The organism is Arthrobacter sp. TS-15 (assembly GCF_006964045.1).
Classification (GTDB): Bacteria; Actinomycetota; Actinomycetes; order Actinomycetales; family Micrococcaceae; genus Arthrobacter.
In genome coordinates this window covers 287698-345368 of record NZ_SDXQ01000029.1, presented here as the reverse complement: position 1 = coordinate 345368, position 57671 = coordinate 287698, and the positions used below count along the sequence as shown (strand labels likewise).

Annotated in this window: 47 protein-coding genes, 1 other RNA gene and 2 pseudogenes (2 of these 50 only partly in view); 19 read left to right on the top strand and 31 right to left on the bottom strand. The window is 60.0% G+C overall.

The genetic code is table 11. From position 1 onward, the window contains the following. The 3 genes from EU811_RS11820 to EU811_RS11810 all read left to right on the top strand — a co-directional run. Positions 1 to 787: the 3' portion of an aminotransferase class V-fold PLP-dependent enzyme gene (locus EU811_RS11820; protein WP_142938592.1), read on the top strand. The gene continues 623 nt to the left of window position 1, outside the view; 787 of the gene's 1410 nt are visible here — the last part of the coding sequence; the start codon falls outside the window, past its left edge; it ends in the stop codon at positions 785 to 787. Positions 788 to 923: 136 nt separating this feature from the next. Then, positions 924 to 1748, top strand: coding sequence for a class I SAM-dependent methyltransferase (locus EU811_RS11815; protein WP_238703395.1), 825 nt, complete (start codon positions 924 to 926; stop codon positions 1746 to 1748). 9 nt (positions 1749 to 1757) lie between these two features. Then, entirely contained in the window at positions 1758 to 2471 is a 714-nt protein-coding gene (locus EU811_RS11810) for a metal-dependent transcriptional regulator (RefSeq protein WP_142938590.1), read from the top strand. A gap of 50 nt (positions 2472 to 2521) precedes the next feature. On the opposite strand, the gene EU811_RS11805 is transcribed toward EU811_RS11810, so the two are convergent. Next, positions 2522 to 3976: an MFS transporter gene (locus EU811_RS11805; RefSeq protein WP_142938589.1), complete on the bottom strand. Its 1455-nt coding sequence runs from the start codon at positions 3974 to 3976 to the stop codon at positions 2522 to 2524. Positions 3977 to 4007: 31 nt separating this feature from the next. On the opposite strand from EU811_RS11805, the gene EU811_RS11800 reads away from it, so the two are divergent. Further along, positions 4008 to 4382: a hypothetical protein gene (locus tag EU811_RS11800; RefSeq protein WP_223940528.1), complete on the top strand. Its 375-nt coding sequence runs from the start codon at positions 4008 to 4010 to the stop codon at positions 4380 to 4382. Positions 4383 to 4405: 23 nt separating this feature from the next. Here EU811_RS11800 and EU811_RS11795 read toward each other — a convergent pair. The 14 genes and pseudogenes from EU811_RS11795 to EU811_RS11730 form a co-directional block, all read right to left on the bottom strand. After that, positions 4406 to 5050 (bottom strand): annotated as a pseudogene (locus EU811_RS11795) (S1C family serine protease); the annotation flags it as partial. A gap of 285 nt (positions 5051 to 5335) precedes the next feature. Then, positions 5336 to 5704, bottom strand: a transfer-messenger RNA (tmRNA) gene (gene ssrA, locus EU811_RS11790). Between the two features lie 98 nt (positions 5705 to 5802). After that, positions 5803 to 6273, bottom strand: coding sequence for an SsrA-binding protein SmpB (smpB, locus tag EU811_RS11785; protein ID WP_017198498.1), 471 nt, complete (start codon positions 6271 to 6273; stop codon positions 5803 to 5805). 76 nt (positions 6274 to 6349) lie between these two features. Beyond that, on the bottom strand, positions 6350 to 7765 hold the full coding sequence (locus tag EU811_RS11780; RefSeq protein ID WP_142938588.1) for a M23 family metallopeptidase: 1416 nt from the start codon (positions 7763 to 7765) through the stop codon (positions 6350 to 6352). Between the two features lie 55 nt (positions 7766 to 7820). After that, a complete protein-coding gene (gene ftsX, locus EU811_RS11775; RefSeq protein ID WP_142938587.1) occupies positions 7821 to 8735 on the bottom strand; it encodes a permease-like cell division protein FtsX in 915 nt (304 codons plus the stop codon). Next, the gene (ftsE, locus tag EU811_RS11770) at positions 8732 to 9496 is read right to left on the bottom strand and encodes a cell division ATP-binding protein FtsE (RefSeq protein WP_017198501.1); all 765 of its coding nucleotides are present in this window, start codon (positions 9494 to 9496) and stop codon (positions 8732 to 8734) included. The genes ftsX and ftsE overlap by 4 nt, the downstream gene beginning before the upstream one ends. Positions 9497 to 9693: 197 nt before the next feature. Continuing rightward, a complete protein-coding gene (gene prfB, locus EU811_RS11765; RefSeq protein WP_142938586.1) occupies positions 9694 to 10812 on the bottom strand; it encodes a peptide chain release factor 2 in 1119 nt (372 codons plus the stop codon). A 97-nt stretch (positions 10813 to 10909) separates the two neighbouring features. Beyond that, positions 10910 to 11365: a pilus assembly protein TadG-related protein gene (locus EU811_RS11760; protein ID WP_142938585.1), complete on the bottom strand. Its 456-nt coding sequence runs from the start codon at positions 11363 to 11365 to the stop codon at positions 10910 to 10912. Beyond that, the gene (locus EU811_RS11755) at positions 11362 to 11751 is read right to left on the bottom strand and encodes a hypothetical protein (RefSeq protein WP_308196338.1); all 390 of its coding nucleotides are present in this window, start codon (positions 11749 to 11751) and stop codon (positions 11362 to 11364) included. The genes EU811_RS11760 and EU811_RS11755 overlap by 4 nt, the downstream gene beginning before the upstream one ends. 157 nt (positions 11752 to 11908) lie before the next feature. Further along, complete coding sequence (locus tag EU811_RS11750; RefSeq protein WP_142938583.1) at positions 11909 to 12334, bottom strand: TadE family protein; 426 nt, start codon at positions 12332 to 12334, stop codon at positions 11909 to 11911. 8 nt (positions 12335 to 12342) lie between these two features. Continuing rightward, positions 12343 to 12582 carry a hypothetical protein gene (locus EU811_RS11745; RefSeq protein ID WP_142938582.1) on the bottom strand — a complete coding sequence of 80 codons (240 nt, stop codon included), beginning with the start codon at positions 12580 to 12582 and terminating at the stop codon, positions 12343 to 12345. Positions 12583 to 12676: 94 nt separating this feature from the next. Next, positions 12677 to 13618 carry a type II secretion system F family protein gene (locus EU811_RS11740; protein ID WP_142938581.1) on the bottom strand — a complete coding sequence of 314 codons (942 nt, stop codon included), beginning with the start codon at positions 13616 to 13618 and terminating at the stop codon, positions 12677 to 12679. Then, positions 13615 to 14469, bottom strand: coding sequence for a type II secretion system F family protein (locus EU811_RS11735; RefSeq protein WP_142938580.1), 855 nt, complete (start codon positions 14467 to 14469; stop codon positions 13615 to 13617). Before EU811_RS11735 ends, EU811_RS11740 begins: the two co-directional genes overlap by 4 nt. Continuing rightward, positions 14469 to 15692, bottom strand: a complete 1224-nt coding sequence (locus EU811_RS11730) for a CpaF family protein (protein WP_142938579.1) — start codon at positions 15690 to 15692, stop codon at positions 14469 to 14471. Before EU811_RS11730 ends, EU811_RS11735 begins: the two co-directional genes overlap by 1 nt. A 282-nt stretch (positions 15693 to 15974) precedes the next feature. Here EU811_RS11730 and EU811_RS11725 point away from each other — a divergent pair, with 282 nt between their 5' ends. The 8 genes from EU811_RS11725 to EU811_RS11690 all read left to right on the top strand — a co-directional run bounded on the left by EU811_RS11725 (position 15975) and on the right by EU811_RS11690 (position 29282). Further along, entirely contained in the window at positions 15975 to 18716 is a 2742-nt protein-coding gene (locus EU811_RS11725) for a GH25 family lysozyme (protein ID WP_238703389.1), read from the top strand. A 287-nt stretch (positions 18717 to 19003) separates the two neighbouring features. Then, on the top strand, positions 19004 to 20350 hold the full coding sequence (locus EU811_RS11720) for a hypothetical protein (protein ID WP_142938577.1): 1347 nt from the start codon (positions 19004 to 19006) through the stop codon (positions 20348 to 20350). A gap of 142 nt (positions 20351 to 20492) precedes the next feature. Next, positions 20493 to 21284, top strand: coding sequence for a hypothetical protein (locus EU811_RS11715; RefSeq protein ID WP_223940533.1), 792 nt, complete (start codon positions 20493 to 20495; stop codon positions 21282 to 21284). 84 nt (positions 21285 to 21368) lie between these two features. After that, the gene (locus tag EU811_RS11710; RefSeq protein WP_142938662.1) at positions 21369 to 21896 is read left to right on the top strand and encodes a hypothetical protein; all 528 of its coding nucleotides are present in this window, start codon (positions 21369 to 21371) and stop codon (positions 21894 to 21896) included. Beyond that, entirely contained in the window at positions 21896 to 24979 is a 3084-nt protein-coding gene (locus EU811_RS11705) for a chitobiase/beta-hexosaminidase C-terminal domain-containing protein (protein WP_142938661.1), read from the top strand. Before EU811_RS11710 ends, EU811_RS11705 begins: the two co-directional genes overlap by 1 nt. 213 nt (positions 24980 to 25192) lie before the next feature. Continuing rightward, the gene (locus EU811_RS11700; RefSeq protein WP_223940534.1) at positions 25193 to 25948 is read left to right on the top strand and encodes a glycosyltransferase; all 756 of its coding nucleotides are present in this window, start codon (positions 25193 to 25195) and stop codon (positions 25946 to 25948) included. Further along, a complete protein-coding gene (locus EU811_RS11695; protein ID WP_142938574.1) occupies positions 25945 to 26973 on the top strand; it encodes a lysylphosphatidylglycerol synthase domain-containing protein in 1029 nt (342 codons plus the stop codon). Before EU811_RS11700 ends, EU811_RS11695 begins: the two co-directional genes overlap by 4 nt. 65 nt (positions 26974 to 27038) lie before the next feature. Then, positions 27039 to 29282, top strand: a complete 2244-nt coding sequence (locus tag EU811_RS11690; RefSeq protein WP_142938573.1) for a hypothetical protein — start codon at positions 27039 to 27041, stop codon at positions 29280 to 29282. 237 nt (positions 29283 to 29519) lie between these two features. Here the strand turns inward: EU811_RS11690 and EU811_RS11685 are convergent, their stop codons facing one another. From EU811_RS11685 to EU811_RS11655, 7 genes are all read right to left on the bottom strand, one after another. After that, positions 29520 to 30251 (bottom strand): ABC transporter ATP-binding protein, encoded by a 732-nt coding sequence (locus EU811_RS11685; protein WP_142938572.1) that lies wholly within the window; start codon positions 30249 to 30251, stop codon positions 29520 to 29522. Beyond that, on the bottom strand, positions 30252 to 31109 hold the full coding sequence (locus tag EU811_RS11680) for an ABC transporter permease (RefSeq protein ID WP_165450180.1): 858 nt from the start codon (positions 31107 to 31109) through the stop codon (positions 30252 to 30254). 2 nt (positions 31110 to 31111) lie between these two features. Further along, positions 31112 to 33118, bottom strand: a complete 2007-nt coding sequence (locus EU811_RS11675) for a glycosyltransferase (RefSeq protein WP_142938570.1) — start codon at positions 33116 to 33118, stop codon at positions 31112 to 31114. After that, positions 33115 to 34299, bottom strand: coding sequence for a UDP-galactopyranose mutase (gene glf / locus EU811_RS11670; protein ID WP_142938569.1), 1185 nt, complete (start codon positions 34297 to 34299; stop codon positions 33115 to 33117). The genes EU811_RS11675 and glf overlap by 4 nt, the downstream gene beginning before the upstream one ends. A 185-nt stretch (positions 34300 to 34484) precedes the next feature. Then, a complete protein-coding gene (locus EU811_RS11665) occupies positions 34485 to 35471 on the bottom strand; it encodes a Gfo/Idh/MocA family protein (protein ID WP_142938568.1) in 987 nt (328 codons plus the stop codon). After that, a complete protein-coding gene (locus EU811_RS11660; protein ID WP_142938567.1) occupies positions 35471 to 36562 on the bottom strand; it encodes a DegT/DnrJ/EryC1/StrS family aminotransferase in 1092 nt (363 codons plus the stop codon). The genes EU811_RS11665 and EU811_RS11660 overlap by 1 nt, the downstream gene beginning before the upstream one ends. Continuing rightward, positions 36559 to 37176 carry an acyltransferase gene (locus tag EU811_RS11655; protein ID WP_014922230.1) on the bottom strand — a complete coding sequence of 206 codons (618 nt, stop codon included), beginning with the start codon at positions 37174 to 37176 and terminating at the stop codon, positions 36559 to 36561. Before EU811_RS11655 ends, EU811_RS11660 begins: the two co-directional genes overlap by 4 nt. A 182-nt stretch (positions 37177 to 37358) precedes the next feature. Between EU811_RS11655 and EU811_RS24655 the strand changes: the two are divergent. The 3 genes and pseudogenes from EU811_RS24655 to EU811_RS11650 form a co-directional block, all read left to right on the top strand. Further along, positions 37359 to 37880 (top strand): annotated as a pseudogene (locus EU811_RS24655) (FHA domain-containing protein); the annotation flags it as partial. 295 nt (positions 37881 to 38175) lie between these two features. Next, on the top strand, positions 38176 to 38385 hold the full coding sequence (locus tag EU811_RS24195; RefSeq protein ID WP_238703397.1) for a hypothetical protein: 210 nt from the start codon (positions 38176 to 38178) through the stop codon (positions 38383 to 38385). A 416-nt stretch (positions 38386 to 38801) separates the two neighbouring features. Next, positions 38802 to 41495 carry an FtsK/SpoIIIE domain-containing protein gene (locus tag EU811_RS11650; RefSeq protein WP_238703394.1) on the top strand — a complete coding sequence of 898 codons (2694 nt, stop codon included), beginning with the start codon at positions 38802 to 38804 and terminating at the stop codon, positions 41493 to 41495. A 38-nt stretch (positions 41496 to 41533) separates the two neighbouring features. Here EU811_RS11650 and EU811_RS11645 read toward each other — a convergent pair whose 3' ends face one another. Next, positions 41534 to 41920, bottom strand: a complete 387-nt coding sequence (locus EU811_RS11645) for a hypothetical protein (protein ID WP_208096048.1) — start codon at positions 41918 to 41920, stop codon at positions 41534 to 41536. 352 nt (positions 41921 to 42272) lie between these two features. Between EU811_RS11645 and EU811_RS11640 the strand changes: the two genes are divergently transcribed. Then, entirely contained in the window at positions 42273 to 42521 is a 249-nt protein-coding gene (locus EU811_RS11640; RefSeq protein WP_003804966.1) for a WhiB family transcriptional regulator, read from the top strand. A gap of 110 nt (positions 42522 to 42631) precedes the next feature. On the opposite strand, the gene EU811_RS11635 is transcribed toward EU811_RS11640, so the two are convergent. The 4 genes from EU811_RS11635 to EU811_RS11620 are packed head-to-tail and all read right to left on the bottom strand — an operon-like array spanning position 42632 to position 50998. Continuing rightward, entirely contained in the window at positions 42632 to 44101 is a 1470-nt protein-coding gene (locus EU811_RS11635; protein ID WP_142938564.1) for a sensor histidine kinase, read from the bottom strand. Between the two features lie 31 nt (positions 44102 to 44132). Next, entirely contained in the window at positions 44133 to 48989 is a 4857-nt protein-coding gene (locus EU811_RS11630) for an NAD-glutamate dehydrogenase (protein WP_142938563.1), read from the bottom strand. A 57-nt stretch (positions 48990 to 49046) separates the two neighbouring features. Further along, positions 49047 to 50360 (bottom strand): AAA family ATPase, encoded by a 1314-nt coding sequence (locus EU811_RS11625; RefSeq protein WP_142938562.1) that lies wholly within the window; start codon positions 50358 to 50360, stop codon positions 49047 to 49049. Next, entirely contained in the window at positions 50357 to 50998 is a 642-nt protein-coding gene (locus tag EU811_RS11620) for an SAF domain-containing protein (protein ID WP_142938561.1), read from the bottom strand. Before EU811_RS11620 ends, EU811_RS11625 begins: the two co-directional genes overlap by 4 nt. Before the next feature lie 155 nt (positions 50999 to 51153). Here EU811_RS11620 and EU811_RS11615 point away from each other — a divergent pair, with 155 nt between their 5' ends. Then, positions 51154 to 51375: a helix-turn-helix domain-containing protein gene (locus EU811_RS11615; RefSeq protein WP_142938660.1), complete on the top strand. Its 222-nt coding sequence runs from the start codon at positions 51154 to 51156 to the stop codon at positions 51373 to 51375. Here the strand turns inward: EU811_RS11615 and EU811_RS11610 are convergent. Further along, entirely contained in the window at positions 51372 to 51959 is a 588-nt protein-coding gene (locus EU811_RS11610; protein WP_142938560.1) for a hypothetical protein, read from the bottom strand. The two genes, EU811_RS11615 and EU811_RS11610, sit on opposite strands and share 4 nt — an antisense overlap. 149 nt (positions 51960 to 52108) lie before the next feature. On the opposite strand from EU811_RS11610, the gene EU811_RS11605 reads away from it, so the two are divergent. Continuing rightward, complete coding sequence (locus EU811_RS11605; RefSeq protein ID WP_142938559.1) at positions 52109 to 52882, top strand: LysM peptidoglycan-binding domain-containing protein; 774 nt, start codon at positions 52109 to 52111, stop codon at positions 52880 to 52882. 158 nt (positions 52883 to 53040) lie between these two features. Then, positions 53041 to 53463, top strand: a complete 423-nt coding sequence (locus EU811_RS11600) for an Rv3235 family protein (protein ID WP_223940541.1) — start codon at positions 53041 to 53043, stop codon at positions 53461 to 53463. Between the two features lie 96 nt (positions 53464 to 53559). Here EU811_RS11600 and secA read toward each other — a convergent pair whose 3' ends face one another. The 3 genes in view from secA to hpf are tightly spaced (at most 42 nt apart) and all read right to left on the bottom strand, a layout consistent with a single transcriptional unit that may run on beyond the window. After that, complete coding sequence (gene secA, locus EU811_RS11595; protein WP_142938557.1) at positions 53560 to 56301, bottom strand: preprotein translocase subunit SecA; 2742 nt, start codon at positions 56299 to 56301, stop codon at positions 53560 to 53562. 42 nt (positions 56302 to 56343) lie between these two features. Further along, on the bottom strand, positions 56344 to 57633 hold the full coding sequence (locus EU811_RS11590; protein WP_142938556.1) for a winged helix-turn-helix domain-containing protein: 1290 nt from the start codon (positions 57631 to 57633) through the stop codon (positions 56344 to 56346). Between the two features lie 29 nt (positions 57634 to 57662). After that, positions 57663 to 57671 carry the final stretch of a ribosome hibernation-promoting factor, HPF/YfiA family gene (hpf, locus tag EU811_RS11585; protein ID WP_142938555.1) on the bottom strand. It continues 720 nt past the right edge of the window, so the window shows 9 of its 729 coding nt (coding positions 721-729); the start codon falls outside the window, past its right edge — the gene reads right to left on this strand; the stop codon is at positions 57663 to 57665.

Sequence of the window (57671 nt, the reverse complement as noted above, 5' to 3'; positions counted from 1 at the left end):
GGCCCACCAGTACGGTGCACGGATTGTGGTGGATGCCGCCCAACTCGCACCGCACCGTCGGATCAACATCACCGAGGCAGACGTGGACTACGTGGTCTTCTCCGGACACAAGCTCTACGCCCCCTTCGGTGCCGGCGTTGTGGTGGGCCGTCCCGACTGGCTCGACGCCGGCACTCCGCACCTGGCCGGTGGCGGCGCAGTCCGTGAAGCCCGATTGGACTCCGTTAGCTGGGCAGCAGGCCCTGCGCGGCACGAGGGCGGCTCGCCCAATGTTCTGGGTGCCGCAACCCTCGCCCGTGCCACCCAGGTGCTGGCCGGGTTGGACCAGGACGAGTGGCACGCCCATGAAACCGCCATCCGCTCCTACTTGGTGGAAGGCCTGGAAGCCATCGACGGCGTGACCGTGCACAAGATCTTCACAGACTCCTTGGACACCATCGGTGTGGTCAATTTCTCCGTCGAAGGATTCGACGCCGGATTGGTGGCCGCCTACCTGGCAGCAGAGCACGGCGTGGGCCTGCGGGACGGCCGCTTCTGCGCCCACCCGCTCCTCAAGCGCCTGGGGCTCCCCTCAGGCTCTCTGCGTGCCAGCTTCGGCGTCGGCTCCCGGTTGGAGGACGCTTCCAGGCTGCTCGCAGGCATCCAAGGGCTCAAGCGCGACGGATTGGGTTGGGACTACGTGGTGGACGAGGGCCGATGGGTTCCCGCCAATGACCACCGCACCTACCCCGAATGGGCGCCCAACACTCCGGGCACTGCGGGAGCAGCTCCCTGCACAGTCGACTAGAAAACACACAGTCGACTGGAAACACTGTGGACCAGGCACACTGTGGACCAGGCACACTGTGGACCAGACGTAACGGCCGCTGCGGTAAATTCGTAGGGTACCTACTGGCCATCCTGTGAAGGAGTTCTGCGTGTCCCTGCGTTCCCCGGGCGCCGCAAACAGTGCGGCCGGCATTCCCGGACCCGCTGGACCGCGAGGTCCCAAGCTCCACGCTGCCCGTCGGCGCGAACTCGGCCAGAGCTTCCAGGACGGCGGAGAACACTATGACCGTGTGCGTCCTGGCTACCCACGGGACTCCCTGGATTGGCTCGTTCCTCCCGGGGCAAGGTCGGCGGCCGACCTCGGCGCAGGCACGGGAAAATTCACGGCACTCCTTATCCAGCGCGGACTGGCGGTCACCGCCGTCGATCCTTCCACGGACATGCTGGAGCAACTGCGAAAAAGCTACCCCCTCGTCAACGCGCTGGAGGGAACGGCAGAGGCAACTGGACTGACGGACTCAGCATTCGACGTCGTCAGCGTTGCCCAAGCCTGGCACTGGTGTGAGCCCATGGCAGCGAGCACCGAGATCTCCCGGATCCTGCGTCCCCACGGAGTCCTGGGGCTGATCTGGAATCAGTTGGACACGTCCATTCCTTGGGTACACCGCCTTTCCCGCATCATGCATGCAGGCGATGTCCACAAGCCTGGCTTCCGGCCAGTCATTGGCCCGGAGTTTGGTGGTTTGGAAAGCCACCTGACCCAGTGGGAGGATGCCCTGACTCCTGAGGACATCATGGAACTCACCAAATCCCGCAGCTACTATCTCCGAGCCAACGACGCCACCCGGGCTAAGGTCATGCACAACCTGGAGTGGTACCTCCATGACCATCTCGGTCATGCCCCAGGTGAAACCATCGGGTTGCCCTACATGACGCAAACCTGGCGGGCGTTCAAGATTCAGGGTCCGGCGCCACGGTAGGCTTGGGGTGTGAAGACCAGTACGCCCTCCTCCTCGATTGAGGACTACGTCAAGGTCATCTACTCCTACACGGAGTGGCAGGACAAGCCGATTACGTCGTCCCAGCTCGCCCTGCGCCTCGGGGTGGCAAATTCCTCAGTGTCGGAGATGGTGCGCAAACTCAAGGACCAGGGTTTGGTTGATCACCAGCCCTATAGCGCTATCAGGCTGACCCCTGAAGGCATGCGGCTCGCCCTCTCCATGGTGCGCCGGCACCGGCTCATTGAGACGTACCTTGTTGAGGAACTCGGATACAGCTGGGACGAAGTCCACGACGAAGCCGAGATGTTGGAACATGCGGTGTCCGATACCTTCATCGAACGCATGTCCGCCAAGCTTGGCCATCCTGTCCGGGACCCGCACGGGGACCCGATACCTTCGGCCGATGGATCGGTTGAGCTGCCGCACGCCTACCGAATGATCGAGTTGGATCAGGGCCACTCGGGTCGCATCACACGAATCAGCGACGAAAATCCGGACCTCCTGCGCTACCTTGCCTCGGAGGAGATCTCCCTGGACGCACCGGTGGAAGTGGTGGGGCGTAAACCCTTTGGCGGAGCTTTGGTAGTGCGCATCGGCAGCGGCTCCCGTGGCCGGGAATTCGATCTCGCGGATGAAATCACGTCAGCTCTGTGGGTCCAGAGCTCCGAGACGCACGAAGGCTGCGTTCTTCCCGCCCGCTGAGTCCGTTCGCGCCTGAGCCCGTTCGCGTCTGAGCCCGTGCGCGCCCGAGGTCAGTTGACCTGCCCGCCCGGCCCGCCGTCGTCGGACGCTGTACCAGGTTCGCTGACAGCGGCAGTTGCGGCGTCCTGGACAGGGTTCCGGATTCCGACGGCGGAAACCACCGCCCCGAACAGGAACAGGCCCGCCGTCACCAGCAAAGCGTTATACAGGCCTTCCCGGGTAAAGGCCGGCCCCACAATGACCCCGGCGAAAGCGATGGAGATCAGACCCGCAATACGCGCCACGGCGTTGTTCACCGCCGAACCAATCCCAGCCTCCTCAGACGGGACGGCGCCAAGGATTGCAGCCGTCAGCGGCGCCACCAAGGTAGCCAGCCCGAGGCCAAAGACCACCTGGCCCGGCAGCACCTGCGTCCAGTAGTTGAGGGGGTCCTGAATAGTCAACGACATCAGGAAACCCCCACCACACAGAATCGGTCCGATCGTCATGAACCATCGTGGGCCGTACTTACCGGCAAGCCCACCAAAGTAGGACGCACCCAGCATCAGGATGACCGTCCCTGGTAGCAGCGCCAAGCCCGCCACAGTGGCTCCCATCCCACCCACCTGCTGCAGGTAAATGCCCAGCACAAAGAAACCCAGGGAGATCGCGGCGTAAATGGCCAAGGTAGCGAGGTTACCCCAGGCAAAGTTGCCGATAGTGAAGAGCCTCAGAGGCAACATGGGCTGAGCAGTCCGGGCCTCGTGGAGGAGGAACAAAACCATTGCCGCAATGCCCACCATAAGCGGGATCCACACTTGCGGGCTCCCCCACCCCATCCTCCCCTGTTCGATGAACGCATACACCGGCCCACCCAAGCCGACCATGGCCAGGAATGCTCCCAAGTAGTCGATGCTCTTGCTCTTGTCCCTTGCGGCGTCGGATGCGCGCAAACCCGCAAGCAAAGGCCAGATGGCAACGGCCGGGATGACATTGATGAAGAAGATGACCCGCCAGGACAAAAGGTCCACGGCCATTCCGCCGATCAGCGGACCCACAATGGCCGCGGCACTGGTCCACCCGGACCACTGCCCAATGGCCTTCGACTGCGCCGGGCCGGAGAACGACGAGATGATCATGGCAAGCGAACTCGGAACCAGGAGTGCGCCGGCGATCCCCTGCAACGCACGGGACACCACCAGCACTTCACCGGTCCATGCCAGACCACACATCACAGAGGTGACCGCGAAACCAGCAAGGCCCCATTCGAGAATCCTTGCCCTGCCGAAATGGTCGGACAGTGAGCCGGCAACCAGGATCAACGCCCCTAGGGTGAGCAGGTATGCGTCCACCACCCATTGCTGGATGACCAGCCCACCACCGAGTTCACGCCCGATGGCCGGGAGTGCGAGATTCACCACAAATCCATCAAGGATGGCTATGAACGAAGCCACAATTGCCACAACAAGTACGCGCTTTTGGAGCGGAGTTCTCGGCAGGAGGGCCGCTGCGTCAGTCATGTGCACAGCCTACGCCGGGGAAGTCCCGTATCGTTGAATGGTGATTAGCAGACGTGATGCCGCCTTGGCCCTTGATATTTCGATGGAAATGGCCCAACGCCACGGTATTCCGTCCCGCCTCTCGGAGGCCGACCTCAGGGACATGCAGGACAACCCCCCAGCGTGGTTGGTACAGTCCCGAGCCAACCGAACCGGCAAGCGACCCGTGTGGGTCCATCTGACCTGCGCTGTGTGCGGCTACACCGAGGCCGTTCGCCCCAAGAAATGGTGGCCCGATTTCTCCTTCGTCTTCTGTGGCACCCACCGGAACAGCGAACTGCCCGAACTCTTCCTCGGTGACGTACGCAGCGAATATGAAGGCGTCGGAAGCCGATTCGTCGGTGTAGTGGACGTCCGCAAGGACCAAGGCTAAACAGGGAGCCTAGCCGGGAACTCCTACGCCGGCTGACTCATTTCGGATGGAACGGCAGTGAGCTGGAGGGCCTTGCCATCGCGGAGCACCGTCAACGGGAAAGTTTCGCCGATAGCCTCGGCAAACAGCACTTTCTGCAGGCTTTCAGCGCTGGAAACCGCTCGGTCCTGCGCGCGCAACACCACATCCCCTGCTTGGAGTCCGGACAACTCCGCGGGCGAGCCCGGAATGACCTCCACCACCCGCAGACCCTCCTTCTGGCCGGTCCTAACCACCGCACTCGCATCGAGGGGTATGGGCGTGCTGACCAGGCCCAGGTATGCGCGGCGAACGCGGCCGTCCCTCAGCAGCGACGCGATGATCCGTTGCGTCGTGGTGTTGATTGGTACTGCCAGCCCGAGCCCAAGGCCGGCAACGGCGGTGTTGATGCCCACGATTCGCCCCCTTGTGTCGGCCAGTGCACCTCCGGAGTTTCCCGGATTCAGGGCGGCGCCAGTTTGGATGACATCCTCGATCACACGCCTATGCTCGCCTGCCCTCACGGGAATGGACCGCCCCAAGCCGCTCACTACGCCAGCGGTCACCGAACCGGCCAGGCCCAGCGGATTGCCCACGGCAATCACCAATTGGCCTACCTGCAACGTGTCGGCATTGCCCAGCAATGCCGGCAACGTGGGGTGTCACAGATTCAGCAACGCTTATGACGATCCGGGAGTACGCGTCCAAGGCTTCATGGTCGTCCGCGGCTTGCTCTTCAAATGCTGGATTTGTGCTCATCACGTGCCTCCTGCCAACGCCCTGCCACGCTTAACCGCGATCCTTCGGCGAAGCGCCCAACCAGTACAACGGCCAAGCAGGTGCCGGTAGTCCTGAACGCGCTACGCCGTAGGTGAACGCACCCTGCAGACGGCAAAAAGAAAGCCCCCGGATCACGAGGATCCGAGGGCTTTCAGGGGTGGAGATGGGGGGAATTGAACCCCCGTCCGATGTCGTTTTGTCAGGGCTTCTCCGGGCGCAGTTCGCGTCGGATTTTCTCGGCCCCAGCCATCCTGCGAACAGGTGGCTGATCCGGGCCCAGTCATCTAAGAGTCCCGTTTACCTCAATGACGAAGGCAAACAGCAGTGGCTATCTAAATGACGCCAGGAACCGGGGCGATAGCAACCCCGGGCTGACGGACTGTCTTACTGCTTAGGCAGCGAGAGCGAAGTCAGTGCGCTTAGATTCGGCACTTATTGGTTTGCAGACAGCGTTTACGAGATAATTCTGCATCCTCGGCCCGCTTCACCTGTCGCGACTAACATCGTCGAAACCGATCATCCCCGTATTTTGTTACCAAACCCGCCAAGAGTCTTTGAACTCTCGTCGGACTACTTATCATAACGCATTCATGCAGTGGATCATTCCCCGGACACATGCCACTTAGCGGCGGTTGCGCTCGCGCAACTCACGCAGAGATTCTCGCTTGTCCTGCTGCTCGCGAAGGGTCTGACGCTTGTCATAGTCCTTCTTACCGCGGGCAATCGCGATCTCCACCTTGGCCCGGCCGTCCAGGAAGTAGAGCTGGAGAGGCACGACAGTGAATCCGGACTCACGAATCTTCTGCGAAATCTTGTCCAGTTCATCGCGGTGCAGCAAAAGCTTACGACGCCGGCGGGCGGCATGGTTGGTCCAGCTCCCCTGGTGATACTCCGGGATATGGATACCCTCCATCCACAATTCGTCATTGTAGAAGGTGCAAAAGCCATCAACCATGGAGGCATGGCCCTCACGGAGGGACTTCACCTCTGTTCCCATGAGGGCAATACCTGCCTCATAGGTATCCAGGACATGGTAGTTGTGCCGGGCCTTTCGATTGGTGGCCACTACCTTACGGCCACTTTCCTTGGGCACGGTAGAACTCCTTGTTAGATGCGGATTTCAACTAGTGTACGCCAGCGCGGCGGTGCCTCCGCGCGCCATGCGCACGTTAGAGAAGAGTCATGGGATCCACTGCGGCACCGTTGAGCCAGGTTTCGAAGTGCGCGTGGCAACCCGTCGAGTTACCCGTGCTGCCCGAATAGGCAACGAGTTGCCCCGCCGAAACCTGCTGACCATTCGCCACCACAATGCTGCTGTTGTGGTAGTAGATGGTGGTCAAAGAGTTGCCTTGCACCACACCATGGGAGATCTTCACGCGCCATCCGCCGCCATCGGCAGAGTTCCAACCAGAATTGAAGACCTCGCCCGCAGCGGCTGCGTAGACGGGCGTGCCGCATGCCGCTCCGAAGTCGATCCCTGTGTGCATGTAACCACCGGTGCCATAGAAATCAATGGTGCCCGGTGGTGTCGCCCGCCAGCCAAAACCAGAGGTAATGGGAACAGCGCTGGCGAACGGGTGCCGGAGACCAAACGCCGACGGCGACCCGGCAGGCGGAGGAGAATACGGCGGCTCAGGAGGTGCAGGCCGTCCTTGGGCTGCTGCCGCAGCAGCGGCGGCAGCAGCAGCTGCTTCCGCGATCCGCCGTTGTTCTGCTTCCCATGCTTCCCTCAGCTTCCGGTCGCGCTCCACGATTTCGGCGGCGATCGTATTCTGTTCTGCCTTTACCCGGGCCAGGTTGGCTTCAATGCCGGGTTTCGCGGCCTGAAGTTGCCCATTGAGGCGGGTGGTGTCCTCAATCAGCTTGTCGACTTCAGCTTTTTTGCTCGCAGCTTCATCCCTTGCCGACTTTTCGCGCTCCAGCGCGGCGTCCGCCTTGCTCTTCAGGTCTTGGATTTCTTCCTCAACAGCAACAAGTCTCGCCTGCGAGTTCACATTGGTGGCGTTCTGCTGGGTGAGTTTGGTCATCGCCGCGTTTTGGCTACGCATGGCCTGATCAGCCAAGTCCATGGACTCTGTCAGGCTGCCGGATTCACTGGATCCGAACAGCAGTGCAATATTGGTGGGGACACCACCGGATTTGTACGCCTGTGAGGCGATCTGACCGATCAGCTTCTTGGTGTCGGTGATTTTCTGCTTGTCACTCTCCAGCTGCTCAGTAATCTTGGCCTTGTTCTGCTGGGCAAGTTCAACCCTGGCGGCAAGAGCTTCGACTTCCTTGACCGCACTGGCCACCCTGCCCTGCGCCTCCAGCAGCGCCTGCTGCGCTCCGGGAAGGCGGCCCTGGTAGATCACCAGATCACCGGCAGCCTTTGCGATGTTCGCATCAACAAACTCCAATGACGCTTGAACCCGCGCGGATTCTGCTTCCAAGGCAGCTTGCTGGTCTTCCAGGCTGTCAGCTGTTGCGGTTGGCGCGCCCGATAGCAGACTGACTGCCAAGCCCACAGCGAGGACGGCCCCCAAAAACCGAGCATGGCCTGGCGCAAAGCGCCGGCGCAGGGGGTTCGGGTCCAACGTGGTCATCAGAAGTCCTTTTCGCTTGTCAGCATGGCAGTTATTTCATTCCGGGTATCCACGGTTACACCTTCAGGTAACGCCGAAGGGTCAACAGCGAAGATATACCCGCCAAACCGGCGCCAAGTGCAATCAGGACCGGTGCGATCACCAGGACCTGGGTGGAGGAGATGAACGGAGTATTCAGGAACTGACGCGACAAATCACCATTGAGCCAGAAATGTGCCATCAGCCAGAGAGTGACGGAGGCCAGCAGTGCCCCCACCACGGCCGCTATGACACCCTCAAGGATGAACGGCAATTGGATCACCATCTTTGATGCTCCCACGAGCCGCATGATTCCCGTCTCCCGCCGTCGGCTGAAGGCCGAGAGCCGGATGGTGGTGGTGATCAGCAGGACCGCACAGAAGATCATCACCGCCGCCACGCCGATGGCTGCAACTGATGCCCCGTTCATCCAGGAAAAGATGCGTTCCAGCACCTGCCGTTGGTCGCTGACCGTCTCAACACCGGGCTGCGAAGAAAACGTCTCGCTGATGATTTGGTACTTTTCAGGGTTCTTCATGTTGATGCGGAAGGAGGCCGGCAACTGGTCTTCAGAAACGGAGTCCACAATGGGCGAATTGGAGAACTGCTCCTTGAAATGCTTGTACGCCTCAGCTTGGGACTCAAACTGGAAGTCGTTGATATACGGCTTGATTGCCGGGGATTCAAGCATCGCCTGCAGGTTAGCCTGCTGCTCCTTGGTGGCCGAACCCGAAGCGCACCCGACCGCCGTCGAGCCATCGTTGCAGAGGAACACCGCAACCTGGACTTTGTCGTACCAAAAGCCCTTCATCTGGTTGATCTGCATCTGCAGCATTCCTGCCGCACCGACGAACGTCAGGGACACAAAAGTCACCAGGACCACGGAAATGACCATGGAGAGATTCCGGCGCAGGCCACTGCCGATTTCCCCCAGGATAAACAAAAGCCTCACAGCTGTGCCCCCTGCGCACGGTTAAGTTCCTCGCCGCTGGCATCCCTGAGCCGGCGCGACTCGCCAACCACCGGAATCATCGAGGTGTACAGTGCCTTCGCTTCGTCGCGAATAACCTTGCCGTTCTTAAGTTCCACTACGCGGCGGCGCATTTCATTGACGATGTCGTCGTCGTGGGTTGCCATGACCACCGTGGTCCCGTTCTGGTTGATTTTGTCCAGGACGCCCATGATTCCCATTGAGGTAATGGGGTCGAGGTTTCCGGTCGGTTCGTCGGCCAGCAAAATGCCGGGACGGTTGACGACGGCGCGAGCAATCGCCACGCGCTGCTGCTCGCCACCGGAGAGTTCATGGGGCATACGACGTTCCTTGCCCTCCAAGCCAACGGTCTTCAAGACCTCCGGCACTGTCTCCCGAATAATGGAGCGACTCTTACCTATCACCTGCATCGCAAAAGCTACATTCGCGAACACATTCTTCTGCGGGAGCAACCTGAAGTCCTGGAAGACAACACCGATTCCGCGCCGAAGCTTTGGAACACGCCAGCTCGAAATGTTGGCAACGTTCTGGCCCGCGACATACACCGAGCCGGACGAGGCTTTGTCCTCCTTCAGGATCAGCCGAAGGAAGGTGGACTTACCAGAGCCTGAAGCGCCCACCAGGAAGGTGAATTCGCCGCGGTTGATCTCAAGGCTCACAGAGTCGAGCGCCGGTCGGGCATTCTGCTCATAGACCTTGGTGACATTCTCAAATCTGATCATGGCCCTTTAGAACCCCGCCGGACATGACGTAGCCGCCCAGTCCAACAGCCGGAGCGCGGGCTTTCGATGGGGGAAGTGAGAGCACCGGCCACTCGACTATACGCACGGGGCAACTGTAATTCCGCAGCTTTCAAAGGCGTGTCGCGGAATCCGAAGACTCATGTGGTTCATGTGGCTCACATGAGGCAGCCCAACTCCTAGTTGGCTGCCGCGTTTCGGTTTCCGGTACGCCAGCGGATGCCGGCGTCGATGAAGTCATCAATGTCGCCGTCAAGTACGGCCGAGGTGTTGCCCACTTCGTGTTCCGTCCGCAGGTCCTTGACCATTTGGTAGGGATTCAGGACGTAGGAGCGCATTTGATCGCCCCAGGACGCCTTGACGTCTCCAGCCAGGGCTTTCTTTTCGGCGTCCTGTTGTTCCTTCTTAACCAGCAGCAATCGCGACTGGAGCACACGCATGGCGGCCGCACGGTTTTGAAGCTGCGATTTCTCATTCTGCATGGAGACCACAATGCCCGTAGGGATGTGTGTCAGCCGCACGGCGGAGTCAGTGGTGTTCACGGACTGCCCACCCGGACCCGACGAGCGGAAGACGTCAACACGGATCTCGTTATCCGGGATCTCGATCGAGTCCGTCTGCTCGATCAAGGGAATGACTTCTACCGCAGCGAAGGATGTCTGACGGCGTCCCTGATTATCAAAGGGACTGATGCGAACCAACCGGTGCGTACCGGCCTCGACGCTCAAGGTGCCGAAGGCGTAGGGGGCCTTCACTTCGAAGGTGGCGGATTTCAAGCCCGCTTCTTCAGCGTAGGACGTATCCATGACGGTGGTCGGATAGCCGTGGCGTTCAGCCCAACGCAGGTACATCCTCATCAACATCTCGGCGAAATCGGCTGCATCAACGCCACCGGCTCCGGCCCTGATGGTGACGACGGCTTCGCGTTCGTCATACTCTCCGGACAGCAGCGTAGTAATTTCAAGCTCAGCCAGCGCTTTGCGGATGGAGGAAAGTTCCTTGGCCGCTTCGGACATGGAGTCCTCGTCGCCCTCGTCCTGGCCGAGTTCCACAAGGACTTCGAGGTCGTCAATACGGGACGCAAGCTTGGACAGGCGCTCAACTTCAGACTGCCTGTGCGACAAACGCGAGGTGATGACCTGGGCGGAAGCAGGATCGTCCCAAAGGTCCGGAGCCCCTGCCTGCTCGCTCAGCTCAGCGATCTCAGCCTTGAGGGCATCGACATCGGTGACGTTTTCAATGGAGCTGTACGTTGCTCGAAGTGCGCGGATTTCCGCGGGAAAATCAATTTCAGCCATGATCATCCCAGCGTACGCTATCCATTGCACTCCCCGATGGCTCCCCTAACCCCGTGCCCGTGGGGCACTCCCCCATAGCTCCCCGCCCGGCGGATTATTACTGGGTCAGTCGGGATCGGGCCGTCGCTTTCGCCTCGATGAGAATCCCATCCGGTAGAAGAAAACTGACCACGGGAGGGCGCACGACGGCGGTGAGGACCACTACGGCAGTCCCGCCAGGCTCACTTCCGGTACCTTCCGCGACAGCCAGGTTTTCATGCCGGGATCCGGCATTACCAGCTCTCAGGTACGACTCCGTTGCGGCCAGCACTCTCGCTTCGACCAAGGAGGGGGAGGGGAAACTAGCTCCACCGACGTCTCCCGCCACGAAGGAATCCGCTGCCGTGAGCGCGGCACCGTCAGCCAGGGACAGCAGCTTCTTGTGTTCCAAATAGACCGTGGAAGCAGCCATCACCACCGAGGCGAGGAGAAGGGACAAGAGGACGAAGCCAACAATGAGAACCGTTATTTGGCCTTCTTCCGAGGCCCCGCTCCTCGACGAGACCACTCTCACCGGTAACGCCCCACAACCTGCGACGCTGATGCGCTGAGTCGGCTTGCCTTCAACTGCAGCGAGTCCCCGAACGGCATTAGAGGCAGCGAAACGTCCAGGCTTACCGTCACAGTCACCGTTGTACCCGCCGACGAACAAACCGCACGATCACACTCGATCGCCACGCTCGCTAGTTCGGGCGAATAACCGTAGTCCTTGAGGGCAAGGAGCACACTACGCTCCGCCGCAATCCTCGCCATGGCCGGGTCCGATTGAGTCACGAAGACTTTTGCTGCTTGATCCGCAGCACCCACCACCGCAAAGGATCCGCCTTGGACTTGACCTACGGTTACTACGAAATAGACCACAGGAACCATGAGCAACAACGCGAGGAACGTAAATTCCACGACGGCGCTTCCCCGTTGACGTTCAGGATTCTGAAGTCCAGGATTCTGAAGTTCAGGAGTCGCAGAGCCATCAGACGCGCCGCCAGGCGATCTGGCCGGCGAGCACAAGGCCTGGCGCACCCTTTGCCGGCAAGCGGCCAGCACAGCCTTTGGCGCGTCAACCCGGGAGATCCGCATGTCCCTTGACCTCCAACATCCCACCAGGACCGATCAGGCCAACAACAGGCAAGGGTGCCTTCACCGTAACTTCCAAGGTTCGTATCCCATCAATACTGACTTCAGTCGACGTGACGTCACGGGCAAAATCGTGGTTCAAGGCGCCACCGATCAACTCAGCGGTCCTGGCCCGGGCATCCATGAAAGTGCGGTCCGACAACGCCCCGTAACGCGCACCCGACGCCGCTGCATCAATGAGTGTGTTCCGCACATGCAGGACCAGCATGAGTTGAACAATCGACATAAAAAACATAGTCAGCAATGCACCAACCAACACGAAGTCAACCACCGCGGATCCGCGCTCCTTTGCGGCTCCGGCTGGCCCTACGGAAACACGGTCGTGGGTGATCCATGTAGCACGTTCCATCACGCGCGCTACTTGCCTACCTTGCTCATTGCCTGATTGAAGAGGTCGCTCAGCGCCGGCGTGGCGATGGCAAGAAGTCCTGCCACGAGGATCGCGGACATGAGGGTGATCATCACCCAGCCCGGTACGTCACCACGTTGGCGGTCATTCCGCAGCGGCAACGCTCTGCGTGTGATCAGCCCGAACAACCAAGAGGAGCCGAGCAGCAGGAGTGATAGTACGGACAGTTTGCGTGCACTTTGTTTCATGATTTTCCTTAAGGTTTCGAGAAGTGTTGACGTGTTGTGGCGTCTTAGTGCGTGGCGCGTTAAGCGACTACCTAGGTGGCTTGATGGCTGGACGTCAAAGGCTCATTTCCAATGCAGCGATAGCAGGGAAAGCGGCGAATACTACGGTCAGGGGCAGCACTCCGAAGACGAGCGGCACCATCATGGCAATTTCTTTTCGCCCCGCGGACTCCATGAGTTCCCGCTGTGCGGCATCGCGGACGTCCGCCGCCTGCGCCCGGAGAACGTCTGCCAAGGGCGTCCCGCGTTCCACAGCCACCACCAGTCCGTCGATGAACCTGACCAAAGGTGGCAGTTCCGCCCTTGACGAGAAAGCCTGGAGCGCCTCAGTCAGGGGCTTACCGGATCGTGTATCCGCCAGGATTGTGGCGAACTCCCCGGAGAGCTCACCGTTGGAGCTCCGACTTACCCTGTCCATCGCGCCCATTGCGCTCTCCCCCGCAGCGACGGCGAGCGCCATCAACTCCGCGAGGCTGGGAAACTCAGACAACATCCTTGATTCGCGTCGTTTGATCGTCTGCCCCAACAGATAGTCGCGCAACAGGTAACCGCCCAGTGCGCTTCCGATGACCGAGATGCAGGACACCACCGGGCTGAACCGGCCGGCACTGGCGCCGGCAACAACCACGATGACAGCAAGCACAAAAGCGACTCCGGCCCAAAGAAGCTGCTCGGCCCGGAAGTCCAGCGTTGATTTAGTTGAACCGGCACGGGCAAGGCGCTTTGCAAGGGCGGTGGAGCCTACGTTGAAGCGGGACATGGAGGAGACCGCATCGCGGATGATAGGCCGGAGTATTCGTTCCAGGGGTCCAAACGGCGTGAGATTGTGCGTGGGCCTGCGGAGAAGGCGTGATTCGAGATTCTGCGACTTCAACTGCGGTTCGATGCGCTCGGAGAATCTCGTTCCCCGCATGAACGGGAGCCTCGCCAGGATTAACCAGCATCCGGCACCCAGAAGCAGGCCGCACAGCAAGGCTAAAGCGGTTGACGTGTTCATCCGAAAACCCGCTCGTCCTCTGGCAAGGCGCCGACCCGAAGCATCACGGAGTAGCAGAAAGCAGAGACCACAAGGCCTCCAAGCAACACCATGGCGCCGATGCCGGAGTTGAACGCAAGCATGGCTTCAGGCCTGCTTGTCATGACCACCAAAACTATCCAGGGCGCGGCTACGGCGAGTCTGGCTGCATTGATGGTCCATGATTGACGGGCTTCAAGCTCGCTACGCGTCCGTGCGCTATCACGAAGGAAGCCCGACAAAGTCCCCAACATCCGCCCGAGGTCGGAGCCGCCCACTTCGCGGGTCATTCGCAAGGCCTCGATGATGCGATCGGCCACGGGATCAGCGAGGCGCTCTTTGAGTTTGTTCACCGCAGCCTCAAAATTGCCGGTGGCTCTGTAGTCGGACCCGAAATCCAGGAACAATTCCCGCAGTTCTTCGGGCCCGTTGTGTCCCAGCTGTATCAAAGCCTCCGGTAGTGCGAGACCGGCACGGATCGCTGAGCGCAAGTGGTCCACTACGTCCGGCCATAGCTGCCGCAGTGCGTTCCTGCGCTTCCCCGCCCGCCAACGCACAATGGCAAAAGGAACCCAGGAGCCGAAAATTGCGAAACACAGTGCAATTGGCGGGGATCCTGTCAGCACATAAAACGCAAGCAGTGCAAAGAGGCCAAATCCGGCGCAGGTTAGCAGGAGTCCGCCACCGGAAACTTTCTCGATTCCTGCTGACATCAGGAGAAGGTCCAGGCGTCGGGGTCTGTGTCGTTTGGGTTCAGAGGGTGGCTGGACCCACGTGGACCACCACACGAGAAAGACTCCCAAGCCGGCGATGATCCCCAGGAGAGGCGCCATCAGTTCGACTCCAGCAGGGCAGCCACGTCAAAGCCTGCACGCGCAAACTTTTCCGCTGCAGGCATGGAGTTGGCCCGGGGCTGCAGCCGCCCCGCAACCATCCCGAAAACTCCGGAGGACTCGATGATCCCGTTCTCCACCCTCCGTCCCAGGGACAGGATCTCTGTCACCTGCCTGCGCCCGGTTGAATGACGACCGCAGTGCACTACGAGGTCAATGCATGATGCGACAGTCGGCACCACGAAGGCGCTTGAAATATTAGCCCCGGCCAAGAGCGGGAGGGTGCAGATCTTGGTGACAGCGTCATGGGCGGAATTGGCGTGCACAGTACACATCCCGGGTAAGCCTGAGTTCAGTGCAATGAGCATGTCCAGGCTTTCCGCTTCGCGAACCTCTCCTACTATCAAGCGATCAGGACGCATTCGGAGCGCTTCCTTGACAAGCCGCCGCAGAGGAATTTCGCCCTCACCCTCAAGGTTGGGTTGGCGGCATTGCAAACCCACCACGTCGCGCAGAGGCAGCTGTAGCTCAAAGATTTCCTCAACAGTGATGACGCGTTCACGGGAACCGATGCTTGAAGCCAGGCAGTTCAACATGGTGGTCTTCCCCGCTTGGGTTGCCCCCGACACCAGAATGTTCAATCCGCTGGCTACCGACGCTCCCAGGAATCTGGCAGCCTGGGGTGTCAGGCTGCCGAGCTCAACCAGATGTTCGAGCCGGCTTGCCCTTGCGATGAACTTCCTGATGTTAACAGCCCAGTGCTTTCGGGTGATGTCCGGGATCGCTACATGCAATCTGGAACCGTCCGGAAGGGCCGCGTCCACAAAAGGGGACGAAAGATCCACACGGCGCCCGGAACTCTTGAGCATCCTTTCAACAAGATCGTGCACTTGCTGCTCACTAAGACTGATGGCCGTCAGCTCGGACTCCCCATTGCGGGCCACGTAGATTTCGTGCGGCGCGTTGATCCATACCTCTTCAATTCCGGGATCATCCAGAAGTGGCTGCAGGGGGCCAAATCCGGCCACCGCATCAAAGATTTGTTGTCGGGCGGCCTCGAGCTGTCCGAGCGAAGGCAGCGGGCCCAGTAATGCCCGTTCGTCGTAATCGTTGACTGCGGCGTCCACTAGGAGCCGCACGTCCTTGGCTTGTTCCAATGGATCCAAGCCGCGGCGTCGTATGAGCTCCCGGACTTCTCCTTCGACGATTTCTACAGCATCCACATCTTTCCCCGATGATCGCGAGCACGTAAACGAGAGGCGCATCTCGAGTTCTCACGCTAGGCGAGCGGATTCGGGGCCTCAAGTTGCCGTGAAGCGCATGTGGATAACTGTCACCAACTGTCACCTCAGCATCGTCAATCCCACTAGTCACTCCAGTTTCGGAATGTTAGGGTAAGCCCGTTAGGAGCTGGCCTTTGGTCTCATGCGCAAGCGCCCGCCCTGGAGCTTGTCCGCAAGCCACCCCATGCGCCGCTGAGCCGCGGTACAGGGCCGGATGTGAAAATGAACATTAAGTCGATGGACCCGGTCCGCCGCATCACGCTGGCACGTGCAGCCCTGGCGCTCACTCTCGCCTTGGTGGGGGGAAGTTGCCTTGGGGCGCCTGCAGGGGCCCAGACCCCCGGACCGCAACCGGCTCCGCAGTCGGAAGCCCAGGACACTTCGCCATCGCAGGGTCCCCGCCCGGCCGGAAACGGTTCCGGATCAGCGACCCCCGGCAGCGAGTTGCCGGGTAATACGTTGGTACCCAAGCAGCAAGAGCCGCTACCCGCCGTCGAACCTTCACCAGCTGTTGCACCGCCGCAAGCCTCGAAGGCCTTGGGGCAGGGTGAAGCCCAACGGCCGACGCCCCAGGCAACGCCTGGCACCGCACCCAATGCCGATGCCATGAAAGCGGCCATGCGGGCAGCAATTCCGGCCGGTGGCGCTGAAATGGGCCAGCGATCGCCAAGGGTGTTGTCGTCAAAGCAACAGAGCGCAAGTGCACCGCCTTCGGGAGCACGTTCAATAGGCGGAGCAGTGAATTCGGTGGTTCCCATGGCGGCCGACCCGGGTCACTGGCGCCCAACCATCGGCATCGCCGGGCAGGATGTCAGCGCCCACCAAGGCAACGTCAACTGGCAAAGCCAATGGAACCAAGGTTCCCGATGGGCCTACGTCAAGGCGTCCGAAGGCAACTACTACCTCAATGAAAACTACACACAGCAGTACAACGGCTCCCGTGACGTAGGCATGGTCAGGGGCGCCTACCACTTCGCTATCCCCAACTGGTCATCGGGCGCGGACCAGGCCAGGTACTTCGTGGCAAACGGTGGCGGTTGGACTGCCGACGGTTACACCCTCCCGCCCGTCCTGGACATCGAATACAACCCCTACGCCGGACGCACCATCAACGGCTTCTACTTCGGCAACACTTGCTACGACATGTCTAAAGCCCAGCTCGGACAATGGGCGGCTGATTTTGGTAACACCGTCAAGGCCCTCACCGGCCGCTTCCCTGTCATTTACAGCACCACCGATTGGTGGAACACCTGCGTAGGGAACCCGACCTTCGGAAACTATCCGCTGTGGCTCGCCTCCTATTGGAACAACCCCACCAACTCGCCCGGGAACATGCCCGTCAGTTGGGACAACTACACCATGTGGCAGTACAGCAGCACCGGTCCCTTCGAAGGTGATTCAAACATCTTCAATGGCACCTATGACCAGCTTCGAACCTTCGCGCGAGGCGCCTCCCGCCCTTCCAGCCCTTCGATCCGATCCGGGGCCGACCTACTCGCCGTCATGCCCTCCGGGCGCCTGGACAATTTCCCGGCGGACGGACAGGGCCGCATCACAGGGCCGGTAGCCATAGGGTCCGGTTGGGGAACCGCGCAATCCGTCCACGTCGTTGACTGGAACCAGGACGGCGTCCAGGACATCCTCGCTCAATGGTCGGATGGCTCGCTCCAAGTCTTCAGAGGAACGTCGGGCGGCGGTTTCCTCACTCCGATACTCGTGGGAACAGGGTGGCAGGAGATGTCGCTGACCGTGGGATGGTGGAACTCCAAGGACGCATATCCCGGTGTTATTGGGCAGGATGGCAAAGGAAACCTCTACCGCTATACGAATGCCGGCGCGGGCGCCCTCAGCGGCGGCGTGCTGATCGGGACCGGATTCGGTGGGCACCAGTTCAACCAATTGGACTTCGACGGTGACGGCAACCAGGACATCGTCTCCCGAACCAACGATGGCACTATGCGCCTCTACCGTTCAAACGGCGTAGGTTCGTTCTTTGCCGAACCGAGCCGGGTGATTGGAAACGGCTGGTCTGCCATGACATCGGTGAGCTCCGCAGCCGGTTTCAACGGCGCCGGTTCGCAGGGACTTCAAGCCCGAACCGCCAACGGCGACCTTTACTACTATCCTGCGGTCTCCGAGTCCTGGGGTAACCGCTTCCTCATCGGCGTGGGCTGGAATGACGCAAACGTCATCAGTGGAGCGCCTGTCAACGTCGAGGCAACTCTGGGAGTCGACACGCAAGACGTCGTCGCTGCCCGCCAGGACGGCAACCTGTACCGATACCCGGGATCAGGTTCCACTTCCTTACTGCCTGCCGAACTTATCGGCGTACAGTGGACCGGCCTAAAGGCAGGTTTCCTGACAGACTGGAACAAAGACGGCGCCTTGGACATCCTTGCGCAATGGAATGACGGGCGGCTCAGCGTCTACCCGGGGTTCAAGGGTCGTGGCTACGGGGCCCCGATCAGCCTCGGCACCGGCTGGAAGGACTGGACCCTCACAGTGGGTTCGTGGAAGAAGTCCGATGCCAGGCCCAGCATCGTAGGATACGACCCCTCAGGTCGTTTATTCCATATCAGCAACCCGTCCGGCGCAGGATTGGGAGCGCGCGTGCAGATTGGTACGGGTTGGTCCGGCTTGAGCATCATCCAGGTGGACTTCGACAAAGACTCGAATATGGATCTGCTGGCTAAGAATACTGCCGGCGAGTTGGTGCTCTACAGATCAAATGGCAGTGGATCATTCGTGCAGGAACCGGCCAACACCGTGGGGGTCGGCTGGAACGTGATCAACAGCTATGGAGCCATCCGTGGATTCGCCGGAGCCGGGTCCACCGGAATCCTGGCACGGACAACTGGCGGCGATCTGCGTTACTACCCTCTGGGACAGAAGGGAAGCTGGGGCACGCCCACCAGGGTGGGCACCGATTGGGGCGCTCTGAAAATTTTCACCCCCGCCGGTTAGGCCCCCGCCGGTTAAGCCCCCCCCGGATCGGCCCAGCTCAGCTGAGGTCCCGGAATTTGAGAAGGACCTGCACGCTCCATAATTGAGCGTGCAGGTCCTTTCGCATTTGGAAAAACTCTCTAAAGGAAACAAATAATGTTTCGGTCGAAGGACGGGGTCTAAATCACGGGGTTGCGTGATCTAATGAAGGTGGTCTCACGTATTGGCTGTTCAGCGCATTCGGGAAACGGGCTTTGTTTGGGGGCAAACGAAGGTCACCAATGCGCACAATCAAGGAGTGATCTTTCATGGCGTTTACCGTTTCAACGGCCAAGGTCAGCATTTCGCCGCCGCTTGACGTCAATCCCTACATGGCGGGGTACGGGACTCTCGACGGCGGCCGGGAGGCCACCAGCAGTGCACCCTACGAATCATTGTGGGTTCGTGCGATCGTACTGTGGGAAAACGGCTCCCCCAACCTGATCATGAGCGTGGACATTCTTGCCCTCCCCAGGTCTATCCACCAACGGGCCCGGCAACGGATCCTGGCGCTGGCGGGCTGGTCCAACGGCGACATCCTGATCCAGTCCACGCACACCCACAACGGACCGGCCGTGGTGGACACCCTGCATCCGTTCATGTGCTATGGGTTGTCGGATCTGTCCATGGTGGAGACGTACAGCCAGCATTTGGAGAACGATCTCGTACAGGCTGCCAGTGAAGCGCTGAACGCAGCCCAGACGCCGGTCACCTTGGACTACAAAGTCACCACTGCCAGCATCGCGTACAACAGGGTGGGATTGCCCTATCTTGAGAACACTGTTCCGGTCATCGTCGCGCGCAAGCCAAACGGCAACGCCGCTGCGGTTATTTTCAACTACGCTTGCCACCCTGTGGCCGCTGGTATGCGCACGCTTTTCGACGGCGATTATCCCGCCGGAGCATGCAACTACATCGAAAACACCAACCCCGAGTGCTTTGCCTTGTTCCTCCAGGGAGCGGCTGGAGACCAGAACCCCATGGGAGTGCCCAGCTGGGAGCTGAGGGATGAGTATGCCACCACCCTCGGCGCTGCTGTTGACCGGGCCATGCAAACACCGGGAAGGTCCATTGGCAGCCCCCTCCAGACCAGCTATCAGGAAGTGCAGATCCCGCTGGACATCACGCCCACGGCCGGGAACATGGCAGCGGTACGCGCCGCTTACGCTTCCCGTCTGCCCAATCTGGACGGAAACCCGGCGTGGTACGGCCGCCATGCCCAAGTCATGATCGGTCGAATCGATAGCGGCAGCTATGAGACGTCGGTTGTCTGCCCGTTCCAAGTGTGGAAGTTCGGGGGCAGCCCTCAGCTGAGGATCGGAATCGTCGGTGGAGAGCTGGTCAGCGGCTATGCCGCATACTTCCGTGGAAGATTCGGAGGCGCCAACGGAGTGATTGTTGGTGGTTACGGAAACGAGTCCTGCTACTACGTCCCCAGTGCGCAGTTCCTGCCACCCTATTCATCCGGGGGCAGCTACGAGGGCGGCTGGGATCCTGACCATCCGGGCATTGCGGGAGGCTCCATGACCGTTTACGGACACATCGGCCACTTCCGGGGTGGAACAACAGGCGTTGAAGCAACGGTCATCAACACCCTGAACTCGATGTTCGCCTGAAAACCATCACTGCGGAAGGCCCTGGTCCAAGGAGCAGGGCCTTCGACGGTTGCACCATTTTGTAGCGGTATCGATACCCGATTCCGGGGCAAATTCATTGACCGGCACTCGCGGTACGACAACCATGGAGGTGGAGGTCATCATGAGAACCTTGTACCCGGCCGCTGCGGCGCTGATACTGCTGATTGCCGGATGCTCCGGGCCAACAGCACCGCCCGCCCCTACCGCCCCTTCCTCCGCGTCGGCACCTCCGAGCTCAACTCCTTCATCGCCAGCGTCGGATCCCGAACCCACCACAGCAGCTAGTGGCAGCGGCCAGGGTGCCGGTGCCCCTGATGATTCGGGCCGGTTTCTCTATACGTGCTCGAACCTCAACGAGGCTGTTCCGGATGTTACGTACTCAAGCCTTGCCGAGGTGTGGGCTTCGACAGAATATGTGCGGCTGTCTTCATGCACCGCGAGCTTTGAAGGCCCCCTTCCCTTCGAACCCACTGAGGATGAAGCAAGGATCATCTCCCTGGCAAAGCCCGGCATTACTCCCTCAGAAGGTCTCGACACCTACCTGACGGCACTGGCACTATGCACGCGGGTCAGCGATGACGCTGCGTCAGAGCTTTTCGGACGAAGCAGCCGGCAGATGCTGCAGGCCGCCAGTGAGCTTTGCCCGAGGGCACCACAAGGAAGAATCATAGGGCTCTGGGCATCAGGCGAACGGGCTGCAGACGGCGAGTATGCAGTAGCCGACGGCGGCCTGGTTCCGGGGAAGTTCCAGCTCCGGAAGACCCCGCCCGAGGCCTGCACCTGGTCGGTCTCGGCCTCTGATGGCAGCAAAAAGGCCTCGGGCGGGGCAGCAGAAGGTCAATCCGGAATAATCCTTGAAGAAAAAGACGTCCTAACTAGTGACAAATGCGGAATTTGGGAGAAGATGGAGTAATGCAGCCGGTAACGGCTGGGGCGAAAATCCAACTGCATGCGGAGCTGGGGAGCATCCGAATGAAGTGGGGATCCCTCGGTGGACATGCCAAGACGCGTTGTCGTCCAGCTTGGCCTAGCCGGTCTCGTTCTTACAGGCTGCTCGGTCAAGGTCGTTGAAAATGTTGAGCCATTCAAACTGGGCGTGACGAATGCCGGCGATGCCGACAAACCACGCGTCGAAAGACCTGAACCAGTAAAGCGCTATCAATTCGAGTGTCGCGGACCCAACGGGAATCCGCTCATCATCTTGTCGAGCCTTCAAGAGGTTTGGGCAAACACCCAATACAAAAAATTCTCCGACGTCGTAGTGACTTATGTGGGCCCTCAGCCCCAAGTATTGGAAGCGGAAGAAAATGCCGCGGTTAATGTCGCTGTAGAAGCCGGAGCCACCGGCGCGCGCACTGACATTTGTCTTGCGATTATCAAAGCCTGCACCAGAAACAATCCGCCAACCATCAGTACCGCACTCTATGGGCTTGGTGGAGTTCCCATTGTTAAGGGAGCGCTCACGCTGGCCCCCATGGCACCTCAGGCCGCAGTCCTGACCAAGTGGCTGAAGGAAGTGGCGTGATGGAACAGCAAAAAAGGAACGACGCCGGTTGGCGGCTTCGGGGACACAAGATCATCACAGCATTGGCTGCGGTTCTTCTGACGGTGGCAGGTATGTCGGCGGTGGTCTCAAGCACCCCAGCCCATGCAGACCAACAGAAACAAATCATTGGGATCGGGCTTACCAAGCCGGCGGGGACGGTGCTGGACCCGATTGGGCGGATGTGGGTTTCAGACAGCGTGGCCGGTTTCTGCCGGATGTCCGAACCAGTGAACGGAAATGCAGGCACCATTGAACAGGACACGTGCCTGGGCGGAACCTCACCCGATGCCGGGCCAGGACCCAAGGTTCCAGGAGTCTCCATCGTCCTTGATCCGACGCCTGGATCCATAGGCAACGGTGATGAGACAGCATTCATCCCCGACTCCGCTGTGGGGAGTTCACATCTTGTCCGGGCAGTGTGGAATCCGCCGCTGGACCTCTTCGAATACAGCAGTACGCTGACGGTCCTCGATGGCGACGTTCGTCCCAATGCAGTTTCCGACGGCCCTGACGGCAACATTTACCTGTCTTTCGCAAATGCCCGCTCCATCATCAAGATCGTTGATCCGACCATCATGCATCCGAGCATCGAATCCATCGCATCGGTCACCACTCGGGCGCTGGGCCTTGTTGCAGCAGGCTGGGACAGCAATGGACACGTCAGTGTCTATGTACTCGAAACCAGTGGCCTCCGGGCATTCTCCGCTCCGGGCAACGGTGAAATGACAGATTACGTACCGTTGACCTCCTACAACGTAGGCGTCGCTTCAGCGATCTTCTACGACTACGACGCCCACGTTATCTACACAGGGACGAGCAGCGGCACCACGGCGGGCGCAGACAAGGTATCGCGGCTAAACCTCAGCACCGGCGCAGTCGACAACCAATGGGCCTTGGGATTCAGCAAAATCAGCGGCCTGGGCATGCGTGGGGGTCAACTTCTGGTCCTGGACGATCCGGGACAACTGGGCTCAACCCCGGGTACCGGCCGGGGCAGTATCAGCATCCTTGGCGGCGCGGTGGCCAAAATTACCTCAGGACCCACGCTGGCCAACGGTGCACTGGCCCCCAACCCCGAATTCACCAATGACACCACACCAACGTTCGTTGTGACCGCTGAACCGGCCGGCAGTGCCTTGGAATGTTCAATGGGCGGCACGTGGGTGAACTGCACAGGCGGAACGTATACGTCAGCTGCACTGCTCAACGGACCCCAGACCTTCTCCGTAAGGCCTGCCCCGGGTGGAGTCCCGGTGTCCAGGAGCTTCACTGTGGACACGGTCGCACCTGCTGCGCCTGTCTTCACCGCTCCAAACAGTGGACAGGTAGTCAACGGTAAACCTGTCCTGGGTGCCACGTTCGAGCCGGGAACAGCGCTCACCTGTTCAGTCGACTCGACGGCCGACGCCGCTTTCCAGGCTTGTGTACCCGGAGACACTTTCACGCTCACCACAGAAGGTGCGCACACTTTGAGGATCCGCAGTACAGACCGGGCCGGCAACGTCAGCCCCGTTGCTGCACAAACAGTGACAGCTGATCTGACCGCCCCCCAGGTGGCCATCACAGCTCCGGCCAGCGGAGCTACCGTAGGTGCTGGCTACCAGTTCCAATTTGGCTCCAGCTCCCCGGACGTGGCGGGATTCCGCTGTCGCTTGGGAACCGATGCCTTTACCGCATGCACCTCGCCGAAGGTCTACGCGGACATCGCGAACGGACCAAAGAGGTTCGAGGTAGAGGCCAGGGACGGGGCAGGCAACACCACTGTTGCGGGCGTCAACTTCACGGTCTTCGTAGCTGACACGACTCCACCGACGGTGACAGCCAGTCCCGTAGGCGGAACGTACGGACCTGCAACCAAGGTCACGCTGACCGCGAATGAGCCCGATGCCAAGATCTACTACACGGACAATGGCACCACTCCCACCGCTGCCAGCACGCTCTACACCGGTCCCATCACCATGGGAAACAAGACCATCCAGTACATTGCCGTGGACGCAGCCAACAATGCCTCCGCACCTCAATCCCAGGTGTACGTACTGGACAACGTCGCCCCAACGGTGACTGCAAGCCCCTTGGGCGGAAAGCTCACCCTTGGTCAAAAGGTCACGTTGACTACGGAGTCCGGGGCGAAGATCTACTACACCACGGACAACTCCACTCCAACCGTTTCAAGCCCCTCCGGGACCACGACGGTGACAGTTACTCCGGCGTCCACTACCACGGTGAAGTACTTCGCGGTTGATGCTGCCGGGAACCAATCCGCGGTGGCCTCGCAGACGTACACACTTCCAGCGGCGCCGGCAAACACTTGGAAGGACTACAACTCCGACGCCAAGAATGACGTCCTCGCCAGGGACGCTGCTGGTACGTTGTGGCTCTATCCGGGCAATGGCACCGGCGGTTGGTTGGTAAAGGTCAACACCGGTACATCGTGGAACAACTACAACCTGATCATCCCCACGCGGGACTTCAGCGGCGATGGACGAAGCGATGTGCTGGCGAGGGATGCGTCGGGCCAGATCTGGCTCTTCAGGGGCAACGGCGCAGGTGGGTGGCAACCTGCGGAAGCTGTAGGTGCCGGCTGGAGCGGCTTCACGGCCGTGTTGGCACCGGGCGACTTCAGCGGAGACGGCAAATCCGATGTCCTGGCCAGGGATGCCTCCGGAGTGCTGTGGCTCTACAAGGGTGACGGACTAGGTAAGTTCAGCGCCGGCCGGACCCAGGTCGGAGCAGGGTGGAACGTCATGAATGCCATCTTCAGCACCGGCGACTTCAACGGTGATTCGAAGACCGATGTCATTGCCCGGGATACGGGCGGCGGCTTGTGGCTCTACCCAGGCAACGGCAGCAGCGGCTGGGGAACGCGCACGCAGATCGGCAGCGGATGGAGTGGCATGACGGCGCTGCTCGGACCTGGCGATTTCAACGGCAACGGCAAAGCTGATGTCCTCGCCCGGGATGCCAACGGCAATCTGTGGCTCTATCCCGGCAACGGTTCCGGCGGCTGGCTGGCCTGGGGCCAGGTCGGCAACGGATGGCAAGGATTCACTTCGCTCCCCTGATAGGGGCCGGACGTAGCTTGCTGTTTCGAGGGGTGCATCGGAGAATATCCGGTGCACCCCTTTTGTCTGCCATGGGCGGCGAAGCTGCTGCCCTTCCACAGAAGGCATCCAACAATGAACTAGACTGAGGGTTTGCAAGGAACTCGTGACACCAGCGTTGCGGGCTGCGGCTGGCGTTCAAGAATTCGTCGGCACGAACTACCGAGGAGAGTCTTGACTTTCGACCAGGCAGGCCAACCGGATCTCTCCGTTGTGATCCCGGTCTATAACGGAGAACGGATTTTGGCGGCAACAATGGCCCGTCTTTCCGGCTACTTGACCAGTGGCACCTCCGAGATCATCATCGTGGAGAATGGTTCTTCCGACAAAACACTCGAGGTCGCCCACAAGCACGCGGTGGACACTCCCCACGTGACGTTCCAGGTTCTCCAGAGCCAAAAGGGCATGGGAAATGCCTACCGCAGGGGCATCGAAGCCAGCTCCGGCCGCCGGGTACTCCTTACGGCCGACGATCTCCCCTTCGGCACGGATGATCTGGACGAAGACAAGAAACTAGCCACCAAACCACACGTTGTCATCGGTTCGAAGGCCCACAAGGACTCGGTCACTGAGCGAAGTGCAATCCGTGGAATCACCACCTTCGGCTTTAAGACCCTGCGTCAGGTCATCCTTGGATCCAAGATCGGCGACTCCCAGGGAACCCTGATTGTTGACGGCGAGTGGCTTCGAAGCATGGTTGACCGCTTCGACGATCCCGGGTTCCTCTTCAGCACCCAAGTCGTCTATGCCGCTGAAAAGCAAGGCTTCCAGATCGTCGAAGTGCCCGTCACTCTGGCACCCGACGACGAACCGGGCGAAACAACCATCCGGACTGCCGACGTCGTGAAGATGTTCAAAGGACTGGTGGCCATGCGTCGCCGCCGGCGGGAGTTCGCCGCGGCTCCCAGCGCGGGAACGCACGCCTCATGACGGATTCAATCGCAGAGACTCCGTCAAACGACAACGATCTGAACCAGGAACAGCCGCCTGCAAAGACCACGAAAGCCAAGCTGGTTGACTTCGCACGGCGCGCGCTGGTGGTCATCGTTTTCGCCGCCGCAGTGTACTTCATTGCAGTCCAATGGCCGCAGGTGCAGGCCACAGTTTTCGCCCTGCAGTGGTGGCAGGTCCTGCTGTCCCTCTTGGCACTCATCCCTGGTGTTCTCCTCGGGATGTTTATGTGGCGCGTCGTCATGGCAAGCCTCCTACGGTCAGTAGACATCGAACCCCAGGGCTTGGTGCTCAACCAGATCTACCTCGTCGGCCAAATCGGCAAATACCTGCCCGGTTCCGTGTGGGCGTTCGTGCTGCAGATGGAGCTTGGACGTAAGAACGGCATCGCGCGTGCGCAGGTGTTCGTTGCATCCCTGGTGAGTACGGGGATCACCATCGGAGCGGCATTGGTAGTTGGAGCTTCGGCTCTTCCGATACTGGTCCAGCGTCAGCCAAATCTGCAGTGGCTGTACGTCATACTCCCTGTAGTGATCCTGGCGATGAACCCGAACGTTGTGACGTTCCTGGTCAATATCGTCCTGCGGGTCTTCCGCCGTCCGCCGCTTCCCGAGCGTATTCAGGCCAACACCATGGTGAAGGCCTTCATCCTTGGCGTTCTGATGTACCTGTGCTTTGGCCTGCACTTGTGGATCCTGGTCGGCCACGAGGCCACCCTGGACCTCGCGACGTTCCTGGTCCTGACCGGCGCTTTGGCGCTTGGCATGACCTTGGGTGTACTCGCATTCCTGCTTCCTGCCGGCGTTGGTGCCCGGGAAGCCATCCTCATCCTTGCCCTGGCCGGAATGATGAGCGCCGGCGCTGCAACAGCAATCGCAGCCCTGTCACGAATCATGTTCACCATTGCGGACCTGCTGTGCGTCGGTATCGCTTTTGTTCACTTCCGGTGGCGGCAGCAGTCCGTCTCCAAGACCCCCGCTGACTCCACCGCCGAGGCCAAGTAGCGGGTTCCGGATGCCCCGGGCCAATATTCAGACTTATGCCGCGCGCTAAGGAGCAAGCCAAGACCATGACAGCAGGAACATCCGGGGCTACTGCCCAGCGCCCGCCGGTTGCCCGGCGGCGCTACTTCTTGCAGCACGACTGGCATTGGGGCATACTCACTGCCGCCATAGCAGCCATCGCCTCCATCATCCCCCGACTCTTCAACCCCACGTTCTATTACTGGGATGACATGATGCAGTCTTTCCTCCCTCTGTGGCGGCACATGGGCGAGGAAATACGGTCCGGCCGATTCCCGCTCATGGAGCCAGGCGGCTGGGTAGGCGGGAACATTGTGGCCGAGGTGGGCTACGGTATCTTCAACCCGGTCAACATCGTCAACTCTGTTATTGTTTCGAACTTCGAGAACCTGTCTCTGGCGAGCTATTTCATCATCGTCCAGTTCATCGCGTTGCTCGCATTTGGTACGTTCATGCTGGCCCGCGATTACGGTTCCAACCGGCCGCTTGCCTTGGCCGCCGGCGTAGCCATCCCCTTCAGCGGCTTCACGCTCTTCTACGAAGCAGCCCGCTGGCCGGGAGGCCTCATGGCCTTCGCTTGGATTACCGTTTTCTGGTGGTCAGTCCGACGCTACGCACGTCGCAACACCTCCCCGTTCCTGCCGTTCCTGTTGGGCTTCCTCACCATGACGGCCGGAAATCCCTACGGAGCCATTGGCGTCATCCTGGTCCTGGCGGCAGTCGCCGTCGAGCTGATGCTGATGAGGCACTGGCGTCGGCTCATTCCAATCGTCATCGTCGGCGCCTTAGTGGGTCTGACCGCTGTCCTGGTCTATTTCCCCCTGCCCCTCAGCTCCGCTGTGACCGTTCGCCAGCAGAACGAAATCCTGAATGACCTCTTTCTCGCTCCGGACATGTCATCGCTGCTAACGATGAGTACATCCTCGATGATGCCTCGCATCAACAACTTCTGGGCCCCCATAGACAACGTTCCCTCAAGTTACTTGGCATGGTTCGTCCTGCCTTTGCTTCCGTGGCTGGATTTCCGCAGCTTCCGTAACCGCTCGCGCCAAATATTCAGCATCTACATCATCACTGGCATTTACTTCCTGCTGACCTTTGCCCCCTCCCAGGTGCTCGTCTTCCGCTGGCCCATCCGACTCATCGAATACGTCTACCTCGGCGTCATCGTCCTCGTCGCGGTGGTGGCCTCAGCCGGTTTGAAGACCTCATCCTGGAAGAAACGGTTGTTCATCACCGTCGCCATCCTCGGCTTTGGGACCTACCGGGCCTGGTCCATGGTGCCCGGCGGCGGCAAATGGCAGATTTTCACACTGTTCGTGACGCTTGTTCTGGTGGCGTTGGCTGTACTTGGATGGAAACGGTTCGGCTACCGGGGGCTGGCGGCAGTGATGGTGGTGGGAACGATCGCGACGCTGGGCATGCAATCCAGGCAGTTCATCCCTAACAACGCTGTTGCCGGCATCGGCTCCCCCGTGGATGCGGACACGCTCCGTGACGCCACCAGTAGCTACAAAGGCAACACAATCCAGATCTTCAACACTATGAAGATCACTGGCCAGGAATTCACTGAGGGCCGCCTCCTTTACGGCAATCAGATCCTCAATGCAGACGTCAACAACAGCATGGGCCGCTATAGCGGAATCAGCTTCACAACATACGTCAATGCCTTGTGCATGAACTACCGGGGCGAGACCTGTCCTCTGGCCTACACTGAGCTGTTCAAGCAGGCCTCCGGGGAAATCGACGTAACGTTGGCTGACGTTCTTCAGGTCGAGACGGTGTCCGTCCAAAAGACGCTGATCGCCCCTGACCAACTCACCGTTGCCCCGGGCTGGTCAATTGTGGCCTCGGATGAGACCAGGACCATCCTTCAGCGGGATAACCCGTTGCCCTATCCAGGCACCGTTTCCTGGGCTTCTGATGGCATCTCCGTCAAGGATTCCGTCAGGAACGGCAATGACGAACACATCACCTTGTCCGGAGACGGCACTGCGGGAAAGCTGACGCTTGCCCGTCTCGCATGGCCCGGCTACACCGTCACGGTTGATGGCGAACCGCAGAAGCTCACGCAGGGTCCCGCCGGAGTAATACTGGTGGATGTCCCGGCCGGCGCCACATCCGTGGACGTAACGTTCACGACGCCGGGCCTCACCATGGGTCTCGCCGCTCAGGGCGCTGCATGGTTCGGCATTCTGTTGTTCACGGTATTCCACTATGTTCGTCGGCATCGCCGCACGCGGTCAGAGGCAGACATTTTACCGGTTTCAGCTGAGAAGGTCGCTGTCTAAGCGGCTGAAAGGCAGTAGAGCCACCCATAAGTCAGAAGAGCGTCCGCCCCAAAGGGGGCGGACGCTCTTCTTTGTGGACCCCTGGCAGGTGCCTTCAGCAGCCATTAAGTAGTGCGGGCGGGGCCCCGGTCCCGCCTATTGCTACTCACATACGACAAAGGCCACCGCGCATCATACAGAGATGATGTGCGGTGGCCATATTACTGTCCACCGTAGGGTTCAAACAGCCAGTACCTGCTAGTTGCTATCGCGAAGCCATGCCACAGCCTGGTCAGCGGGGCCTTCAAACTGCACCGTGCCGGAGGCAAGCACAACTCCCCTGTCGCAGATGCGCGAGATCATGTCGAGGTCGTGGCTGACCACAACCAGCGTCCGTCCCTCATCCGAAAGCTGCTTGATTTTAGCCAGACACTTCTTCTGGAAGGGTTCGTCGCCCACCGCCAAAATCTCATCCACCAAGAAGATATCGGGCTGAGTGTGGACTGCTACTGCGAAAGCAAGCCTCAGGAACATACCGGAGGAATAGAACTTCACTTCGGTGTCGATGAACTGCTCTATCTCGGAGAACGCAACGATTTCGTCGAACTTCTCGTTGATTTCCTGCTCGGTCATTCCGAGGATAGCGGCATTGAGGAAGACATTCTCGCGACCGGACAAGTCCGGGTGAAAACCTGCGCCAACTTCGATCAACCCGGCAACGCGACCCTTCGTGCGGACTGTGCCTTTGTCCGGCAGGATAACGCCGGAGATGAGTTTCAACAGCGTGGATTTACCCGAGCCGTTGAAACCCAACAAAGCCACGGTCTCCCCTGGCTGAATCTCGAAGCTCACGTCATGGAGTGCATCGAACTTCTTGCTGAGGTCGCTTTTCCGGCCCTTCACCAGCCATACCAGGGTCTCCTTGAGGGAGTGCGAATGGCGGAGATTGAAGGTCTTCTTAAGGCCCTTGACGATTATTGCGGCGCTCATCTAGACCTCCTGCGCAAAGTGGCCCTCAAGTCGTCGGAAGACGAGTTGGCCGATGATAAGGAACAAGGCAGCCATGCCCAAACCGATCAATCCCGTCCACATCAGATGTGGAGGCAGTTCGACTGGACGGTCAACAGTGGGATACCAGAAGGCCCAGTGGAACAACTCGACAGCCACCGTGATCGGGTTGAGCTGGTAGATGAACAACACCCAAGGCGGTGCCAGCCGGCGGATCATGGTCCAGTCATAAAGCACGGGCGATGTCCACGTGACGATCATCATCAACATGTCGACGATGTTCTCAGCGTCGCGGAAGAAGACATTGACGGCTCCGGCCAAGAGGCCCAGGCCGGTCGCCGTTACTGCCACAATGACGAAGCCCAGAGCAGCTCCAATGAGCTGCATAATGTCCGGTTTCCACCCGCTGAGCAGCGCAGCTGCCAACAAGACCACCAGTTGGGGAAGGAAATGAACCGCTGCCACCCAGACAGAGGCTACCGGGAACAGCTCCCTTGGCAGATAGATCTTTTTGACCAGCGCGGCATTCGACACGATTGATCTCGTGGCATTCGAGAACGCTTCCGAGAAGAAATTGATGACGATGACGCCGGAGAACATGTACAGCGCGTAATTGGGAATCTGATCCCCTACGCGAAGCACAATCCCCAAAGCGAAGAACAGCACAACGTACTGAACCAGAGGTTTGACGTAGGACCAGGCAAGGCCCAGGACAGAACCCCGGTACCTCACACGGAGTTCCTTACGCACGATCAATTTGAGGAGATAGCGGCGCCGGTAAACATCCAGCAGCCCCGCTCCTACCCCGGGAACAGCATAGGTATCAGTGGAAGTCGTCATCGCTACTTGCTGGGCTCCGAGGCTTCGAAGGTTTTCCGCCACGATTCCATGGAAGTAATCTCAGGAAGCGCCTCCTGGTACTGGGCCCGAAGTGTCTCCCAGTTGGAGAAGAGCTGCGCATGGAGCCTGGCGGATTCCACCAGCAGCTGCCGGGCCATCTTGGGATCCCGCAAATGCCAGGAAGCCCCTGTGCCGTCCGCGTTCGACACAACGGCACTGTCCAAGTGCGCCAAGCTCCACCATTTGCCATCCTGATGAGCTACATGCGCTTCAGGGTTGGCCTTGGCGGTATCGCGGACAGGTGCAAGCGTCTGCTTGAGGACAGTCTTCACGGCCCAGGGAAGCAGGCCCAGCGCCCCGGGCTGCTTGTAGGATTGCGGCTTCTTCGGAGGACGCTTGCGGAAAACTTCCGGGAACGCAGCGGGGTCCGTCTTGACCTGGGAGTCCTGGAATTCCTCGCGCATGGCACGGAGCTGAGGCATGGTGGTGGGCAGTTGCTCGTGCAGATTGCCCGGTCCGGCAAGTACATCCCGGAGCGCCATCACGCGGGCCTGCTCGGGGTAATACTGCATTGACACCAGGTGCTTGACGTCCGTGTTCAGGCTCTCCCGCAAGATGCGTCCGCCCTTGGGGAACGGCGAATGCAAGAGGGTCGCGATGAGACGATTGCGTTCGTGGTAGTAGGCCTGCCAGTCCACGGAGTCGTCCTTATCGGCCCAAGAGACATGCCATACTGCCGCCCCGGGGAGGGTAACTGTTGGGAAGCCGGCTGCGCGGCCGCGGAGGGAATACTCCGCGTCGTCCCACTTGATGAACACCGGGAGGGACAGGCCAATGGTCTCCACAACCGTCTTGGGGATAAGGCACATCCACCAGCCGTTGTAGTCTGCATCCCAGCGACGGTGAAGCTGAGGCGTAGAGCGCAGACCTGCATTGGAGAAGTCGTGATTACCGAGCCCTTCCACCGGGCCCCAGAGGAACCGGTAGAAGTTGACGACCTCTGAGTAGGCGTGCAGGACCGACTTGTTGTACATGTCGAACATGTGGCCGCCAACAATGGTCGGCTTGCGGCAGAGGTCGGCAAACGCCACCGCACGCATGACTCCCTCTGTTTCCAGCTCGATGTCGTCGTCCAGCAGCATGACGTAGTCGCTCTTGTCAGAAACAACCATTTCGTACATGTTCCGGGCAAAGCCGCCAGAGCCGCCCAGGTTACCCTGGTTGATGATCCGGAGTTGATCACCCATGGACTCTGCAACGGTGTCGAAGCCAGCTTCGTCAGCTACCTTCTTGTTGCCCTGATCCACGATGATGAGCTCGGCAAGGATTTCCCGGAGACCCGCGTCGGCATCGATGGACTTGATGGTCTCGAGGCAGTAATCGGCGCGATTGAACGTTGTGACGCCGAGCGTGACGCGGCCTTGCGCGCGACCCTCATCAGGGACGGCCCAATGAGCGCTCTTGAGCGTCATGCCGTCGCCGCCGGCAATGAGATCAAACCAGTACCAGCCGCCGTCGCCGAAGGGAGCCAATGTCAGCTCGAAATCATTAGTGGACGAGCCCTCCACTAAAATCGAATCAACACGCTGGGCCGCACCACGAGCGTTGGAACGGTACACGATGACCGTTCCTTCGCCCTCGGTTTCGATGTGAAGAACGGTCTTGGTAGCGATAGTCCACTTGCGCCAGTAGCTGGCAGGGAAAGCGTTGAAGTAAGACCCGAATGAAAGGCGCTCCCCACGGCGGACCTGGACGGAGCCGCGGCCCAGGATGTCTTCGGGGTGGAGCTTCCGTGCCATGCCGATGGCCTGTACATCTGTATTTCCGCCGCTCCTCTGGACCTTGTTGGTGTCAGGATCCACGTAGAGCGGCAGAGTGTCGAGGTCACGGTTGGCGGGGAAAATTACGCGCTGGACAATCCGCAGGTTCTCTTCCGTCGGTGCCGGGGTTTCAGCGGCAGTAGTGCCCGTCATGGAGATCTCCTGGCTTTCGTTTGTTGTAGCGGTCATGCGTCCACTCCCCCGCTTTCAAGCTTGGCGCCGCCGGTAAAGTGCGGCTTGATCTTGTTGTCGTACATGGACAAAGCCGAACCGATGGCCATGTGCATGTCGAGGTACTTGTACGTTCCAAGACGGCCACCAAACAGAACCGATTTCTCGCCCTTGGCGAGGTCACGGTACGCCAGGAGCTTCTGACGGTCATCAGAGGTGTTTACGGGGTAGTAAGGCTCGTCGCCCTTCTCAGCAAAGCGCGAGAACTCACGCATGATGACGGTGGCGTCCTTGGTGTAGTCGCGCTCAGGGTGGAAGTGACGGAACTCGTGGATGCGCGTGAACGCGGCGTCAGCGTCCGGGTAGTTCATGACTGAACAGCCTTGGAAGTCCTCGATCGGCAGTACCTCTTCTTCGAGATCGATGGTGCGCCACGAGAGATCACCTTCGGTGTAGTCGAAGTACCTGTCCACCGGACCCGTGTAGATGACCGGCACCTGACCGAGGACAGATGACCGACCGTACTCGCCGTCGTCGAAGAAGTCCGTGTTCAGGACAACCTCAATGTTCGGGTGATCTGCCATGCGCTCAATCCAAGCGGTGTAGCCGTCTACCGGGAGACCTTCGTAGGTGTCGTTGAAGTACCGGTTGTCATAGTTGTAACGCACGGGAAGCCGCGAGATGATCTCTGCCGGCAGGTCTTTCGGGTCAGTCTGCCACTGCTTGCCCGTGTAGTGCTTGATGAAAGCCTCGTACAGGGGACGGCCAATGAGTTGGATGCCCTTGTCATTGAGGTTCTGGGGATCGGTGCCCGCCAGTTCGCCAGCCTGCTCGGCGATGAGAGCCTTCGCTTCCGTGGGGCTCATGGCCGAACGGAAGAACTGATTGATGGTGCCCAGGTTAATGGGCATGGGGTACACCTCGCCCTTGTGGCTGGTGTAAACCTTGTGCTGGTAGCTCGTGAACTTGGTGAACCTGTTCACGTACTCCCATACACGTTCATTCGAGGTGTGGAAGAGGTGTGCACCGTAGCGGTGAACCTCGATTCCGGTCTGCGCCTCATTCTCGCTGTAGGCGTTTCCACCAATATGGTGGCGGCGATCGAGCACCGCAACCTTCAGCCCCAACTCGGTAGCGGCGCGTTCTGCAATGGTCAGGCCAAAGAAACCCGAGCCGACGACGACGAGATCAGCGTTCACAAACTCTCCTGTGTATTGGCGTGCGGGCACAGAAATGCCCACGTCTACTTGTCAAGGCTACCCGACGTTACGATCGTTCCCCGATTCGGCGGTACGTGGCAGCAAGGCAGCAATTGTCCGGAAAAAACGAACGGGAGGCTCGGCCCTCAGGCAGCCTCCCGTTCAATACTGCAAAAAGAACAACGCTAGAGCGAGATCACGGAGCCCGTATTTGCAGACTCCAGTACCGCCTCAGCAACTCGAAGTGTCTCAAGCCCTTCGGCCATTGTGACAATGTTCATGGACTTCCCGAGCACAGCGTCACGGAATGCCTCGTGCTCCATCTTGAGCGGTTCGCGCTTTGCCAGGGCAAAACGCGTTGACGAGCCCTCGGAAACACCACGGAATGCCGCGACGGAGTCCCAATCGGTCTGGAAGGTGCCGTTCTCGATGAAGGTCAGGTCAGCCGAGATGGTATCCGCGATGTAAGCACCCCGCTCACCCAAAACCACAGTTGTGCGCTCCTTCATGGGCGACAACCAGTTGACGATGTGGTTGGTGACTACACCGCTCTTGAGGTGGCCAATAGCGGTGACCATGTCCTCGTGCTCGCGCCCGCTCCTGGACGTAGTGTGTGCCACGACGTTCACGAAATTGCTTTGCGCAAGCCAAGCCGTGAGGTCGATGTCGTGAGTTGCGAGGTCCTTGACCACACCGACATCGGCGATGCGGGACGGGAACGGCCCCTGACGACGGGTCGAAATTTGGTAGACCTCGCCGAGGTCACCGTTGCCGAGCCGTTCGCGGAGGCTTTGCAAAGACGGGTTGAACCGCTCAATGTGACCTACCGCGCCGATCAATCCCCGTGAGTCGAAAGCCTCGGCAATTCGTCGGCCTGACTCGGAGTCGTTGGCTATGGGCTTCTCCACCAAGCAGTGCACTCCGGCTTCCGCCAATTGCAGCGCCACTTCTTCGTGCAGCACAGTAGGCACCGCGGCTACAGCCATGTCGATACCCTGCTCGATGAGCTGTTCAACCGAGCTGCAAACCTCAAGCCCACTGGCTACGTTGTGAGGATCACCGAAGGAATCAGCGACGGCGACGAGGTCCACGCCTTCAAGCTCGCGAATAACGCGGGCGTGGTGGCGGCCCATCATCCCCAGCCCGATGAGGCCTGCGCGCAGATTTGCCACTAGCTGCCTGCCTTCGCAATGGCGTTGACCGCGGAAACGATGCGGTCAAGGTCGTCCTGGCTCAACGAAGGATGCACCGGGAGCGACAACACACTGGCCGCGGCTTCCTCAGTGACGGGCAGGTCATCTGAAGTCTGGAAAGGTGCGAGGCGGTGGTTGGGGATGGGGTAGTACACGCCACAGCCAACGTTGTATTCCTCACGCAGTGCCTTGGCGAATCCATCACGGTCCTCAGCAATGCGAATGGTGTACTGGTGGTACACGTGCTCGTAGCCCTCAGACACCTTGGGAGTGACAACACCCTCGATGTTGGCGTCGAAGAAGGCAGCGTTCTCCTGACGGGTCTTGGTCCAGGCATTGATTTTGGTCAGCTGCACTCGACCGATTGCAGCGTGGATGTTGGTCATTCGCGCGTTGAAGCCAACAAGCTCATTTTCGTACTGGCGCTCCATGCCCTGGTTGCGAAGCAGCCGGAGTCGACGCTCGACGTCGGGCAGGCCGGTGCTGACCATGCCACCTTCGCCGGAGGTCATGTTCTTGGTGGGGTACAGGCTGAACATAGCGAAGTCACCGAAGGTACCCACCTTCCGGCCGTTGACTGCCGCACCGTGTGCCTGGGCTGCGTCTTCGAATACCTTCACGCCGTGCTTGGAAGCGACCGCGCCGATTCCGTCTACGTCAAAGGGGTGGCCGTAGAGGTGAACGGGCATGATGGCAGCCGTGCGGTCCGTGATTTTAGATTCAACGGAGGCGGGATCAAGGGTGTAGTGATCCAGGTCCACGTCAGCGAAGACAGGAGTCGCACCGGTCAAAGCCACGGAGTTGGCGGTGGCAGCAAAAGTGAACGACGGAACAATTACTTCGTCGCCGGGGCCGATGCCTGCAGCCAACAGGCCGAGGTGCAGACCGGAAGTGCCGGAGTTGACCGCCACGGCAGCCCTGCCATCGAGGAGGACCTGCGAGAACTCCTGCTCAAAGGACGCAACCTCCGTACCCTGTGCGAGTTGGCCGGAGGCCAGGACGGCCTCTACTGCCTTGCGCTCGTCATCACCGATGATGGGCTTAGCGGGGGGAATGAATTCGGGGCTCATGCCTCTACCTCTCGAAGGGTCTCGTTCTGTTCAACATATGTGGCGCCGGTCTCCGGGCATACCCAGTTCTCACCACTGCGCTGCAGCGGGAAACCAGCTTTACCGACCCAACCATGGCGTTTGGCCGGGACTCCGACCATCAGGGCAAAATCAGGGACGTCTTTGGCGACAACAGCACCAGCAGCCACTGTTGCCCATCGACCAATGGTCACTGGTGCGACGCAGACGGCGCGGGCACCGATTGATGCTCCTTCACGAATGGTGACGCCAACGGGCTCCCAGTCGTGAGCGCTCTTCAAGCCGCCATCCGGGCTAACCGCCCGGGGGTAAGTATCGTTTGTGAGTACCACGGCCGGGCCGATAAAGACGCCGGCCTCCAGTACCGCGGGCTCGTAGACAAGTGCATAATTCTGAACTTTGCAGTTGTCCCCCATCTTGACCCCGGTGCCAATATAAGCTCCGCGTCCTACGATGCAATTGACGCCCAATTCGGCCTGCTCGCGGACTTGGGCCAGATGCCAAATCTTTGATCCATCACCAATTACCGCCTTGTCTGAAACATCGGCGCTCTCCGCAACCACTATCACCGGTGAAGGTCCTTCCTCATTGAGCACACGCGACAACGAGATTCATCTTAGCTGAGACACCAAGCCGCGGTGTCAAGGATGCGCGTCGACGGGCTTTGCAAAAGTTGTCCACATAGGCCACAACAGCCCCCGCGCTTGAGTTCGCGGGGCCGTAGCGTGATTCGTATCAACCCCACACTTGATCACCGCCACGACGTAGAGGGAGAGCCATGGCCTTGGAGTGCACCTTGGTACGCGCCCCTGGTGCTGCTGAAACGGCGGAGCCTGAAGAACTAAGCATCGCCGTCCCGGTGGGCGCATCCGGTACGCGGGTGCAGCAACTTCTCACCGACGCGCGTGGGACAGGCGTCCTGTCCGTCGGCGGACGCCTCCTTAGCTCTCTGACGGTGGGACAACCGCCTCTCATCACAGGGGCCGTCCTTGTGGATGATGCTCCGCCTCATCGAGGAGGGAGGATCCTGTTTAGGTCCCTGATGCTGCTTACCCACACAGGCCCCGGAGCGGGTTCCATCTTCCGGATTCACCGTGGCCGATACCGAATCGGAAGGGCGTCGCCGGACATTCCTGTGTCTGATCCCGCGATGTCCAGGGAACACGCCATTTTGGAAGTATCCAGTACAGCTCTCGCGGTGAGGGCGGTAAGCGGTGCGAATCCGGTGTTCGTGGACGATCGGTCCACCAATCGCACTTTGCTCTCTTCCTCATCAACGGTGCGATGTGGCAACTCCACCTTCACAGTCGCCATGGACGGCGGTTCTTACCCACCTATATCCGTCGACGCAGGGCTGTCGATTGAAGAACCGCTGGAAGTACGCCATACCCGCCGCCAAGGAAATCGCCGGGCCATGGCCTTGGCTGCCGGCCTGCCCTTGGTAGCGGGAATCGGCCTCTCCCTGGCTACGGGGATGTGGATGTATTTGGGGTTCACCGCCATTTCAGCAATGAGCATTCTCGTCCCGTTGATCGCAGGGCGGAAAGGGCGGCTGGCCGGCAAACTGGCCATATCGCGCGCCGTCCAGGACGACGTTGAACGCCGACACCGATGCTCGCCATCGGCCGCCGAGTTGGTTTTGGCAGTTCATCACCCCTCCCCTGTGGAACAACTGGCAATGGAACCTGCCACAAGAGATCCAGCCGTCACCCGGCCTGCGGCTTCGGCGGCAGAATCCCACGCACATGGGCCAGATGTATGGCTTCGTATCGGAGTCACTCAAACAGTGGCAAACATTCGACTGACTCCTGATGATCCAGACTTTCGGCAGCCCACCATTGGGGCGGCGGCGATAACGTTGGACCCCAGGTATCCCGAAGTGGCGCTGTGCGGACAGCCGGACCATACAGATGGCTTGCTTCGTTTCCTATTGATGCAGCTAGCCAGTTTCCCCGCTGCCGCGGAAACGCCTGTCGTTGTTTTTGGACGAGCGGGAAGGTTGCCACTGAGTGCCCGGTTTCTCCCCCGCGTTACGCTGGCAATCAGCCCGGAAACCGTCCTTGCCGCCCTGCACCGCGGAAGCGGGAAGATGGGCGGCAGGCTCTTCATGGTCGATGATTTCCTACCTGATGACGCGGAATTATGGTCATCCCTCCTGAAAGCCGCACGATCCTCCGGGTGGCAGGTGCTACATTGCTGCGTTTCGTTACAACGTTCGGCGGTGGTGGTTGAAATTTCACCCTCGGGAAGTGCCGGCTATGTGGAGACGGATGGCGAGCGCCGATCGTTTGTACCGGACCTGGTGTCAGCGCAAGTTTTCGACAGGTTCTGCCGTAAGTCCTCCGCCACGTCCCTCGCTGAAGACCCGGGGCAGGGCGCAGTGATTCCGGAGGAGTGTTCATTGGCTGAGTTGCTTCCCCACGGGCAACGCAGGGTACTTCGTAAGTGGACCGAGACGTCCGGGCGAAACGGGCCAATCGCGACGCTGGGTAAAGGTAACAGCGGCCCAGTGACCTTTGACTTCAGGCTCGACGGCCCCCACCTTCTGGTTGCCGGAACCACCGGCGCAGGTAAATCCGAGCTCCTGAGGACGCTGGTGTCTTCCATCGCGTTGAGCCATTCTCCGGATCACACAACTTTCCTGTTCCTGGATTTCAAGGGCGGGTCGGGACTGCAACCACTTGCTCGGCTTCCGCACTGCGTCGGGCTCCTGACAGACCTCAGCAGGCACCATGTGGATCGCGCTCTTGTTTCACTGCGCGGAGAGATCCGGTACCGCGAGGAGCTGTTCGCTGCCGCCAACGTGTCTGATCTTGCCCAGTATCGGCAAGCGGGCTCCGTCACCGACCCAAATATCCCGTATCTGGTCCTCGTGATTGATGAATTCCGGGTCCTGGTGGACGAGACCCCAAACACACTCCGTGAGTTAATGCGTATCGCGACTATCGGGCGGTCACTGGGCATTCACTTAGTGATGGCTACGCAGAGGCCGCAGGGAGCACTCACCGCAGATATCCGGGCAAATGTGACGTCCAGCATAGCCATGCGAGTGCAAACGGAAGCAGAGTCCATGGACATCATCAATACGAAGGCCGCCGCCTCCATACGGGTAGAGACTCCGGGGCGGGCATACCTTGCCAAAGCTTCGAGTAGCCCCGAAGAATTCCAGACAGCCTCTCTCGCGTTCTCCCCCGACAGTGAAGCATCCGGCGCAGGACCTAATGGTTCGCAGCAGGCCGTGCAATCGGCTTCGCGGGCCTTACAGCATTCCGACGTGCGGTATGCGGCCAATGAGCAAGGCTCTCCCCCGAATACCGGTCCCGATGGGGTCGTCTCAATAGTCCGCGAGGCTTGGCGGGTACTAGGCGAACCCTTCCCCCGGCGTCCGATTGCGGCGCCACTGACCACATCAATTCCGTGGCACGAACAGCTTCTTGTTGATGAAGGAGATGGGTCCGATGAGCAGGACCGTTGGACAGTCGGCCCCTTGGCGATGATCGATAGGCCACTGCACCAAGTTGTGGAACCGCTGGTGTGGTCGCCTTCCGAAGACGGACATCTGGCAATGATAGGCAGCGACTCCAGTGGCATGCGGGAGTCTTTCATCGCTGCGTCCGCGATGCTTGCTACCCGGAGACCCCAACCCTACGTCTATATCCTTGATGCGACGGGCGCGCTTGGGCACCTTGGTGCTGAGGGCCGGATTGGCGCCGTGGTGGGCCTGCACCAATTGCCCTTGGCCACGCGGGTCTTGAAACGCCTGGCCGAAGAAATGGAACGTCGACGAAGCGCTGGTGTCTTCGAGGCAGGCAATTCACCCTTGGTCTTGATCGTGGCCGGTTGGTGCTCGTGGGCTGCAGCAATCCGGAGCGGGCCCTTCGGATACGCAGAAGGAATCCTGCAGGACATCGTCAGGGACGGTGGTTCCCTTGGCGTCACTGTTCTCATTTCAGGGGAAAGGGAACTTGTCAGCTCGCGCTTTTTTGCTGCAATACAGAACCGCGCGTATTTCCCTTTGGGATCCACCGAAGAGTCGCGGTTCCACTGGCCGCGGCTCCCGGATGTGCAATCACATCCCGGGAGGGCCGTCGTCATGGGAAAGTTTGCCAAAGAAGACGGAACCGTGGCTCAGTTTCGCGAGGCTCCGTCCAACGGGCGCTGGCCGTTCGATGATCTCGAGCCTTCCGAACCGCCTTTTAGGGTGCGACCACTCCCCGACCTTCTTCACGTCAGGGACCTTCAGGCCCTAGTGGCCGCCTTACGCGCACGGGAAGTGCCGGGCGGATTCGGCGTCGCGGCTATAGCCCGCCCGGAGAGCGCACAAGCCGCCTACGGTCATTTGCAGGGCCCGCTATGGATCGGCGTCGGCGGAGATGAAGCCGACCCTGTGTCCATGCCTCTCCGCGAAAATGGGGTCAGCACTATCCTTGGCACGCCACGATCTGGAAAGAGCTCCACCTTGGCGTCACTGCCTGCTCTCAACCCTTCGTTTCCGTGGGTATACCCGCCGGACGCGTCGACGGCTGGGACTTTTTGGCTTTCGGTCGCGCGCAAGGCTGCAGCGGGTAGCTTTTCCGCCAACAGCATTCTGCTGGTGGACGACGCGGAGACACTGGATGCCCAAGGGCGCCAGGCTTTGGCTGGCTTGGTCGGAAAAGTCCGCGGCATCATCATGACAGCGACACCTGGGCCGTCCCTGCTTTTACATCTGCCGTTCGCTAAGGAAGCGCAGGCTTCCAGCATGGGATTGGTGTTGGCGCCCGGGACACCCCACGACGGAGATCTCCTTGGCGTCCGGCTTGAGGCCGATCGCGCCGGGCGTCCAGGGCGCGGGTTTCTGGTCAACGGGCAGCAGATAATCCCCTTTCAGGGCGTCTTCACTTCAGGTTTTCCGCCGTCTGGCAAAATCCATTGAAGCCGTAAGCACGCCGCACCGGAAGGGGCCGCCGGTCATCACAGTGCCGCGGACGCTCCCCCGGTCCGTGAGGCATAAGCCACAACATCCTTCTGAAATAGGAAGACGATCGCAGCCAGTGCCGGGAGCAACATTGCCAGTCCCTGCCACACCAGCCCGCCGGTCATGGTGGGAAAGCCGATGGTGAGGACAAACAACTGGGCCACGAGCGCAGCCGCCCGCGTCCACCTATAGCCACGGTAGAGGAAGTGGCCTACGGCGAATAACCAGACGGAGAAGGCCAGCAAAAGCCCTAGAGTGAAAACTGCCCCCCAAAAAGTCAGTACAGGAGCACCACGCAGCAGTTCATATGCGTACCATGCGGCGGCACCGAGGAGAGCTAGTGCTTCGAGCAGTACAACCACTGAAATGATCACAATTCCCAACGGCGGTCGAGCTACGCCAGATGAGCTTGAAGCGTTGTTCCCGGTCGCGCCGGAATCATCGCTACCGTCCGGGCCGGACACGGGCTGGGCTGGGTTTTCGGGAGGTCTTGACACACTGGCACACTACCGGACATAGTCATCTAGCAGTGAGGGCACTGGCGGCTGATGTGATGCATCGCTCACGGATTCCGAGCATTTCGACCACTAACACCCCTTGTTTACAAGGCGTTAACATGAAACGCTTGACTCAGACGACCAAGGGGGCCCATGCGGGCCCCTTTCCTTTGGAGCCTCTCGTGAATGTTTTCACAAAAGGCCCTTCTAGTTCTCACGAATGGAGTGACTGATCAGCATGGATTGGCGTAATCGCGCAGCCTGCCTCGACAAGGACCCGGAGCTCTTCTTCCCAGTCGGCAACACGGGACCAGCACTTCTGCAGATCGAGGAAGCCAAGAGCGTCTGCCGCCGCTGCCCCGTTGTGGACACTTGCCTTCAGTGGGCCTTGGAATCCGGACAGGACGCCGGTGTTTGGGGCGGCATGAGTGAAGACGAACGACGCGCGCTCAAGCGCCGCGCTGCACGCGCACGTCGCGCTTCCTAACCCACGGACCGAAAAAGGCCGCGGACCGTTTGGTCCGCGGCCTTTTCGTTGGCTTATTCGCGCTTCTCGTTGACTCCCGCCCCCGGGAGTCAGTCTCCTGCCCTCGGGGGCTAAGCCCTGGCAAGGTTGAGGACGATTTCGACGGCGGTTCCGCCCCCTTCGCGCGGGATCCACTGGATGGACCCTCCAAGTTCGCTTGTCACGAGTGTGCGAACAATCTGCAAGCCCAGACCCTCGGTGTATTGGCCGTCAGGCAGTCCAACGCCGTCGTCTGCAATAGTCACAGTTAGGAATTCGTCGTCTCCGTCCCCTTCTGCCCTGTCGGCCAGGAGCCATACGGTTCCTGTCCGCCCCTCGAGTCCGTGCTCAACAGCGTTGGTGACCAGTTCGTTGATGACCAAAGCCAGCGGAGTGGCGAAATCGCTGGGCAATTCGCCGAACATTCCTGAGCGTTCCGTCCGCACCTGTTGGGACGGGGAGGCTACTTCCGCAGAAAGCCGGAACTGGCGCCCGATCAGTTCGTCGAAGTCGACGCTCTGCGTCAGCCCCTGAGAAAGAGTTTCATGAACGAGGGCAATGGTGGCTACGCGCCTCATCGCTTGCTCGAGGCCCTGCTTGGCTTCGTCGCTGACCATTCGCCGTGATTGCATTCGCAGAAGGGCTGCCACCGTCTGAAGATTGTTCTTGACCCTGTGATGGATTTCCCGGATCGTGGCGTCCTTGGTAACAAGTTCCATTTCCCTGCGACGCAATTCAGAGACGTCGCGGCACAGGACAAGGGCTCCGAAGCGGTGCTGCTCATCGCGCAAAGGGATGGCTCGGAGTGAAAGGCTGACACCCCTGGACTCAATTTCGCTGCGCCAAGGCATGCGCCCCGTGACCACCAAGGGCAGCGTTTCATCCACCATGCGCCGGTCCTTCAGAAGGCCGGCCGTCACCTCCGCCAAAGAACGGCCTTCCAAGGACTCAACTTCGCCGAGTCGACGGAAAGCGGAAACGCCATTGGGGCTGGCGTATTGGACGATGCCTTCGGCGTCGAGTCGGATGAGGCCGTCGCCGACTCGAGGTGCTCCGCGACGCGAGCCCGTTGGGGAGGCAAAGTCGGGCCATAGTCCCAACGTACCCATCCGCAGGAGGTCATAGGCGCACTGGCGATAGGTGAGTTCCAGCCTCGATGGCATGCGTGAACTGGACAAGTCCATATGCGATGTCACAACCGCCAGAGTCCGGCCGTTGCGCACCATCGGCACAGCCTCTACCCGGAGTGCCATCTCGCTGCTCCAACTCGTTTCGCTGGAACGTTCAATCGACCGGCTGTTCCACGCCTTATCCACTAGGGGGCGCAGATCCGAGCGTATGCCCTCACCCACGAAGTCCGCGTGGAACACCGTATGCGATGTCGACGGACGGACGTGGGCGAGGGCGATGTAGCCAAATTCCGGGTGCGGAAACCACAAAGCGAGGTCCGCGAAAGCCAAGTCAGCGACCATTTGCCAGTCGCCGACGAGGAGGTGCAGCCATTCGGCATCCCCAGGCCCGAAATCAGCGTGTTCCCTGATGGGGTCTGTAAAGATTGCCACTGCACCTCCATTTGCGACGCCGGGACTGACCCTAGCGTCGAACGATTGACCTCAAGAGCCTTAATGCTACCGACAGTGAGGCCATGTCGTCGGCTTCCAGCGCGTTGACCTCGTCAAACATGGTCTTGGCGCGTGCCAGCTGCTCAGCATTTTGCCCTTCCCAGGCCTTAAGGCGTTCTTCAGCCACGGTGCCGGACTCCGTCGACTCAAGGACCGACGTCGTCATGTCAGCCACTGTGGAGTACAAGTCGTCGCGAAGGGCTGCCCGTGCCAGGGCCTGCCAGCGGTCATCGCGGGGCAGGGAACTGATGCGTTCCAGAAGTGAATCCACGTGGAAGCGGTTGAACACCGTGTAGTAAACGTGCGCTACATCCTCGACGCCTTCGCTTCCGGTCTCGGCGATTCGCGCGATGTCCAAAAGCGCGTAACTTTCGAACAACTCCGCCCACCTTTTCGCGAGGTGGTCCGGAAGTTCCCAGCCACGGGCTTTGTCCAACCAGCCCGAAATGCGGACCTTGTCCTCACCCCGAAGGTAGTCCAGAAGCTTGGCCCTCAGTGGGGCCAACAAGGGCTTGAAGGATTCCACTACGTCCGAAATAGGCTGCGACGCCATCCCTTGCCCCAGCACCCAACGCACTGCCCGGTCCAGCAACCGCCGGATGTCCAAATGGACTTCACTCCAGTGTTCAGTCGGGAATGATGCGGGAAGCGCATTCAGCTCGGCCACCATCGGATCAAGATCGTAGATTTCACGCAGCGCAACGAAGGCTTTGGCAACGGCTACCTCGTTGGCCGAGGTTTCCTCAATGGCCCGGAAAGCGAATGTGATGCCGCCCAGGTTGATGATGTCGTTGGCAACTACTGTGGCGATGATCTCGCGCCGCAGCGGGTGCGTATCCAGCTCAGCGTCGAATTTCTCCCGCAGCTGTTTCGGGAAATAGTCACGAATAGTGTCCGCAAACCACGGATCATCGGCAAGGTTGCTATCCCGCAACGCTGCAGCCAGTTCGATCTTTGCGTATGCGGCCAGGACCGCAAGTTCGGGAGACGTAAGACCCTGCCCCTGTTCCAGCCTGGACCGGAGAGTCTCTGTGGTGGGAAGTGCTTCCAGATCGCGCTTGAGATCGGCGGACTTCTCCAGCCAGTCCATGAGCCGCTCGTAGCTTGGGCTCCAGTCCGCGACCCGTGTGCGGTCGTTCAGAAGCAAAATGTTCTGGTCAATGTTGTCTTGCAGGACAAGCCGTCCCACCTCATCGGTCATATCGGCCAGGAAGCCGGCCCTTTCCGCCGCGTCAAGCTTGCCGGCCGCTACCATCCGGTCAACGAAGATCTTGATGTTGACCTCATGGTCGGAGCAGTCCACGCCGGCAGAGTTATCGATTGCGTCAGTATTCAGGATGACGCCTTGCAATGCGGCTTCGATGCGGCCCCTTTGCGTCAGGCCCAGGTTTCCACCTTCGCCAACAACCTTGACCCTCAGATCCCGGCCGTCCACGCGGATAGCGTCATTTGCTTTGTCGCCCACGGCAGCATGCGTTTCAGTGCTGGCCTTGACGTAAGTGCCGATACCACCGTTGTAGAGAAGGTCAGCCGGCGCCAGCAAAATCGCGCGGAGAAGCTCCGGCGGGCTTAGCTGCGTCGTTCCTTCGGGCAGACCCAACGCCTTGCGTACCTGCTCCGAGACCGGGATGGTCTTAGCCTGACGGGGGTAAACGCCGCCGCCTTCGCTGATCAGCGACCGGTCATAGTCGTCCCAGGAAGACCGGGGCAGTTCGAAGAGCCTTTGGCGCTCGTCAAACGATGAGGACGCATCAGGTGCGGGATCAAGGAAAATGTGGCGGTGGTCAAAGGCGGCGAGCAGCCGGATATGGCGGGAAAGCAGCATGCCATTGCCGAAGACGTCACCGGACATGTCGCCGACGCCAACTACTGTGAATTCCTCGGTCTGGGTGTCGAGGTCAAGCTCGCTGAAATGCCTCTTGACTGATTCCCACGCCCCGCGCGCGGTGATGCCCATAGCCTTGTGGTCGTAGCCCACCGACCCGCCCGAGGCAAACGCGTCACCAAGCCAGAATCCGTATTCGGCCGCCAATCCGTTAGCGGTGTCGGAGAACGTTGCCGTGCCCTTGTCTGCTGCCACCACGAGGTAGGAATCGTCGCCGTCGTGCCGGACAACGTCCGACGGCGGCACGAGCCTTTCGCCGTCTGCTGATGTAACGAGGTTGTCCGTAATGTCCAACAGGCCTCGAATGAAAGTCTTGTAGCTCTCGATTCCCTCGGCCATCCAAGCTGCCCTGTCCGCGGCCGGGTTGGGAAGCTTCTTGGCGAAGAAGCCACCCTTGGCACCTGTGGGGACGATGACGGCATTCTTGACGGTCTGAGCCTTGACGAGTCCCAGAATCTCCGTCCGGAAGTCCTCCCGACGGTCGGACCAGCGAAGGCCACCGCGGGCTACCTTTCCAAACCGCAGGTGCACGCCTTCAACTCTCGGTGAGTAGACCCAGATCTCGTACATCGGGCGCGGGAAAGGAAGACCATCGATCGATGTGGGGTCCAGCTTAAAGCTGAGGTATTCCTTGTTCTGGTAGTAATTGGTCCGCAGAGTCGCCTCAATAAGGTTCACGAAAGTTCGCAGGACGCGATCGGCATCCAACGTGGCCACCTGCTCAATCGACTCCGCAAGGGCTGCCCGGGCTGCAGCTTGGCGCTCGGGCCGCTGCTCTTCAGCAACTGTGGGATCGAACCGCGCGGAGAAGAGTTCGTTGAGCCCCCGCGCAACATCAGGATTGCCAAGCAGCGTATCGGCGATGAACCCAAAGGAGTTGGTGTTGCCCATCTGCCGCATGTATTTGGCGTAGGCGCGGAGCACCACCACTTGACGCCAGTGGATTCCTTCGCGGAGTACCAGCCGATCGAAGTTGTCCGACTCGACAGCGCCGGTGATGGCTGCGCCGAAGGAATCGCTCAGGAGATCTCCCGTGGCCAACGGGTCTACACCCACGGGGTACTTGAGTCCGAGATCGTACAGGAAGAAGTCGCGGTGATCCGAGGTCTCAATCTCGAAGGGCCGCTCATCCAGGACCTCAAGGCCGAGATTGTGGAAGTAGGGAAGGATCTGGCTGAGGCTCTTGGGCTCCATCAAGTAGAGCTTGACGCGGGCATCCTCTTCCAAGGCCTCACCGGCGCCCTCAGGGAGATACACATGGACGCCAGGCCTGATCTGCTTGGTTACCCGGCCTGCCCGCTCTGCCTCCGCTCCATATTTCTCGAAGCGCTCAATGTCCTCAAGAGCGTCTTCCACTTCGTAGTCAACACGGTAGCCTGCAGGGAATGCCTCGGCCCAGAGTGCTGACAAAACGTCGGCATCCGCCGAAGACCTGTGCTCGCGGAGAACCTCTGAGATACCTTCACTCCACGATCTGGAGGCGCGCATCAGACGTTGTTCCAACTCTTTTACGTCCACTTCCGCCAGTTCAGCTGTGCGGGGCAACCTGATCCTGAAGAAAACACGGGCCAAGGCAGATTCAGTGATCCGGGCCTCGTAGTCGATGCTCTCGGCATGGAACGTTTCGCGAAGCTCCTGCTCGATTCGGAGACGAACACTGGTGGTGTAACGGTCACGAGGCAGGTAGACCACTGCGGACATGAAGCGGCCGTAAATGTCCGGGCGCAAGAACAGCTTGGTCCGCCGGCGTTCCTGGAGCCGTTGAATTCCGGTGGCCGTGGAGGCAAGGTCCGGAATCTCGATCTGGAAGAGTTCGTCGCGGGGATACGTTTCGAGGATTCCCAGAAGGTCCTTGCCGGAGTGGGAGTCAATGGGGAAGCCGGCGTTACGAAGAACAGCGTCCACCTTGTCCCGAACAATCGGGATGCTGCGCACGGATCCGGTGTATGCACTCGTGGCGAAGAGGCCGATGAAGCGGCGTTCCCCGTTGACGTTGCCCAACGCATCAAAGCTCTTGACGCCGATGTAGTCGAGATAGGCGGGTCGGTGCACAGTGGAGCGCGAATTGGCCTTGGTGATCACCAAAGCACGCTTTTCCCTTGCACGCTTCCGGCCCGCATCCGTGAGGTGCTGGACTTGACGCGTGGTGTCTCCGGCACGCAGGAGGCCCAGGCCGCTGTCTTCCCGGAGCTGAAGAACGTCCTCACCGTTTTCATCCACAAGGTCGTATTCGCGGTAGCCCAGGAACGTGAAGTTTCCGTTGTCCAGCCAACGCAAAAGGTCTTGTGCCTGCCTGAGCTCAGCCACTTGCTCGGGGTGCGTCACGCCACCCAATGCCTCGGCCAGCTCGAGCGCCTTGCTGCGCATCTTGGGCCAGTCCTCTACTGCCGCCCTGACGTCGCCGAGGACACGTTGGAGCCCTGCGATCAATTCTTCCCGCGCGTCGTCACCTATCCGGTCAATTTCAACCGCGATCCATGACTCCATGTGGGAAGCGTTATCGCCATCGCCCAGCAGATGGGCCACGCTGGGGAGTGCTGCGGTGTCGCCACTGGAAATGCCGACATTGGAGGGGACCCTGGAGATACTGGTGAGCTCGCCGGATTTGCGATCACGGGTGACCACGAACAGAGGGTGCATGACCAGCCGGATGGCGCAGTTCTGGCGAACAAGCTCTGCATTGACGGAGTCGACCAGAAACGGCATATCGTCAGTGACGATGTAAACGACACTTCGCTCGGGCTCACCGGCGATTTTGACGACGGCATTCCCAGGTAGACGGGACTGGGCGATGTCCCTGTGCTTTGTAGCCCGCGCAATCAAGAGTTCGGGCGAATACGCACGTGAATCCTCCTCTGCAAGGTGTTCATAGTAGTCACCGAAGAACCCTTCACGGACAACTGCTGCATCGGACCGATCCTCCACGCTGGATCCTGACGACATCGACAAACGCCTCCATCACATGTTGATTGCTGCGACTCTGCAGCCCACATGGCGAGCCTAGCGCTTTGGCAGACGCAAAGCTCTGATAGTTCGGCCAAAGGAATCCTGTTTTTGCTGGACAGGTGCACAGACCAGCCCTACTATGGCCTTTCGCAGGGGCGAGTCGGGTGCTACTTCCAGTAATACTGAACCCGTGAGTAAAGCCGCGTCACATGCCACGGGGTCAGCAGGAAGGTAGGCATCCACGCCCACTCCGGGGCCGTATCGGTCCCACGCATCGTCCAGTTGTTGCCGGGGCGAATGGCCAACTGCCGAGCGCTTCACCTTGTTCAACACGACCCGGGGAGATACCTCCGGGACCGCAGCCTCAAGCTCCGCCAGTCCCCGTACCAAACGTGGCACTCCAATCGCGTCGGCGGAACCAACGGCAAACACAACATCAGCCATTTCCAAGCTCCGCAGGGTGGCGGCATTCCGACGCGGAGCCATAGTGTCGAAGCTAAGCTCTTCGTCTGATTCAAGGCAGAAACCTGTGTCCACCACAACATGATCCGCTAGTTGCCGCGCCGCATCCAGAACCATCGCGACGGCTCCCGCCCTGAGTTCGGTCCATCGATCCGCTCTGGTTGTACCCGCCAGCACCCTAAAAGTTCCTCCCTTGGTGAAGACAGGAATCGCCACCGCCCTGAGGGCTTGACCATCCAGCAGTCCCTGGTCCGCCAGTCGGCAAGCCTGGGCAAAACCAGCCGACTCCTCCAGAAGGCCGAGCACCGCCGACACGCTTGCGCCGTAGCTGTCCGCATCCACCAGAAGGACTGATTTGCCTTCCGCGGCCAACTCCGCCGCGATGTTGGCAGCAAGGAACGTCCTTCCGGGGGCGCCGATCGGCCCCCACACGGCAATGATCCGGCCGCCTCCCTGCGGAGTCTCTTCATCGCTGCGGTCCGATTCCGGCATCGAGCGCAGCTCTGCCCCAGGATCGGCAAATCCGGTGTCTCGGGCGGAGGCAGGCAGGCTTTGCCGGCTCCCCCTGCCAACGGCCTCAGATATTTTGGCCGCCAAGTCACCGGCTTCGATGCCCGTCATAGCCGGCAAGGCACCTATGGAGTGCAGACGTTGGGCCTCGGCTGGATCGTCCGTCAGGGCGATGATTGAGACACCCACCGCCCCAAGACGATCAACCAGCGTGGTGGTGAGTTCCTCGCAGCCCTCCGCTACGACGGCGGCAACCGCGAGGCCGCTTTGGCAAGCAGCAATAAGCTCAGCAAGCTCCGAACAACGGCGCACAACCGTTACGGGACCGCGGAGGCGCTCCAACCCGCCCACTACAGCTTCCTGAGCGGAGCCGACGGTCACTACAGGAATGCTCATCGAACAACGCCCGTGGGGTTCCACACGACGGAGACCTTGGCCCTGTTCGCCTGGGCGCCCAACAATTTCGGCATTTGTTCATCCGTCACCAGCACCATCACCACAGTTGTTCTGGCCGAGCCCAACGTAGTACTCCCAGGAGTCACCGCGGCAATTTCTGCGCTCGGCAGGAGCATCTCCGGCGCGTCAAAAGCGCTGCTTGCACCCGGCATGGAGACCCACACGTCCACCCTGGCGCCTGGAACGGCCTGCGGGGGGAGTTCTTCCTCCAAGGCAATCGCTACAGGTTTGCGGTCCAACGCATCGGCGACTCCCAGGCTTGCCCGAGGGATCAACTGGTTCTTTGCCATCCGCTGCAGTGCAACGCTGCTCTCCGCAAGCCCTTGTTCCACAGTGATGTAGCCGGCCTCAACGTCATCCAAACGAACTTTGACAATGGAGAGGTCCGCCTCCGTGACCACCTGACCTACCGCGATGTCTTCCCGGGCGGCAAAGACCTGGGTTGTCCTGTCTGCGGTGCCCACCAAGGCAATGACGCCTGCGACGGACCCCAGGACCAGCAAAAGACCGATAAGAAGCCGCGGATCTTTCCATGATGGTTTCCTTAGCCTCGCGGCCACGCCGATACTTTCTCCCATTTTCCTGCTTCCCCGCTTTGAGTTACGGCATGGTGGAAGCACCTGCCTCCTCATTCTTACCGGCGCATTTTCGCGGAGCCAAGGCCACCGGCCTCAAATGGGCCGAAACTGTGGATAACTACACCAAACATCAGCAACGGTGGCAAAATGAAGCCATGCCCCGATTCCTGACTCTTGCGGACGTCGCAGAACAACTACAAATCAACTCGCCACAGGCCTACGCGCTGGTTAGGAGTGGCGAGCTGAAGGCAATTCAAGTGGGTGGCCGAGGACAGTGGCGTATCGAAGAGAAGATGTTGGAGCAATATATCGAAGACCGCTATGCAGAAGCTGGCCGCATGATCGAAGAGGCCAAGGCCAAAACCAACCGGTCTTAGTCCCCGCCGCTCCTGAAGTCCTGGTTACCCGCCGAGCAAAGCGCTGCCAACGAACTGAAGGGAATGGTCATTACCGCAGCCACCCTGCCGGGCCGGCGCGATTCACCGTTCTGAACCACCGCAAGGTCAAGGTAGTCCCGGCCGACCCTGTCTATTACTCCTTGCAGCTCATATCCATCACGTGCCGCTACTTTCAGATGAACCACCAGCTCGGCACGATCGCGTGCCAGTGCCCTCAGTGCTGAGGCGATGCCCAGCGACTGCTGTATCCGGGACGCAGGTTTCAGCGCTACCCTCCCGAGTCCTTCGTATGTCACAACGGAGGGATAGGGCAGTAACCACTCCCGCGCTCGCTCCGTCAAGACCAGCCATTCGCCGCCCACGTGGCTCAACCGTCCTCGTATGACCCTGCCGTCAATCAGAACGACCTTGATGTCCGCTCCGAAGGCCCCACGCAGACGGTCAGCCAATTCGATGCCCGCCAGCTCAACCCTTGCCCGCTCTGTGATCTCGAGTTCGGCTTCCAAGGCGCGCCCCGCCGAGAATTGTGCTTCCAGATCGCTAAAGAGAGAGTCCCATCTCATGTGGTCAGACTAGGCTGCATGAAGGATGTGCGACGAATCGGAGAGGTACATCAGGGTTGCAACTGGACAAGGCACTGCAAACATGTTCAGAATGAGTCAAATAGATCAAACCGCATCAAATTGCATCAAAGGGAGCATGGGGGCTTTTAGTGGCAAAAGTATTGCGTAGTGACTCTGCCCTGGCAGCGTTTGTTCTTGGGCTGGGACTGTCCTTGGTACTTACGGGAAATGTGCTGCTTACGCAGTGGCAGGCAGCGGAGCGGCATGGTCAGACCCTTACCTTCGAACATCTTCTCGGCTTCTCAGCCAACGCAGTGGGACTTTCTGTTGTCATCTGGTGGGCACTGACGTTCTTCATCGCTTTCCTGGCATCGTTGTTGCATCGGGTTGGGCACAAGAAGAGCGCCCATCTCCTTTCACGGTTCAGCCCCGCCTTTATGTTGCGGCTCGCGGTGGCCGTCATGAGCCTGAATCTCATGAGCGCGGGAATAGCCCAAGCAGATGCCGCACCACCGGAACCTGGCTGGCAAAGCGCCTCTCCTCATAGGGCGCCGGGAAAAGCGGCGTGGACTCCGGCTTCCTTGGACCGCGCGAGTTCCATCCCGCGATCTGTAGACGATGCCCATGCTTCAGCATCCCGGCCTCATGACCCGCGCTGGCAACCCCGGCCCCCCGTGGTTGACCCGGGGTTGCTAAGCCGCCAGTCCACACGTTCAACCACCCCAGCAGGAGAAGCCGCCGTTGTTGTTGAGGATGGCGACTCGCTATGGTCGATTGCGGCCTCCCGGCTCGGACCCTTTGCAACCGACGTGGACGTCGCGTTGACGTGGCCCAAGTGGTATGCCGCCAACAGGGCAGTCATCGGAGGGGACCCCACCGTGCTACTCCCGGGGCAGGTTCTTCAGCCCCCGGCACCAAGCTAGTAAGGCCGGGACTTCAGTGCCCGCTTCCTCCATAAGGACCGTCCGCTCAGGGACAACCTTCACATCTCAAAGCCAATCCGTAGTGTCATCCCAGCAGAAGCCAATGAGTAAAGCGTCCCCACGCTGCAACTCATGTAGTGAATGCCAGAGGTATGACCATGACCCTTGCAACGAAAACCCGGCCAGCAGGCCCTCGGAGCACGCAACATACGGCACCAGCATCCGGCCAAAGCGGCTCGGACATCGACGTCCGGCTTGTTGCCCGAAGCATCGCGCAGGCAACCTTGGAAGTACTGGCGGGAACCCGTCCCGTCCAGCAGCTCTCACGCTCGCTGGACGCCGAGTGTTATCTGTCGCTCCAGCATCGGGCAGCATTGACCCGAAAACACTCAGCCAGGAGCCGAGGTACTGCCCAACCGCACCGTAGTCCCATGGTGCGTTCGGTTCGGGTCTGTTCCATTTCCGAATCAATCTGTGAAGCAAGCATCGTCGTCGCTGAGGAGCAGCGTTGCCGTGCCGTCGCCATGAGGCTGGAGCGGCTGGACGGTGTTTGGCAGGTTACCGCCCTGGAAATAGGGTAGGCCCAACCGATCGTGCTTTGAGAGTAAGCAAAAAGGTGAAGCCTGGACGTTCCGTCCGGGCTTCACCCTTTGCTGTGACCGCGTTACGGAAACCGCTTAGCGACGCTTCTTCTTTGCCTGTTTCCGCTGATCCTGACTTGCTGCTTTAGCAGGATTTCCGGACCGGCCCGATGCCCTACCCTCAATGCGCGTCTGGGTCGCTCCGTCTTCTCCGGGCGCGGTGTACTGCAGCTGCGCGGGCTTCTCCGGCGCCTGAAGGCCCGCCGCACGGATCTGAGGATCGTGGTGCTCTGTGTGTGCACCGGAAGCCGAATCGTCTGCCACCACTACGTCTTCGGCTGGTGTTACTTCGACTTCCAGGTTGTAGAGGAATCCGATACTTTCCTCACGAATGGCTTCCATCATGCTCTGGAACATGACAAACCCTTCGCGCTGGTATTCCACCAGGGGATCACGCTGGGCCATGGCACGAAGTCCGATTCCCTCTTTGAGGTAATCCATCTCGTAGAGGTGTTCCTGCCATTTACGCCCAAGGACCGAAAGCACAACCCGCCGCTCAAGCTCACGCATGCTCTCGGCGCCGATGGATTCTTCCCGCGCCTGGTAGACAAGCCGGGCGTCAGAGAGGATTTCCTCCCTCAGGAATTCTGCCGTGACCCTGGACTTACCGCCGGCTTCGTCAATGATTTCCTCGGCGGTAACCGTCGCCGGGTACAGGGTCTTCAGGTTTGCCCACAGCTGGTTGTAGTCCCAGTCGTCACCTGACCCCTCGGCCGTAGCGGCATCAATGAGTGAGTTGATGGTGTCTTCCAAGAAGAACTGCACTTTTTCGTGCAGGTCATCGCCTTCGAGGATGCGACGACGGTCGCCGTAGATCGCTTCACGCTGGCGGTTGAGGACGTCATCGTACTTGAGGACGTTCTTGCGCTGCTCGGCGTTGCGACCCTCTACTTGGCCTTGCGCCGACGCGATGGCGCGGGATACGAGCTTAGACTCCAGCGCTACGTCGTCGGGAACGGAGCTGTTCATCAGCCGTTCGGCCGCACCTGAGTTGAACAACCGCATGAGGTCGTCCGTGAGGGAGAGGTAGAAACGGGATTCGCCAGGGTCACCCTGACGTCCGGAACGTCCGCGCAACTGGTTGTCGATCCGGCGGGATTCGTGGCGCTCGGTGCCAAGCACGTACAGTCCGCCGAGGTCCAGAACTTCTTCGTGCTCGTCCTTGACGGCCTGCTTGGCTGCAGCCAGGGCCTCGGGCCATGCGGCCTCGTACTCTTCCGAGTTTTCCTCGGGATCCAACCCACGTTTGGCGAGTTCGGCGATGGCAGTGAACTCGGCGTTGCCGCCGAGCATGATGTCAGTGCCTCGGCCCGCCATGTTGGTTGCTACCGTAACTGCGCCTTTTCGTCCGGCCTGGGCAACGATGGACGCTTCCCTCGCGTGGTTCTTGGCGTTCAACACCTCATGCCGGATGCCTTCTTTGGCCAAGAGCTTCGAGAGGTACTCACTCTTTTCAACGCTGGTGGTACCCACCAGTACAGGCTGGCCGTTTTCATGCCGTTCAGCGATGTCCTGAACGACAGCATCAAACTTAACTACCTCGTTCTTGTAGACGAGGTCCGGTTGGTCGATGCGCTGCATGTCGCGGTTTGTGGGGATGGGAACGACGCCGAGCTTGTAGGTGCTCATGAATTCTGCGGCTTCGGTCTCAGCCGTACCGGTCATGCCAGCGAGCTTGGAGTACATGCGGAAGTAGTTCTGCAGAGTCACCGTAGCGAGCGTCTGGTTCTCTGCCTTGATCTCTACGTTTTCCTTGGCCTCGATGGCCTGATGCATGCCTTCGTTGTAGCGACGACCGGCCAGGATACGGCCGGTATGCTCGTCAACGATCAGCACCTCGCCGTCGAGGATGACGTAGTCCTTGTCCCGCTTGAACAGTTCCTTTGCCTTGATCGCATTGTTGAGGAAGCCGATCAACGGCGTGTTGGCAGATTCGTAGAGGTTCTGGATGCCGAGGTAGTCCTCTACCTTCTCAATCCCGGCTTCCAGCACGCCCACGGTTCGCTTCTTCTCGTCCACCTCGTAGTCGACGTCAGGCTGCAAGCGGAGGACAACTTTGGCAAATTCGCTGTACCACCGGTTGGTGTCGCCTTGCGCAGGACCCGAAATGATCAACGGTGTACGTGCTTCGTCAATCAGAATGGAGTCCACCTCGTCCACGATCGCAAAGTTGTGCCCGCGCTGGACCAGTTCGCTGGCATCCCAGGCCATGTTGTCGCGCAGGTAATCGAAGCCGAATTCGTTGTTGGTTCCGTAGGTGATGTCAGCGTTGTACTGCTCGCGGCGTACCGTGGGGTCCTGGTTGGACAGGATGCAGCCACTGGTAAGGCCAAGGAAACGGTAGACCCTGCCCATGAGTTCGGACTGGTATTCGGCGAGGTAGTCGTTCACCGTGACAACGTGGACACCCTTGCCGGACAGCGCATTGAGGTATGCGGGAGCTGTGGCAACGAGGGTCTTGCCTTCACCTGTTTTCATTTCCGCGATATTGCCCAGGTGCAGGGCTGCGCCACCCATGAGCTGGACATCGAAGTGCCTCATTCCCAGCGTTCTGGAGGAGGCCTCACGGACAGCGGCAAAGGCTTCCGGGAGGAGTGCTTCCAAGGTTTCGCCGTCCTGGTGGCGCGACCTTAGCCGGTCCGTTTCCTCGCGGATTTCAGCGTCCGTGAAGGACTTGAAAGTGTCTTCCAGGGCATTGATGGAATCGGCATAGTTCCGCAGTGTCTTGAGTGTCTTTTTGTCACCCGTGCGGAGAAGTTTTTCGATTAGTGATGCCACGTGAAATTGCTCCCAGTCTCATGCTGCCGAATTCTGGCTGTTTCAGTCTACGGGAGAGACCAGCGCCACGTTGCCGGGTTCACCTCTGAGCGGACTGCCCGGCTGGACGTATTCTCCCGGGGCAGGACCATCGTTCGCCAGGGCTTCGGACAACGCTCCGGCGAGGTCCCCCGCTGGCCAGACGACCACCTCCTGGAGGCCGAGCCACGTTGCCATGAGCCTGAGTTCCGCGGCAAGTTCGACGGCGGTATCCGCTGGCGCGTCCATCTCACCAAAGGCGGAGCGCACCAGAAGCTGACGGGATATCCGATCGGCTTTCAAGTCCACTCTGGCAACGATGGCTTCCCTGAGCAGGAACGGCAAGACGTAATAGCCGAAACGTCTCTTGGCGGCAGGGGTGTAGATCTCAATCCTGTAATGGAATCCGAATAACTCCTCCAGCCTCCGTCTTTCGAAGACCAGGGAATCGAATGGGCTCAGGAGGGCCCTGCCTGCTGCTTTTCGCGGCAAGGTGGCATCGACGTGTTGGAAGGTTTCCCTGTCCCATCCCCGAACACTAACGCGTTCAAGACGGCCCGCGCGGACCAGGCGTTGCACCGAACCCGTGCCCGCCTTCAAGGGCGTCCGAAAGTAGTCGGAGAAGCACCTTACCGTGCCAATTCCGTGGGCTCGCGCGGCTGCATCCATGAGCCGGTCAAGGGACGCTTCAGCATCGCCTTCGGGCGGTTGGGCGTCTGGAACAACCCGGGAAGTGAGGGTGTATTTTCGCTCGAACTGCGCTGTCCTGGAAGCGGCGGAAATCCGGCCTTCCTCGAAGAGGTGCTCCAGCACCCGTTTGACGATATTCCAGTTCCAGCCCCAGTTATCACGGTCCGGGTCCTCGTCGTGACCGAGTTCTGCAGTCAACTCGGATGCAGTCATGGGAGGCCCTGAAGTGAGCGCAATCAGAATGCGGTCTTCCATGTCCTGCCGTACGGCCGGATCAAGACGGTGTGCGCCCACCCACGCCCGCTTTTGCCATACGAGCAGGTCCTGGAAATGCTCCGGCCGGATAAAGCTCGCCTCGTGCGCCCAGTACTCCATCATTTTGCGTGGCTTGCGGCTGGCCATCGATTGGAGGATGAGGGGATCGTAGTTGCCAAGCCGGGAAAAGAATGGAAGGTAGTGGCTTCGCGCCACAACGTTGACTGAATCGATTTGGACTAGCTGGATCCGGGCAAAGGTCCGGCCCACCGCCCGTGAAGTCACGGGGCCGGTGGGCCGGACCTTCGCTAATCCTTGAGCTGCCAATGCGATCCGCCGTGCCTGTGAAAGGCTCAGCGAAACGGTCATTGAAGTCCCTTCGTACCTAAGATGAGGCTTTACTTGGC

What these genes read in the sequence shown, in the direction of transcription:
- prfB (WP_142938586.1), bottom strand. Translation starts at nt 10,812, where the DNA reads ATGGCTGAAATTGATTTTCCCGCGGAAATCCGCGCACTTCGAGCAACG.
- EU811_RS11720 (WP_142938577.1), top strand. Translation starts at nt 19,004, where the DNA reads ATGGCGTTTACCGTTTCAACGGCCAAGGTCAGCATTTCGCCGCCGCTT.
- EU811_RS11705 (WP_142938661.1), top strand. Translation starts at nt 21,896, where the DNA reads ATGGAACAGCAAAAAAGGAACGACGCCGGTTGGCGGCTTCGGGGACAC.
- EU811_RS11630 (WP_142938563.1), bottom strand. Translation starts at nt 48,989, where the DNA reads ATGTCGTCAGGATCCAGCGTGGAGGATCGGTCCGATGCAGCAGTTGTC.
- EU811_RS11690 (WP_142938573.1), top strand. Translation starts at nt 27,039, where the DNA reads ATGACAGCAGGAACATCCGGGGCTACTGCCCAGCGCCCGCCGGTTGCC.
- EU811_RS11590 (WP_142938556.1), bottom strand. Translation starts at nt 57,633, where the DNA reads ATGACCGTTTCGCTGAGCCTTTCACAGGCACGGCGGATCGCATTGGCA.
- EU811_RS11620 (WP_142938561.1), bottom strand. Translation starts at nt 50,998, where the DNA reads ATGGGAGAAAGTATCGGCGTGGCCGCGAGGCTAAGGAAACCATCATGG.
- EU811_RS11740 (WP_142938581.1), bottom strand. Translation starts at nt 13,618, where the DNA reads ATGAACACGTCAACCGCTTTAGCCTTGCTGTGCGGCCTGCTTCTGGGT.
- EU811_RS11685 (WP_142938572.1), bottom strand. Translation starts at nt 30,251, where the DNA reads ATGAGCGCCGCAATAATCGTCAAGGGCCTTAAGAAGACCTTCAATCTC.
- EU811_RS11600 (WP_223940541.1), top strand. Translation starts at nt 53,041, where the DNA reads ATGACCCTTGCAACGAAAACCCGGCCAGCAGGCCCTCGGAGCACGCAA.
- EU811_RS11615 (WP_142938660.1), top strand. Translation starts at nt 51,154, where the DNA reads ATGCCCCGATTCCTGACTCTTGCGGACGTCGCAGAACAACTACAAATC.
- EU811_RS11750 (WP_142938583.1), bottom strand. Translation starts at nt 12,334, where the DNA reads ATGGAACGTGCTACATGGATCACCCACGACCGTGTTTCCGTAGGGCCA.
- EU811_RS11625 (WP_142938562.1), bottom strand. Translation starts at nt 50,360, where the DNA reads ATGAGCATTCCTGTAGTGACCGTCGGCTCCGCTCAGGAAGCTGTAGTG.
- EU811_RS11725 (WP_238703389.1), top strand. Translation starts at nt 15,975, where the DNA reads ATGAACATTAAGTCGATGGACCCGGTCCGCCGCATCACGCTGGCACGT.
- EU811_RS11695 (WP_142938574.1), top strand. Translation starts at nt 25,945, where the DNA reads ATGACGGATTCAATCGCAGAGACTCCGTCAAACGACAACGATCTGAAC.
- EU811_RS11715 (WP_223940533.1), top strand. Translation starts at nt 20,493, where the DNA reads ATGAGAACCTTGTACCCGGCCGCTGCGGCGCTGATACTGCTGATTGCC.
- EU811_RS11660 (WP_142938567.1), bottom strand. Translation starts at nt 36,562, where the DNA reads ATGAGCCCCGAATTCATTCCCCCCGCTAAGCCCATCATCGGTGATGAC.
- EU811_RS11680 (WP_165450180.1), bottom strand. Translation starts at nt 31,109, where the DNA reads ATGACGACTTCCACTGATACCTATGCTGTTCCCGGGGTAGGAGCGGGG.
- ftsE (WP_017198501.1), bottom strand. Translation starts at nt 9,496, where the DNA reads ATGATCAGATTTGAGAATGTCACCAAGGTCTATGAGCAGAATGCCCGA.
- EU811_RS11610 (WP_142938560.1), bottom strand. Translation starts at nt 51,959, where the DNA reads ATGAGATGGGACTCTCTCTTTAGCGATCTGGAAGCACAATTCTCGGCG.
- EU811_RS11800 (WP_223940528.1), top strand. Translation starts at nt 4,008, where the DNA reads ATGGTGATTAGCAGACGTGATGCCGCCTTGGCCCTTGATATTTCGATG.
- EU811_RS11735 (WP_142938580.1), bottom strand. Translation starts at nt 14,469, where the DNA reads ATGGCGCCTCTCCTGGGGATCATCGCCGGCTTGGGAGTCTTTCTCGTG.
- EU811_RS11745 (WP_142938582.1), bottom strand. Translation starts at nt 12,582, where the DNA reads ATGAAACAAAGTGCACGCAAACTGTCCGTACTATCACTCCTGCTGCTC.
- EU811_RS11640 (WP_003804966.1), top strand. Translation starts at nt 42,273, where the DNA reads ATGGATTGGCGTAATCGCGCAGCCTGCCTCGACAAGGACCCGGAGCTC.
- EU811_RS11710 (WP_142938662.1), top strand. Translation starts at nt 21,369, where the DNA reads ATGCCAAGACGCGTTGTCGTCCAGCTTGGCCTAGCCGGTCTCGTTCTT.
- EU811_RS11675 (WP_142938570.1), bottom strand. Translation starts at nt 33,118, where the DNA reads ATGACCGCTACAACAAACGAAAGCCAGGAGATCTCCATGACGGGCACT.
- EU811_RS11780 (WP_142938588.1), bottom strand. Translation starts at nt 7,765, where the DNA reads ATGACCACGTTGGACCCGAACCCCCTGCGCCGGCGCTTTGCGCCAGGC.